Genomic DNA, 57671 nt, shown 5'->3' on the forward strand with positions numbered 1-57671 from the left:
TGCTGATCGGCCTGGCGATCGCGCTTCCGCTCGCGGTGGTGGCCCGCCGCTGGGGCTGGGCCGCGGGACCGGTGCTCGGGGTGACGACGATCCTCTACACGATCCCGTCCCTCGCGATGTTCTCGCTGCTCCTGCCCGTCTACGGCCTCTCGGCCACCCTCGTCGTCGCCGGGCTCGTCCTCTACTCGCTCACCCTGCTGGTCCGGAACATCCTGGCCGGCCTGCGCGCCGTACCCGAGGAGACCCGACAGGCCGCACGCGGCATGGGCTACGGTCCGATCCGCCTCCTTCTCACCGTGGAACTGCCCCTCGCGCTCCCCGCCGCGATGGCAGGCCTCCGCATCGCCACCGTCTCGGCGGTCTCGCTGGTCACGGTCGGTGCGATCGTCGGCTTCGGGGGACTCGGCAACCTCATCTACGCGGGCATGAACACCTACTTCAAGGCACAGGTGCTCACCGCGTCCGTGCTGTGCGTGGTGATCGCGATCGTCGCCGACCTGCTCCTCCTGCTGGTGCAACGGCTGATCACCCCCTGGACGAGGGCGGTGCGCGGATGAACACCCTGACCGACGCCTGGCACTGGCTCACCGACTCCGCCCACTGGTCAGGCGACGACGGCATCTGGCACCGGCTCGCGCAGCACCTCGTCCTCACGGTCGTCTGCCTCGTCATCAGCTGTCTGATCGCGTTGCCGATCGCCCTCGTCCTGGGCCATCTCGGCAAGGGTGGCGCGCTCGCCGTGAACATCTCCAACATCGGCCGCGCGGTACCCACCTTCGCCGTCCTGGTCCTGCTGCTCCTGACCCCGATCGGCAAGTGGGGCGAGGGGCCCACGGTCGTCGCCCTGGTCCTGTTCGCCGTACCGCCGCTGCTCACCAACGCGTACGTCGGCATGCGCGAGGTCGACCGCGATGTGGTACGGGCCGCGCGCGGCATGGGGATGACCGGGCCGCAGATGCTGTTCCGCGTCGAACTGCCGCTCTCCCTCCCGTTGTTGATGAACGGCGTACGGATCGCGGCTGTCCAGCTCGTCGCCACCGCCACGATCGCCGCACTCGCGGGCGGCGGTGGACTCGGCCGGATCATCACGGCCGGCTTCAACCTCGCCAACACCGCACAGGTGGTGGCCGGGGCCGTGCTCGTCGCGGTGTTCGCGCTGCTTGTCGAGGGTGTCTTCGAGGTCGCCGAACGGCTGGCGCCCCGGTGGGCGGGGAGAGCGCGATGAAGCGACTGCGACCGCGACTGCGGTGCATGGCCGTGGCCGGCCTCCTCCTGGTCACCGGTTGCTCTACCGGCCCGTCCCTGGAGAACCAGAGCGCCGTCACCGCGCCACCCGGCGACAGCCACCACCTGACCATCGGCTCGGCCGGATTCACCGAGAGCGACCTGCTTGCCCAGATGTACGCGCTCCTGCTGAAGCAAGCCGGCTACAAGACGTCCCTGCTCACCGTCGCCAACCGCGAACTCTACGAACCCGCCCTGGAATCGGGGCAGATCGACGTCGTCCCCGAGTACGCGGCCACCTTCGCCGACTGGCTCAACGCCAAGACCAACGGCCCCGACGCACCGGCCGTCGGCTCACCCGACCTCGCCACCACGATGAAGGCACTCCGCCGACTGGCCACGCCCCGCGGCCTCACCGTCCTCGACCCCGGCAAGGCGGTCGACCAGAACGCCTTCGCCGTGGCCCGCTCGTACGCCAAGAAGTACCACCTCAAGACTCTCAGCGACCTCGGCGCCTCGGGACTGAAGGTGCGGCTCGCGGCGGGCGACGAGTGCGTTCAACGGCCGTACTGCGAACCGGGGTTGAAGAAGACCTACGGCATCGACATCACCGCCGTCGACCCGAAGGGCGTCGGCACGACCCAGGCCAAGAGCGCGGTGCAGAACGGCCAGGACCAGATGGTGCTGACCACGACCACCGACGCCACTCTCGACCAGTTCGGCCTGGTCCTCCTCACCGACGACAAGCACCTCCAGAACGCCGACTACGTCGTCCCAGTTGTCAACCGCTCACGGGCGGGGAGCGAGGGCGTGACCAAGGCGCTGGGGAAACTCAATGACGTGCTTACTACGGCCGACCTCGCCTCCATGAACCAACAGGTCGACAGCTGGCGGCGGTTGGCGCAGGACGTGGCACGGACGTATCTGAAGGACAAGGGCTTGCTGAAGTGAGGCAGAGGCAGGGGCAGAGACAGGGGCAGGGGCATTGTCAGTGGTGGCTTGTACCTTTCGGGCATGGGTGTCTATCTGGTCGATGTCGGTGTGGGGGAGTGGCTGAGTGAGGACACAGGGGAAGGGGGGATGGGTGCGATCGCCAAGGGGCTCGACGCGGAGCTTGCCCGGCGTGGGCTGCCGCCGTACGCGTCCGTGCCCGAGCGGGACTTCGGGTCGGCGTTCGAGGAGAAGCTGAGCCCGTCCATGCAGGGGTTCGACGCGCTGTGCCGTGCCCGGCTGACGCCTGCCGAGCATGAGTTGATCGGCGGCTGGTCGGTGCTGGTGCCGGTCTCGCTCGACGAGGAGATACGGCTGCCGATCGGCTCCGCGTACACGGACGAGACGGTGATCGCGGGCGCACCCCAGGTGCTGGCCCTCGCCGAGCGACTGGCCGCGGCGCTTGAACTGCCCGTCGGGATACCGGAGATGACGGGAAACCTGGCCCTCACCTTCTGGTTCCTGGAGGGAGAAGCAGAGGAGTTCGCCGCCATCCACCCCGGCCGCTGGAGCGAGGACCTGGACACGGCCTTCTACGTGGCCCTTTATCTGCGCGCCGCCCAGCACGCGCTCCGGCAGGGCTGCCCCCTCACCTACTCCTGAGCCGCCGAGCGACCCTCACGCGTCCGCCACCGAGTCGAAGTCCACCTGTCCCCGGGGCACCCCGAGCGCGTCCGCGTCCACGGACCGCCGTAGCGCCTCGTGCAGTTTCGCCGGAGTCAGGACGCCGAGGAAGCGTGCCCCGTCCAGCACGGCGACCCACCCGGCGTCGTGCTGGAGCATCACGCCGAACGCCTGCTTCAAGGGGGCGCCCACCGGTACCCACGCGTTCATGCGGTGGGCGAGTTCGCCGACCGTGCCGCCCGCGGTGAGTTCGTCGGCCTTGACCCAGCCCTGCAGTTCGCCGTGTTCGTCGAGGACCACCGCCCATCTGGCGCCTTCCACCCGCAGCCGGTCGGCGGCCCGCTGTGCCTGTTCGTCCACGCGGGCGACCGGCGGTTGTTCCAGGTCGTCGGGCTCGATCTCCGTCACCGACAGCCGTTTCAGACCCCGGTCCGCGCCCACGAACTCGGCGACGTACGGCGTAGCCGGCGTGCCGAGCACCGCGCCGGGGGTGTCGTACTGCTCGATCCGGCCCTGCCCGTAGACGGCGATACGGTCGCCGAGCCGTACCGCCTCCTCGATGTCGTGCGTGACCAGCAGCACCGTCTTGCGCACGGCGGCCTGCATCCGCAGGAACTCGTCCTGCAACTGCTCCCGCACCACCGGGTCTACCGCGCCGAACGGCTCGTCCATCAGCAGTACCGGCGGATCGGCGGCCAGCGCCCGTGCCACACCGACGCGCTGCCGCTGCCCACCCGACAGCTGCTCCGGATAGCGCGGCCCGTACGTCTTCGGGTCAAGGCCCACCAGATCGAGCAGCTCGGCGGCCCGGGCCCGCGCCTTCGCCCGCTTCCAGCCGACCAGGGACGGCACGGTCGCCGTGTTGTCGAGGACCGTGCGGTGCGGGAAGAGGCCCACCTGCTGGATGACGTAACCGATACGGCGGCGCAGTTGGACAGGGTCGACAGTGGCGATGTCCTCGCCGTTCACGAAGATCCGGCCGGAGGTGGGCTCGATGAGGCGGTTGACCATCATCATGGTCGTCGTCTTGCCGCAGCCGGACGGGCCCACCAGCGTGACGAGTTCGCCCTCGTTCACCTCGAAGGACAGTCCGTCCACGGCCGTCGTACCGTCCGGGTACCGCTTGCTGACCTGCTCGAACCGGATCATGTCCTCACGCTAACGGCGCCGGTCCGCCGCCGCCCTTCAACAGCGTCCCACCGGCTGGTGACGCGGACACGCAGACCCTGGAATGATCCGGAGCACCTCCATCTCCCGGCGGGCCGAAGGGACAGCGGCATGAACGACGGAGTCGACGGTACGGCCCGCGACGGAAGGCTGCGCCGCCGCACGTTGCTCACCACGGCGGCCGCGCTGAGCGTCGTCCCCGCGGCGATGGCGGGAGGCAACGGCGGCGGAGGAACCGCCTCGGCCGGCACCACGGTGTCGGGCCTGACCGTGGAACACCGCACGGACCCGCTCGGCGTCGACGCGGCACACCCGAGATTCGGCTGGCGCACGGCGTCGGCCGCGCGGGGTCGCCGCCAGTCGGCGTACCGGATCAAGGTCGCCACCGCGCCCCGGTACCTGACCCACGGCAGCGCCGACGTCTGGGACAGCGGCCGCGTCGACTCGGCGGACTCGGTCGCCGTCCGCTACTCCGGCCCCGCACTGCGCGCCTCGACCCGCTACCACTGGACGGTGACGGTGTGGGACGAGCACGGCCGTGCCGTCACCGCCGCACCCACCGCCCACTTCGAGACCGGCCTGCTCAGCACCGACGGCGTCACCGGCTGGGACGGCGCGCAGTGGATCGGCATGGCGGGCAAGCGCCCGAACACCGCCGGCGCACCCCTCCTGCGCGGCCAGACCGCACTGACGGGCGGGCAGGTCACCGAGGCCCGGCTGTACGTCTCCGCACTCGGCGTGTACGACGCCTACGTCAACGGCCGCCGCGTCTCCGTGCCCCAGGGCGACGGCACCACGTACGAGTTCCTGCCCCCGGGCTGGACCAACTACGACACCACCGTCAACTACTTCACCTACGACGTCACGGACCTGCTCGTGGACCCGGCACAGGTCACCCTCGCCGCCGTGCTCGGCAACGGCTGGTACAACGGCCGCATCGCCGAGAACAGCACCCACTACTCGGCCGACGGCAACCCCCTGGCCCTCAAGGCGAAACTCCTCGTCCAGTACGCCGACGGCTCCACCCAGACGATCGTCACCGCCCCCGGCGAAGACTGGCGAGCCACCGACACCGGCCCCTACCGCACCGACGACATCTACGACGGCCAGCTCTACGACGCCCGCAAGGAACTCCCCGGCTGGTCGGAGAACGGCTTCGACGCCTCGGCCTGGTCGGCCGTCGAGGCACAAGACCCTTTCCCCGACGCCCAGTTGGTCGCCTATCCCGGCGAGAGCGCCCGCCTGATGCCCGAGTGGGACCGCAAGCCGCAGTCCGTCACCGTCTACACGGGAGTCACAGGCGTTTCGGGAGCTACGGGCTTCGCGGGCGAGGACGGCGGCGCCAACGGCAAGGGCCGTATCGTCGTCGACCCCGCCCGCACGGTCACCGACCCCGTACGGGCGTCCACCGTCTCCGTCACCCTGCACCCCGGCGACACCGCCGTCATCGACCTCGGCCAGAACCTGGTCGGCGTGCCCCGCTACACCCTGCGTGGCCCGGCGGGCGCCCAAGTCGCCTTCAAACCGGGGGAGATGCTCAACGACGACAGCCCCGGCGCCGACGGACCCGCGGGCTCGGTCTACCGAGCGAACCTCCGCACCGCCGAAGCCACCAGCACCTACATCCTCAAGGGCGACCCGGCGGGCGAGACCCATCAGGACTCGCTGACGTTCTACGGCTTCCGGTACGTCTCCGTCACCACGACCGAGACCGTCACCCTCGTCGACCTCACGGGCAGGGTCGCCACCTCGGCCCTCCACGACATCGGCACCATCACCACCGACGACGCGGACGTCAACCAGCTGATCAGCAACGTCCGTTGGGGCCAGCGCGGCAACTACCTCTGGATCCCCACCGACTGCCCGCAACGCGACGAACGCCTCGGCTGGACCGGCGACACCCAGCTCTTCTCCAACACCGGCCTGTACAACACCGACGCGGTCCCCTTCCTCGGCCACTTCCAGGACACGCTGATCGACTCACAGCACAACTACGGTGCGGGGAAAGCCCAGTACCCGTGGGTCGCCCCCGGCCACCGCTTCAGCCAGCCGCTCCCGGCCAGCGGCTGGGCGGACTGCGGGGTCGTCGTGCCGTGGACGGTGTGGCAGATGTCCGGCGACACCACGATCATCGACCGCAGCTGGGCGTCGATGACCAAGTACCTGGACTGGATCCGGAGCCGCACCGGCGACACCCACGCCGGCCAGGGCGCGATCTTCGGCGACTGGCTCGCCTTCCAGATCACCAGCACCCAGCTCATCAGCGACGTCTACTACGGCTACAGCGCCCGCCTCATGGCCGACATGGCCCGCGCCACCGGCCGCACCGCCGAAGCCGCCACCTACAAGCGGCTGTTCACCCACATCAAACGGGCCTTCATCACCAAGTACTTCGTCACCGACGCCCTGACCGGACAGCTGACGGTCCGGTCGAGCCTCGGCGACCCACCGCCCCACACCCCCGGCAACAGCGCCGGAAAGACCGAGGACGACACCCAGACCGCCCTGCTCTGGATCCTCAAACTCGGCTTCTACGAAACGGAGTCGCAGCACCGCCAACTGGTCACCCTGCTCACCGACAACATCGGCAACAGCCCGGCCTACAAGGCGGCCCACCCCGACAGCACCCGCGTGGAGTACCCGGAGAACACCCTCGCCGTGGGCTTCCTCGGCGTCAACGTCATCGCCCCCGTCCTGACCGACGAGGGCCGCGTCGACCTCGCGTACAGCCTCCTCCACCAGAACGCGATGCCGTCCTGGCTGTACTCGGTGGCCAACGGCGCCACCACGGTCTGGGAGCGCTGGAACTCGTACTCGAAGCAGGACGGCTTCGGCCCGGTCGACATGAACTCGTTCAACCACTACGCCTACGGCGCGATCATGGAGTGGATGTACGAGAGCATGGCCGGCATCGCCAAGGACCCCGAACACCCGGGCTTCCAGCACTTTTTCCTCCGGCCCCACACCGACCCGACCGGCAGGATCACGAAGGTGCGCGGCTCACACGTCTCTCCCTACGGCGAGATCGTCAGCGAATGGACCGCGAGGGACGGGAAGTTGACGTACCGGGCAGTCGTCCCCGCCAACAGCACGGCGACCCTGCGCATCCCCACCACCGACCCGTCGACCGTCCACGAGGACAAGCGGCCCCTGGCCGAGGCGCTGGGCGTACAGTTCCTCGGCTTCACGGACGGCACAGCCTCCTACCAACTGCCGTCAGGCACCTACGAGTTGACCTCCACGCTCGCCTGACCGCCCACCAGTACCACCTCCAGGGTGCGGGGACCGTGCACCCCCTCGACCCGGTCCAGCTCGATGTCACTGGTCGCGGAGGGACCGGAGATCCAGGTCAACGGGCGTGCCGGGTCTAGGTGTTGGAGCGCCTGCGGAACCGACGACACCACCTGGTCCGGCACCCGTACGACACAGATGTGGTGATCGGGTACGAGCGTGATCCGGCGACGGCCCTGGTCCGGGCCGCCGTCCAGGACGATGGTCCCGGTCTCGGCGACGGCCACCGCACACGCCGTGACCACGCTGTCGACCCGGTCCAGCTCGGCCGGGGTGCTCTCGGCCCGGTCCGCGACCTGTTCGACGTCGGCCGCCGCGAGCCAGGAAGGCTCAAGACCTGGCGGTACGACGACGGTCTTCGAGCCCCGCTCGGCGAGCAACCCGGTGATCACGGCGGCCAGTTCGGCCTCCGCGCACCGGTGCACGAGCGCCCGGTAGTCGGCCAGGTTCTCGGCGAGCAGATCGACCGTCTGCTCGACACTCCGGTCCCCGTGCTCGCGCAGATAACCGCGCTCGAAAGCCTGGTCGTAGGGCGTGTCGTCCTTCGGCACATCCGCGAGCGCGCGCTCCACGCGGCCCAGGATCCGTTCCCTGCTGCTCACTTGGCCTCGTCCTTTCCACCGTGCGTGCGCTGCCACCAGTCGCGGAACGGCTCCGCCGGTACAGCGGGCAGATCCCGGGTACCGCTCCACGCCTTGCCGGGGCCGGGCAGGGTCCGTGGATGGAAGCGCCGGGTGCGCGACGCGAGCCGCTGGCCGGTGCGCAGGGCGCCCGGGTGGGTGAACGTCCAGCGGGCCGCCCGCATCGCCGCCCGCTCGGCGGCATGGCCCTTGGCGGGTTGCAGGACGACCTTGTTGCCCTCGCGGGTCACCGGCCCGCCCTCCACGATCCGCTCCCGCAGATGCACCAGCACCTCGGGGATGTCGATGGCGACCGGGCACACCTCGTAGCAGGCACCGCACAGCGACGAGGCGTACGGCAGCGAGGCGTCGATCTCGCTTGCGGTGCCCCGGAGTTGGGGGCTGAGGATCGCGCCGATCGGGCCCGGGTAGACCGAGCCGTAGGCGTGACCGCCGGCCCGCTCGTACACCGGGCAGACGTTCAGGCAGGCCGAGCAGCGGATGCAGCGCAGGGCCTGGCGGCCGACCTCGTCGGCGAGGGTGTCGGTGCGGCCGTTGTCGAGCAGGACCAGGTGGAAGGTGCGCGGCCCGTCCCCGTCCGTCGTACCCGTCCACGTGCTGGTGTACGGGTTCATGCGCTCGGCGGTCGAGGAGCGGGGGAGGGTCTGCAGGAACACCTCCAGGTCCTGCCAGGTGGGCACGATCTTCTCGATGCCGACGACCGAGATCAGGGTCTCGGGGAGGGTGAGGCACATCCGGCCGTTCCCCTCGGACTCGACGACGACGAGTGTGCCGGTGTCCGCGACCATGAAGTTGGCGCCGGAGACGCCGACTTTGGCCCGCAGGAACTTCTCGCGGAGGTGGAGGCGGGCGGCCTCGGCGAGTTCGGCGGGCGTGTCGGTCAGCCCCTCCGGGGCCGGGCGGCCCCACTCGCTCATCTCGCGGGCGAAGATCTCCCGGATCTCACCGCGGTTGCGGTGGATCGCGGGGACCAGGATGTGCGAGGGGCGGTCCTTGCCCAACTGCACGATGAGTTCGGCGAGATCGGTCTCGTAGGCGCGGATGCCCGCCGCCTCCAGGGCTTCGTTGAGCCCGATCTCCTGCGTGGCCATCGACTTGACCTTCACGACCTCCGACTCGCCCGTCTCCTTGACGAGTTGAGTCACGATCCGGTTGGCCTCGTCCGCGTCGGCGGCCCAGTGGACGATGCCGCCCGCCGCCGTCACCGACTCCTCCAACTGGACCAGATACCGGTCGAGATGACGGAGGGTGTGGTCCTTGATCTGCTTGCCGGCCTCGCGCAGGGCGGCCCAGTCGGACAACTCCGCCACGGCCTTGGCCCGTTTGGCGCGGATCGTGTGGGTGGCGTGGCGCAGATTCCCGCGCAGGGTCTGGTTGTTGACGGCCTCGTGGGCGGCCACGGGGAAGGCCGGGAACGCGGGCATTCCGACGAAGGTGCCGCTCATGCGCCCGTCTCCTCTTCCGTCTCGGTCGCGGCCAGGATCTCCGCGATGTGCACCGGCCGCATCTCGGTGTGGAGCCGGGCCATCGTGCCGCCGATGTGCATGAGGCAGGAGTTGTCCGCCGCGCACAGCACGTCGGCACCCGTCGACTCGGCGTTGCGCACCTTGTCGGCGCCCATCGCCGCCGAGACATCGGAGTTCTTCACGGCGAACGTCCCGCCGAACCCGCAGCACTCGTCGGCACCGGGCAGCTCGACCAACTCCAGCCCCTTGACGGCCTGGAGGAGCTTCAGCGGCCGGTCACCGAGTCCCAGGCTGCGCAGCCCGTGGCAGGTGGGGTGGTAGGTCACCTTGTGCGGGTAGTAGGCCCCGACGTCCGTCACCCCGAGCACGTCCACGAGGAACTCGGTCAGCTCGTACGTCTTCGGCACCACCGGCGCCAACGTGGCCGCGAGGGTGTCCCCGCGCCCCTCGGCCCGGGCCCGCTCACCCATGCGCGGATACAGCTCCCGCACCATCGCCCCGCACGACCCGGACGGCGTGACGATCGCCTCGTACTCCCCGAAGACATCGGAGAAATGCCGGGCGAGCGGTTCGGCCTCATGGCGGTAACCGGTGTTGTAGTGCGCCTGCCCGCAGCAGGTCTGGGCCATCGGGAAGTCGACCTCGACGCCCAGCCTGGTCAGCAGTTTCACCACGGCGCGCCCGGTGTCCGGATAGAGCGTGTCGTTGACGCAAGTCAGGAACAGGGCGACACGCATCGCGGCTCCTTAGTGGTCGATCATCGGATGGATGCAGCGTAGTCGGAGGTCACCGTCTCGGGGAGCCCCCAGTTCATCGTGCGGCGAGCCGAGCTTCTGAATCGGAGTCATCGGGCTCGGGACCCCTGGGTCACCGCGCGGCGAGCCGGGCCTCCGCCGCCCGCCACCGGGCGGTGTCGCCCTGAGGCTCGTAACGGGTCGACGGCTGGGTACGGGCGAGCAGCCCCCGCATCCCGGCCAGGTCACCGACGAGCCCGTGGGCCCGCGCCTGGACGAGTACGTTGCCGAGGGCCGCGGCCTCTGTCGGGCCGGCAACCACCGGCAACCCACAGGCATCGGCGGTCAGTTGGCACAACAGCGCGTTGCGGGTACCGCCCCCGACGATGTGCACGACGTCGACCGGATGACCGGCGAGTTCCTGGGCGTCGCCGACCGCCCGCCGATGAGCGAGTGCGAGGGAGTCGAGGATGCACCGCGTGATCTCCGCCCGGGACTCCGGCACCGGCTGCCCGGAACCGCGACACGCGTCGGCGATCCGCTCGGGCATCCGCCCCGGCGCCAGAAAGGCCGCGTCCCCCGCGTCCACGACCGACCGCAGCGCCGGCATCCGGGCCGCCCCGCGCAGCAACTCTCCCAACTCCGGCTCGCCCCAGGCCCGTACACACTCCTGAAGCAGCCACAGCCCCATGATGTTGCGCAGATACCGGACCGTGCCGTCGAGCCCCAACTCATTGGTGAAGTTGGCGGCCCGGCTGGCCTCGCTGAGCACAGGCGCTTGCAGCTCTAGACCGGCCAGGGACCAGGTGCCGGTACAGATGTAGGCGAACCGCTCCTCAACTGCCGGAACAGCGGCGACGGCTGACGCCGTGTCATGCGACCCCACCGCCGTCACGGGCACGGGCCCCCGAAGCCCCGTCTCCTCCACCACCTCGGCCCGCAACGCCCCCGCAGGATCGCCCGGCTGCCGCAACGACGCGAACAGTCCGAGGTCGATACCGAGCCGAGAGGCGATGTCGTGAGCCCAGTCCCGCTTCCGGGGATCGATGAGTTGGGTGGTGGAGGCGTTGGTCAGCTCGGTGCCCTGCTCGCCGGTGAGCCAGTACGACAGCAGGTCGGGGATGAGCAACAGCCTTTCGGCGTGGGCCAGTTGGGCGGAGTCGCGGGCCGCCGTCAGCTGGTACAGCGTGTTGAACGGCGCGTACTGCAACCCGGTCGACGCGTACAACTCACGCGCGGGCACCGTCGCCCACACCTTCTCGGCGACCCCCTCCGTGCGGGCGTCCCGATAGTGCACGGGATTGCCCAGCAACGCCCCGTCCGCGTCCAACAGCCCGTAGTCCACGGCCCAGCTGTCGATACCGACCGAGTCGAGCCGCCCGCCGGTGACCGCACCCGCCGCCCGGAGTCCGTCCAGGACACCGGCGTACAGCGCGAGGATGTCCCAGCGCAGCCCCTCTGGTGTGCGGACGGGCCGGTTGGGGAAGCGATGGGCCTCCGCCAACTCCAGGGAGTCGGGCCCGACGCGGCCGACCATGACGCGCCCACTGGACGCGCCGAGGTCGACCGCGGCGTACACGTTCACCTCGGCGCTCACCGAAGGAAGGCGGCCGCAACGCCGGCGTCGACCGGCACGTGCAGCCCGGTGGTGTGCGTCAAGTCCCCACCGGTGAGGGCGAAGACGGCGTTGGCGACATGCTCCGGCAGCACCTCACGCTTGAGGATGGTCCGCTGGGCGTAGAACTCGCCGAGCTTCTCCTCCTCGATCCCGTAGGTGGCCGCCCGCTGCGCACCCCAGCCCCCCGCGAAGATGCCCGAGCCACGCACGACACCGTCCGGGTTGATCCCGTTGACCCGGATACCGTGCTCGCCCAACTCGGCGGCCAGCAGCCGTACTTGATGGGCCTGGTCGGCCTTGGTCGCGGAGTACGCGATGTTGTTGGGACCGGCGAACACGGCGTTCTTGGAAGCGATGTAGAGGATGTCGCCCCCGAGCCCCTGCGCGATCATCGCGCGGGCAGCCTCACGCGAGACGAGGAAGGAACCGCGGGCCATGATGTCGTGCTGCAGATCCCAGTCCCGGGCCGACGTCTCCAACAGGGGCTTGGAGATGGAGATCCCGGCGTTGTTGACGACGAGATCGACCCCGCCGAAGGCGAGCAGGGCGGCCTTGAAGGCAGCGGCGATCTGCTCTTCCGACGTCACATCGACCGTGACGGCGACGGCCTTGTCGGGACCACCGAGTTCCTCCGAAACGGCCTGCGCACTGTCGGAGTTGAGATCCGCGACGACAACGCAGGCCCCTTCGTCGACCAGCCGCCGGGCGATGGCCTTCCCGATCCCACTACCCGCACCGGTGACGAGCGCGACCCGCGTGGCGAGCGGCTTGGGCTTGGGCATCCGCTGAAGCTTGGCCTCCTCCAACGCCCAGTACTCGATGCGGAACTTCTCCGACTCCTCGATCGGCGCGTACGTGGACACGGCCTCGGCCCCGCGCATCACGTTGATGGCGTTGACGTAGAACTCACCGGCCACCCGCGCCGTCTGCTTGTCCTTGCCGAACGAGAACATGCCGACGCCCGGGATCAACACGATCGCCGGATCGGCACCGCGCATCGCGGGGGAGTCGGGCAGGGCGTGCCGCTGGTAGTAGGCGGCGTACTCCTCGCGATAGGCGGTGTGCAGCTCCCTCAGCCGCGCGATCGCCTCGTCCAGCGGAGCGGTGGGCGGCAGATCGAGGACCAGCGGCCTGACCTTGGTCCGCAGGAAGTGGTCGGGGCAGGAGGTACCGAGCGCGGCGAGGCGGGGATGCTCGGCCCGCGCGAGAAAATCGAGCACGACATCGGAATCGGTGAAGTGACCCACCTGCGGCCGGTCTTGAGAGGCGACAGCCCGGACGTACGGCGCAAGCGCGGCCCCCCGCTCCCGTCGCTCACCCTCGGGCAGCGCACCGTACCCCTCGACCACGGGCCCGAAGGGCTCCGGCTTCCCCCGCTCGACGAGGAACGCCTCGGCGGTACGGATGATGTGCAGGGAGTTCCGCTCGCACTCCTCGGACGTATCACCCCACGCGGTGATCCCATGCCCCCCGAGCACACACCCGACGGCCTGCGGATTGGCGGCTTTGACGGCGGCGATGTCCAGCCCCAACTGAAACCCGGGCCGCCGCCAGGGCACCCACACCACGCTGTCCCCGAAACACTCGGCGGTCAGCTTCTCCCCGTCGGCGGCACAGGCGAGGGCGATCCCGGAATCGGGGTGCAGATGGTCGACATGCGCGGCGTCCACGAGCCCATGCATGGCGGTGTCGATCGAGGGCGCCGCGCCCCCCTTCCCATGCAGGCAGTAGTCGAACGCGGCGACCATCTCGTCCTCGCGCTCCACCCCCGGATACACGTCGACAAGCGCCCGCATCCGATCGAGCCGCAGCACGGCCAGCCCGCCCTCGGTGAGCGTCCCGAGGTCCCCTCCGGACCCCTTCACCCACATCAACTCGACATCACCCCCGGTAACGGGATCGGTGTCGGTGCCCTTGGCGGACGTATTGCCACCGGCGTAGTTGGTATTACGAGGATCAGAGCCAAGCCCATTGGAACGAGCGAGGAGGGCGGCAGCTTCGGGGTGCGGAGCCATGAACTTCAGTCCTTCTTGAGAGAGGGTGAGCGCATTACCTTCAGGGGCGCGGGGCTGTATCGATATGCGGCTCCGCCGCGTGGGCGCGACCAGCCACATACGACCCGCACCCGCAAACAGACAGATACCCGGCAGACGCTTATGCGCCCCACCCCGCCTGCTGCCCCCCGACCCGCTCAGCAACGATCCGCTCCTGCCACCCACTGGTCCGATACGCCGAAATCGGGTCAGGGGCGAGCCCCTGTTCCTCGCGCAACTCCCTCAGCAGCGGCCGCACATCCGTGTTGTACGCGTCCATGATCACGGCGTTCGCGCCCAGCACATCCCCAGCACGCTGAGCCGCGCCCAGTGCATCCCGGTCCACAAGCAACGCCTTCGCCGTGGCCTCCTGCACATTCATCACCGACCGGATGATCGCCGGAATCTTCGCCTCGATGTTGTGACACTGATCCAGCATGAAGGCGACATCGGCGGTGAACCCTCCACCCCGGATCACCTCATACATGATCCGGAACAACTGAAAGGGATCAGCCGCCCCCACCATCAGGTCATCGTCCGCATAGAACCGGGAGTTGAAGTCGAACGCCCCGAGCTTCCCCTCGCGCAACAGCGTCGCGACGATGAACTCGATATTCGTGCCGGGCGCATGATGCCCGGTGTCGACCACGACCTGAGCCTTCGGCCCGAGCTTCAGACAGTGCGCGTACGCAGTACCCCAGTCCGGCACGTCCGTCGCGTAGAACGCCGGCTCGAAGAACTTGTACTCCAGCAACATCCGCTGCCCGTCCCCGAGCCGCTCGTACACCGCTGCGAGCGCCTCCGCCAACCGATCCTGGCGCGCGCTCAGATCATCCTGCCCCGGATAGTTCGTGCCGTCGGCGAACCAGAGCTTCAGATCGGCGGAGCCCGTCGCATCCATGATGTCGACACACTCCAGCAGATGGTCCAGCGCCTTGCGCCGCACCGCCGCATCGGGATGACACACGCTCCCGAGCCGGTAGTCGTCGTCCTGGAACGTGTTCGAGTTGATCGCGCCGAGCTTCAGTCCGTGGTCCTCCGCGAACTTCCCCAGCGCCCCGAAGTCGTCGACCCGGTCCCACGGGATGTGCAGGGCCACGGTCGGCGCCACACCGGTGAACTCATGGACCTTCGCCGCGTCCTCCAGCTTCTCCTGCGGGGTCCGGGGAACACCCTCCTGGGCGAAGACCTTGAACCGGGTCCCCGAGTTCCCGTACGCCCACGACGGCGTCTCGACTGCCTGGGTCTGGAGAGCGGCCTTCACCGCGGCGAGATCGGTCACTTGAGGGCTCCTGTGACGTGCGACGGAACGGCGTATGTATGAAACGATTCAGAGAGCGAAGTTATGAGCCTCCCGAAGGGGTGTCAAGCCCTACGGCGAAGCCTGTGGCCCGTGACTCCAATGTGACCTTTGGCTATCGAAAGTTTTTCGACGCGGACCCATTGACGTGACAAGGCTGGCGCGCCTAACGTCCCGGCAACCAAGTTGAAACCTTTCACGACGCTGTGAGGGCCTACCCGCCGGCGTCGTCGAGGAGCCCCTCATGACCCACCCGTCAGAAGCGGGTCCGGCCCCGGTGCTCGCGCTCAAGGGCATCTCCAAGTCCTTCGGCGCGGTGCGCGCCCTGCGGGACGTGTCCCTCGAACTTTTCCCCGGTGAGGTGCACGCACTCGCCGGTGAGAACGGCGCGGGCAAGTCCACTCTCATCAAGACCCTCGCCGGTGTGCACCGGCCCGACGCCGGCCAGGTGCTGCTCGACGGCGCGCCCGTCCTCTTCCACGGCCCCGGTGACGCCCGCGACGCGGGTATCGCCGTGATCTACCAGGAACCGACCCTCTTCCCCGACCTGTCGATCGCCGAGAACATCTTCATGGGCCGCCAGCCCCGCCGCGCGCTCGGCCGTATCGACCACAAGGCCACGTACGCGGCGACCGCCGCCCTGATGAAGCGACTCGGCGTCGAGCTCGATCCCGACCGCCCGGCGCGCGGTCTGTCCATCGCCGACCAGCAGATCGTGGAGATCGCCAAGGCGCTCTCCTTCGACGCCCGCGTCCTGATCATGGACGAGCCGACGGCCGCCCTCACCGGCAGCGAGGTGGCCCGCCTCTTCGGCGTCGTCCGCACCCTGCGCGAACAGGGCGCCGCCGTCCTGTTCATCTCGCACCGCCTGGAGGAGATCTTCCAGATCTGCCAACGCGTCACCACCCTGCGCGACGGCGCCCTGATCTCCAGCGAGCCGATCGAGGGAATGACCGAGGACGATCTCGTACGCCGCATGGTCGGCCGCGACCTCGACGAGCTGTACCCCAAGCAGGACGTCGAACCAGGTGAAGTCGCCCTGAGCGTCAAGCGGTTGACCCGCGAGGGCGTCTTCACCGACGTCTCCTTCGACGTACGGCGCGGCGAGATCGTCGGTCTCGCCGGGCTCGTCGGCGCCGGCCGCACCGAAGTCGCGCGGGCCGTCTTCGGCATCGACCGCTGGGACGCCGGCGGGGTCGAGGTCGACGGCAGGTCGCTGACGAACGGCGCCCCTTCGACCGCGATGGCCGCGGGCCTCGCCCTCGTCCCCGAGGACCGGCGCGCCCAGGGCCTGGTGATGGACATGTCGATCGAGCGCAACATCGGCCTGACCGGCCTGCGTACGACCGTCAGGGCGGGCCTCGTCGACCGGAGCGCCGAGCGCAGCCGTTCCCTCGACTGGGCGGTGAAGCTGCACGTCAAGTACGCGCGGATCGCCGACACCGTCAACACCCTCTCCGGCGGCAACCAGCAGAAGGTCGTCCTCGCCAAGTGGCTGGCCACCGGCCCGAAGGTGCTGATCGTCGACGAGCCGACCCGTGGCATCGATGTCGGGACCAAGGCCGAAGTGCACCGGCTGCTCAGCGAGTTGGCCGCCGACGGGGTCGCCGTCCTGATGATCTCCTCCGATCTGCCCGAGATCCTCGGCATGGCCGACCGCGTGCTGGTGATGCACGAGGGCCGCCTCACCGCCGAGATCCCCCGTTCCGAAGCCACCGAGGAAACCGTGATGGCCGCAGCCACCGGGAGGGCCGCCGCATGAGCAGCGCCTTCATGACGATCGCCGCTTTCGGGAGGGCCGCCGTATGACGGTCACGGCTCCCAATCCCGCGCCCGCCGCCGAGGTGCCCGAGTCGAGCAGTACGCGGCTCGTCGACCGGGTCTTCAAGATGCGCGAACTCGCCATCCTGGTCGTCTTCCTGGTGATGATCGGCATCACCCAGGCGGGCAACAGCGAGTTCCTGTCCGAGCAGGGCATCAAGGACCTGCTCCTCAACGCGACCATCCTGGTGCTGGTCGCCACCGGGCAGTCGCTGGTCGTCATCACCCGCAACGTCGACCTGTCCGTCGGCTCCACGCTCGGCATCACCGCCTTCGCCACCGGTGACTACCTCCAGGGCGGTGGCAACGCTGTCATCGCGATCCTGCTGGCGGTCCTGCTCGGTGTCGGACTCGGCCTGGTCAACGGGCTGTTGGTCAGTCTGGGGCAGGTGCCCGCGCTGGTCGTCACGCTCGGCACGCTCTACATCATCCGGGGCGTCGACTCCATCTGGGTCGGCTCACGACAGATCACCGCCGCCGATCTCCCGGGCGGATTCGTGGACTTCGGCTCCGGCGGCCTGTCGGCCGTGCCCTGGCTGGCGATGATCGCGCTCGCCGTACTGATCGCCACCGCCTACTACCTCAGACACTTCGGCAGCGGACGGGAGTTGTACGCCCTCGGCTCCAACCCCGAGGCCGCCCGACTCGCCGGAATCCCCGTCCGCAAGCGGACCCTCGCCGCGTACACCTTCTGCGGCGGGCTCGCCGGACTCGCCGGCGCGATGTACCTCGCCCGCTTCGGCAACGTCGACTCCGGCACCGGCACCGGGTACGAACTCACCGTCGTCAGCGCGGTAGTTGTGGGTGGCGTGGTCTTCACCGGTGGCTCCGGCAGCGTGTACGGCGCGGCACTCGGCGCACTTCTGCTGACCTCCATCAACAGTGTGCTGCCCGCCCTCGGCGTCAGTTCCGTCTGGGTGCTGGCCATCAACGGCATCCTGCTCATCCTCGCCATCGCCGTCGACCGGATCGTCGCCCTGCGTGTGGCCACCGCACTGAAGAAGAGGAACGCCCGCCATGCCTGACTCGTTGACGCGTGCGATCCGCTGGGACACGGTCGTCGGCGCCCTGCTCATCGTCCTGCTGCTGTTCTCCTTCTCCTTCGTGGACGGCTTCGGCAACGCGCTGAACCTGTCGTTCCTGATCGGCAACACGCTCCCCATCGCGCTGATCGCCCTCCCGATGACGCTGTTGGTCGTCGCCGGCGAGATCGATCTTTCGGTCGCCTCCACGGCCGGGCTGTCGGGCGCGGTGATGGGCAAGCTGTGGAACGACGGCATGACCATCGAGACGATCATCCCGATCTGTCTGCTGCTGGGCGTGGTCTGCGGGTTGATCAACGGGCTTCTCGTCACCCGGCTCGGGCTGCCGTCCCTCGCCGTCACGATCGGCACGCTCGCCGCGTACCGGGGGATCGCGCAGATCGTGCTCGGCTCGGATGCCGTGACCGATTTTCCCTCGCAGTACCTGGACTTCGCGTCCGGGCGGCTCGGGGGGACGTTCCTGCCGCGGGCTTTCCTGCCCTTCCTCGTGTTGCTCGCGATCGCCGTGGTCGTGCTGCACGCCACGCCGTTCGGGCGGTCGTTGTTCGCGATCGGGGCGAATGTGGAAGCGGCGCGGTTCGCCGGTATCCGGGTCCGGCGGCAGAAGCTGATCCTGTTCACGGTGACCGGGTTGATGGCCTCGCTGACCGGGATCTTCTGGGCGCTGCACTACGCCAGTGCGCGCTATGACAATGCCACGGGGCTCGAACTGTCCGTCGTCGCCGCGGTGTTGCTCGGCGGGATCGACTTCGACGGTGGAAAGGGGACGTTGGGAGGTGCGGTCGCCGGGGTGTTCCTGCTCGGGGCTCTGCAGAACGTGATGAGCCTGGTGAATGTCTCCGCGCAGTCCCAGATCGTTGTCACCGGTGTTCTGCTCGTGGTCTCGGTACTTGGGCCGCGGGTTGCTCGGCAAGTCGCTGTCGCTCGGGCCGCGGCACGATCCACCTAGTCCGTCGGTAGCCGCAAATCGACACACTCCCGCGCCCCCGGAAGGGGCGCTTCACTCAACCTCGTATCAAAGGAACCCCTGCCATGCGCAAAACATCCCTTCGCCGTGCCCTTGCGGCCCTCGTCGCCGTCACCTCGCTCACCCTCGTCGCCACCGCCTGCGGTGGCACCACCAAGAAGGACGTGAAGGACGAGAACACCGGGTCGGCCGTCACCGGTGGCAAGGCCGATCCGAATGCTGCGCTCAAGAAGGGGCTCACCGTCGCCTTCCTGCCCAAGGCGGTCAACAACCCGTACTTCACCACGTCCGACAAGGGCGGCGAGAAGGCGCTCACCGAACTGGGCGAGAAGTACAAGGAAGTCGGCACGACCAGCGCCACCGACACTTCCGGTCAGGTCTCCTACGTCAACACGCTCACCCAGCAGCAGGTGAACGCGATCGCCGTGTCCGCGCAGGACCCGGGCGCCCTGTGCACCGCGCTCAAGCAGGCCATGAGCAACAAGATCAAGGTCGTCACCTACGACTCCGACACCAACCCGGAGTGCCGCAACGCCTTCGTCTCGCAGGCCAGCGCCGAGGACCTCGGCCGCACCGAGGTGCAGCTGCTCGCCCAGCAGATCGGCTACAAGGGCGAGATCGCGATCCTGTCGGCCGCGCAGACCGCGACGAACCAGAACACCTGGATCGGCTTCATGAAGGAGGAGCTGAAGGACCCGAAGTACAAGAACATCAAGCTGGTCAAGGTCGCCTACGGCAATGACGACGCCCAGCAGTCCTTCCAGCAGACCCAGGGTCTCCTCCAGGAGCACCCGAACCTGAAGGGGATCATCTCCCCGACCACCGTCGGCATCAAGGCCGCCGCCCAGTACCTGTCCGGTTCCAAGTACAAGGGCAAGGTCAAGCTGACGGGCCTCGGCACCCCGAACGACATGCGCAAGTACGTCAAGAACGGCACCGTCGACGGTTTCGAGCTGTGGGACCCGGCGAAGCTCGGCGCCCTCGCCGCGCAGACGGCGGTGGCGCTGGTGTCGGGGCAGATCACCGGCAAGGAGGGCGAGACCTTCAAGGCCGGCGGGACGTCGTACACCATCGGCAAGGACGGCGTGATCAGCCTCGGCAAGCCGACCGTGTTCGACGCGAAGAACATCGACCAGTTCAACTTCTAGTAGATACAGGGGTGTTGATGCAGCGCGTGTGCTTCCTGCTGAAGGTCCGGGCGGACCGCCTCGACGAGTACCGCGAGCGGCACGCCGCCGTGTGGCCCGAGATGCTCGACGCACTCTCGGCCACCGGCTGGCACAACTACTCGCTCTTCCTGCGCGAAGACGGCCTGCTGGTCGGCTACTTGGAGACCGAGGACTTCGCCGCCGCCCAGGCCGGCATGGAAGCCACCGACATCAACTCCCGCTGGCAGGCGGAGATGGCGCCGTTCTTCGAGTCCCTGGAAGGCGCCCGTCCCGACGAGGCGATGAAGCCCCTCACCGAGGTCTTCCACCTCGCGTGATCCCCCACAGGAGCCGCTCGTGAGAAGACGCGCCGTACTCACGACCGCCATACTTGCGGCCGTGGCAACGCCGGGCATCGCACGGGCGGCCGACCCCGGCCCGTCCGTCACCAAGAAGAGCACCACCCAACTCGACGCCCAGGCCGTCTACTTCGTCTCGTACGACGGCCTGGTCAACAACAACTCGTTCCAGAAGAACGGCCTGTTGACCTACAAGGGCTATCAGTACGCGGCCTGGTACACGTCCACCAAGTACGCCGTCGTCGCCCGCCGTGTCCTCGGCGGCTCGACATGGTCCACGATCACCCTCTCCCACCAGCTCAAGAGCGACGACTCCCACAACGTCATCTCCATGGGCGTCTCTCAGGTCGACGGCCGCCTCCACCTCAACATGGACTCCCACAGCGACGGCTTCTTCTACGTCAGGTCGGTCGCCGGCCTCCTCGACAACCCGGCGTCCACCGCCTGGACTTCGGCCGTCCTCGGCGCCGTACAGACCTCGCTGGACGGAGTCGCCCTCACCACCCAGTTCACCTACCCCCAGTTCATCGCCACCCCCGAAGGCAAGCTCCAGCTCAGCTACCGCGTCGGGATCTCCGGCAACGGCCGCAACGCCCTTGCGGAGTACGACGGTTCGAGCTGGACGGCACTGGGGGAGTGGAGCAGCTCGACCGGCACCTACACCAGCACGCACGGCTCCAGCACCGCCCGCAACATGTACCTGCACGGCATCGACTACGACGTGAACGGCCGGCTGCACTCCTTCTTCACCTGGCGCGAGCAGTCCGCCGCCGTGATGTGCAACAGCGGCGGCATCACCAACCACGACACCGGATACGTCTACTCGACCGACCGGGGCCGCAGTTGGCGCAACGACGCGGGAACCGCCGTAGGAACGACGGGTGGTTCGGACACCGTGGCCGTCACGGACGCGGGACTGGTCGTCGACCCGCTCGACCCCGACCACTCCCTCATGAACCAGGAGAGCCAGTCCACCGACTCGACCGGCCTCCCGCACGCGATCATCAGCTACGTCCCCGGCCGCTTCGGCCAGTGCACCACCAACTACGTCACCGACCGCACCGCCAACGGCCGCGCCTTCCACGTCCGCAAGAACTCCGCCGGGACCTGGCAGAAGACCGAGATCCCGATCGCCCTCAACTCCAGCCAGCGCACCAAGCTGGTCCTGGACAGGTACGACAACGCCTACGCGGTCCTGCCGTACGGCCGTATCGCGGGCGCCTCGAAGGCCTCGGGTTACACGGACTGGGCGCTGTTGTACGACGGGAGCGACCTGAACGCGTTCGGTGAGGTCGTCATCGACGAGCTGCGGGTGAAGGCGGACAACGTGCTGTCGGTCATGTACCAGGAGAAGTCGAGCGGCACGACCCCCTCGGCACTCCACGTCGTCGACTTCGCCCTGCCCGCGTGAGCGGCACCGCCGCAGGAGTCGGCACAGGTCATGGCGGTAATGTGAAGACCTGCCCGCCGCCCCACGTCACCCTGGAGGTCTCCGCCTGATGGCCCAGCCGGTGGGTATCAAGGACGTCGCCCGCGCCGCCGGAGTCTCCGTCGGCACGGTCTCGAACGTCATCAACCGCCCGGACACCGTCGCCACGGAGACCCGGGCCCGGGTGCTGTCCGCGATCGACCGCCTCGGCTATGTCCGCAGTGAGTCCGCGCGCCAGTTGCGCGCCGGGCGCAGCCGGATCATGGGGCTGCTCGTGCTCGACATGGGCAACCCGTTCTTCGTGGACGTGGCCCGCGGCGCCGAGCGGGCCGCGCGTGAATCGGGGCTCGGCGTGATGGTCTGCAACAGCGCGCAGAGCCCCGTCGAGGAGGCCGACTACCTCTCGCTCTTCGCCGAACAGCGGGTGCGGGGCGTGCTGTTGACCCCGGCCGACGCGACCGGACGCAACATCGAGTCGTTCCGCCGGCACGGCATCCCCTTCGTGCTCGTCGACCGCGTCGCCGAGGGCACCACCGAGTGCTCGGTCTCCGTCGACGACGTCGCCGGCGGCGCGCTCGCGGTGCGACACCTGGTCGACGCGGGGCACCGTTCGATCGCGTATGTCAGCGGCCCGCCTGGCTTCAACCAGGTGCGGGACCGCCGTACGGGCGCGAAGAACGCGCTCGCCGAGGCCGGTCTCGACCCCGACGCGCTGCGTGAGCTGCCCACCGACCGGCTCGACGTGGCCGCCGGACGCGACGCCGGAGCACGGCTCCTCGGCCTCGCCGACCGGCCCACGGCGGTCTTCTGCGCGAACGACCTCCTCGCCCTCGGCGTGCTCCAGGCGATGTACGCGGCCGGGGTCGGCGTGCCCGACGACCTCGCGATCGTCGGCTACGACGACATCGAGTTCGCGGCCGCCGCGGCCGTACCGCTCACCTCGGTCCGCCAACCGGCCGTCACCATGGGCGCGTTGGCCGCCGAGCTGCTCCTGGAGGAGACGGAGGCGGAGACCGCCGCCCGTCCGCACGAGCACCGACGGGTCGTCCTCCAGCCGGAACTGGTGGTGCGCCGCTCCAGCCTGGCAGCCCGCTGATCGGTCGGTCAGTAGTGATCCGTAGGATTTCATGATCCAGGGGGTCGGATATCGGACGCGCATGTGCTGAGATGTGACGCGGCCCGTAAATCGTCCGTCCCAGGAGCCCCGTTGTCCGTCAGCTACCGCCAGCCCGGCGTCGTCCTCACCGACCGCCACTTCACCGTGCCCCTCGACCACGAGGACCCCACGGGCGAGACCATCGAGCTCTACGCCCGTGAGGTCGTCGCGAGCGACAAGGCGCACCGCGAGGACCTGCCGTGGCTGCTCTACCTCCAGGGTGGACCCGGTTTCGGGGCGAATCGTTTCGTCGGCAGGCAGGCCTGGCTCGGCCGCGCGCTCGACGAGTACCGCGTCCTCCTCCTGGACCAGCGCGGCACCGGCCACTCCACCCCGCTCACCCGGCAGACGCTCCCGCTGCGCGGCGGCCCCGCCGAGCAGGCCGCGCACCTCACGCACTTCCGCGCCGACTCGATCGTCCGGGACTGCGAGACGATCCGCCCCGCCCTCACCGGCGGCGCCCCCTGGACCGTCCTGGGCCAGAGCTTCGGCGGCTTCTGCACGGTGAACTACCTGTCCACGGCGCCCGAGGGCCTGCGCGCCGCCGTCCTCACCGGCGGCCTCCCGTCCCTCGACGCCCACGCCGACGACGTCTACCGGGCCGCCTATCCGCGCATCGAGCGCAAGGTCGCCGCCCACTACGACCGCTACCCGCAGGACGTGGAACGCGCCCGCCGCATCGCCGAGCACCTGATGCGGCACGAGCCGGTCCTGCCCAACGGCTACCGGCTCACCGCCGAGGCCTTCCAGTCCCTCGGCATCATGCTCGGCGGCAGCGACGGCAGCCACCGCCTCCACTTCCTCCTGGAGAACGCCTTCGTCCGCACCCCGAGCGGCCACGAACTCTCCGACGCGTTCCAGGAAGAGGTCCAGAACTCCCTCTCCTACGCCGGCCACCCCCTCTACGCCCTCGTCCACGAGTCGGTCTACGGCCAGGACAACCGGCCCACCGCCTGGTCGGCGGAGCGTGTCCGCGCCGAGTTCCCGCAGTTCGACGCGGCCAAGACCCTGGCGGGCGACAGCCCACTCCTCTTCACCGGCGAGTCCATCCACCCCTGGATGTTCGACTGCGACCCCGCCCTGCGCCCGCTCCGCGACACCGCCGAACTCCTCGCCGCCCACACCGACTGGCAGCCCCTCTACGACCCCGCGCGCCTCGCCGTCAACGAGGTCCCGGTCGCCGCGGCCGTCTACCACGACGACATGTACGTCGACGCGACCCACTCCCTCCAGACCGCCCGCGCGATCCGCGGCCTGCGCACCTGGGTCACCGACGAGTTCGAGCACGACGGGGTGCGGGCGGGCGGGCCACGGGTCCTGGACCGACTGCTGGCACTTACGCGGGACGAGGCGTAGAGGGCGGGAGGCGTGGTTAGTCTGCGCCCATGACCGAGCCGCAGAACACACCGCTCCAGCCCATGCCCGACGACTGGCGGCGAGCCCTCGCCGTGGTGGCCCACCCGGACGACCTCGAATACGGCTGCTCGGCGGCGATCGCCGCATGGACCGACGGCGGCCGTTCCGTCGCCTACGTCCTGGCCAGCCGCGGCGAGGCCGGCATCGACACCCTGGAGCCGCGGGAGTGCGGCCCGCTGCGGGAGCGCGAGCAGCGGGCCAGTGCGGCGGTCGTGGGCGTGAGCGAGGTGGAGTTCCTCGACCACCGGGACGGCGTCATCGAGTACGGCACCGCCCTGCGCCGCGACATCGCCGCCGCGATCCGCCGCCACCGCCCCGAACTGGTCATCACCATGAACCACCGGGACACCTGGGGCGGTGTCGCCTGGAACACCCCCGACCACGTCGCCGTGGGCCGAGCCACCCTCGACGCGGCCGGCGACGCGGGCAACCGCTGGATCTTCCCGGAACTCCGGGACCAGGGCCTGGAACCCTGGGACGGCGTCCGCTGGGTGGCCGTCGCCGGTTCCGCCGACCCCACGCACGCCGTGGACGCGACCCCCGGCCTGGAACGCGGGGTGCGCTCCCTGCTCGAACACCGCACGTACATCGAGGCGTTGACGGACGAGGACCCGGAGACGTACGCCCGCGAGTTCCTGACCAAGTGGGCCACGATCACCGGGGAGAGGTTCGGCGGGAAGCCGGCGGTGTCGTTCGAGCTGTTCGCGAGGTAGCGCCCGCCAGGCCGCCGAGGAGGGCCCGTCACCGGGTGGCCGTCGGTGACATGCCGCATCGAAATTTCCGACATAAGGTTTATTTCGATGAATACCAAGCCACTGAACAGCAAGTCGCTCCGCCGGGCCCGCCCGGCCGCCCTGGTCCTCGCCGTCGTCGCGGCGAGCACGGTCGCGCTGGTGTCGTGCGGCGACGACAACGACAGCTCCGGCAGCAGCAGCTCGCAGGTTTCGACCCCGGACACGGCCTCCTTCTCGGGCATGACACCGTCGCCCCTGAAGTCGGCCGCGTCCTCGGCGGTCGCGTCGGCCCGTGCGGCGGCCTCGGCCGTGGCGTCCTCCGCGTCGGCGGCCGCGTCCTCCTTCGAGGCCTCCGTGTCGTCCGAGGTGGCCCGCGCGAGCAAGGACGCCCAGAACGAACTCAAGGACGTCGAGGGCCAGGGCAACGCGATGTCGGACGTCGCCATGACCGGCAAACCGCGCGCCCAGGCCAGCGGCCTGCTCGCCGTCGTCGTCACCATCACCAACAAGACCGACAAGAAGGCGTCCTACGCCGTCCAGGTCGACTTCCTCGACTCCTCGGGGAAGGTGGTGGAGACCCGCTACGTCGGCGCCGAGAACCTCGCCCCCGGCGCGAAGGCCCAGCCGGTCGCCATCAGCGCCAAGCCGCCGGAGCCGGTACTGACCCCCAAGTTGGCGAAGGCGCAACGCTATTGAGAATCCGGTGCCTCGACGCGGCACCGGATTCTCCTTCCGGGCTAGAAGGCCGCTGTCCGGTCCTCGCTGCGTGGGTCGGTCACCTGGTGCTCGGTGTAGAGGCCCGACCGCGCCTCACGACGCCAGGGACGGCTGTAGGCCACCGCGTCGGCGGCGGCCTCCGAACTGTCGTCGAGGTTCACGACGGCCACCGACGGCGAGTCGTCCGTGGGACACCGCGCGAGCCAGTGGCCGTTGGGAGCGACGATCCCGGACGGCGCGATGGCGCTGTGCTGAGAGGGCACGGACAGGCTGACCCAGTAGCTGTTGACCGCGGCGTGGCCCTGGGCCTGGGCGGCGGTGTTGCCCGGGGTGCCGCTGGTCGAGAACAGGACGCAGTCGACGTCCAGCTCCTCGTACTCCGCGAACAGCTCCGGGTAGTGGATCTCCATGCCGAGCAGGCAGCCGAAGCGCACCCCGTCGACGTCGAAGGTCACCGGTGAGACGCCCGGCGAGTACATGTACGAGACCTTCGTCTTCGACAGCAGGCGCTCGTCGTAGCGCGTGACGACCTCGCCGCGATCGGAGATGACGTAGAGGCTGTTGTGCGGACGGTGCGGGCCCGTCAAGCGGTGCACCGAGGCGACCACCGTCCACAACCGCAGCTCACGGGCCAGCTCGGCGATCGCGGCCAACTCCGCCTGGAGTACCGGCCATTGGCACCGGTCCCAGTCCGCCGGGCCGACCTCGTCCGGGCCGTCGACGGACATGACGAACTTGTTGGGAAAGCAGATCGCGCCTTCCGGGAAGTGCACGATCCGCGCCCCCTGAGCACTGGCCTCGCGCATCAGCGCACGGACCTCACGCCCGCTCTCGCGCAGCGCTTCGACGTCTCGGGGGTCTTCGCGTACGGGGGTCTGCGCCACGGCGAGGCGCACGCTCCTGGGGTTCCTTGCTTCCGGCATGACGTCTCCTGATGGAGTCGGACGGAAGTGCCGGAGGGCGGTCGTGTAGGACTCGCCGGTCTTCGCTGCGCGGGCGCGCACCTGGCGCTTGAAGTTCCTACGGGCTGTCATCGCGGCCTTCCACGCCTTGAGCGACGGCTCCCCGGCAACCTCGCCCGAGGCGATCGGGCTGCGACAACGACCTGAGACACTGGTCCCTTCGCCTCCGCTGGGAGACCGTGCCGGGGACGGTCGTGGGAGGTTCGGCGTAGGCCACGCAGTCGGTCATCATGCCGTCGCGTGCGGGCTCCGTCAATATCCTTCAGTACGTCCAGCGCGCCGTCGGACGACCGGCCGCCGGCGAGAATCGACCACGGGGGCGGTATGAACGACGAGGACCTTCTGGCGGACCGTTTCGAGGAACACCGGGGCCGGCTGCGCGCGGTCGCCTACCGCATGCTCGGCTCGGTGCCAGAGGCGGAGGACGCCGTCCAGGAGACGTGGCTGAAGCTCAGCCGGACCGACGCGGACGACATCAGGAACCTCGGCGGCTGGCTGACCACGGTCGTCGGGCGGGTCTGCCTCGACCTGCTGCGCTCCCGTACGTCACGCCGCGAGGACCCGATGGACGAGGTCTTCACCGAGACCTTCGTCCCCGACCCCTTGCTCAGACCCCTCACGGAACTCGACCCGGAGGCGGAAGTACTCCACGCCGACTCGGTGGGCCTCGCCCTCCTCGTCGTCCTGGAGACCCTGGAACCCGCCGAACGGCTCGCGTTCGTCCTGCACGACATGTTCGCGGTGCCCTTCGACGACATCGCCCCGATCGTGGAACGCGGTTCGGCCGCGACCCGCCAACTGGCCAGCAGGGCCCGCCGCCGGGTCCAGGGCGCGAGCCCGTCGACGGATCCCGATCTCGCCCGTCAGCGCGAGATCGTCGAGGCCTTCCTCGCCGCCGCCCGCGAGGGCGACTTCGACGCCCTCGTCGCCCTCCTCCACCCGGACGTGGCCCTGCGCGCCGATTCCGGAGCCCTCGTACGAGGCGCGGCCGCGTCCAAGGCGATGCGCGGCGCACGTGCGGTCGCCGAACAGGCGCTCATGTTCGCCCCGTTCGCCCGCCATGCCCAACTCGCCCTGGTCAACGGCTCGGTGGGCGTCGTCAACGCTCCCGAGGGGCAGGTCCTTTCGGTCATGGGCGTCACCGTCGCCGACGGCCGGATCACCGAGATGTACATCCTGTCCGATCCGGATCGGCTGGCGCGCCTCGATGTGACCGGGTCAGTACGCTGAACGGCATGGAAGATCACATAGCGGCCCGCTCCGACCTCCGCGGCGACTGCGAGCGCTGCTTCGGGCTGTGCTGTGTGGCACTGCCCTTCGCCGTCTCGGCCGACTTCGCGCTCGACAAGGCCGCCGGGACGCCATGCCCGAATCTTCAGGGCGATCACCGCTGCGGAATCCATGCGAAGCTCCGGCCCAGTGGCTTCACCGGCTGCACGGTCTACGACTGCTTCGGCGCCGGGCAGCGGGTCTCGCAGGTCACCTTCGCCGGACAGGACTGGCGTACGGCTCCCCGGGAGCAGGCCCGGCGGATGTTCGACGTGTTTCCCGTCGTACGGCAGCTTCACGAACTGCTCTGGTACCTGACCGAGGCGCTCACCCTGCCCGCCGCCGACCCGGTCCACCCCGACCTGCGCCGGGCCCTCGGCCGTACCGAAGAACTCACACGCGGGACGCCCGAAGAGCTCGCCGCGCTGGACGTGGGCGCGCACCGGCAGGAGGTCAACGTGCTGCTGCTGCGGACCAGCGAGCTGGTGCGGGCCGGGGTGCGCGGCAAGAAGAAGGAGCGGCGGGGTGCCGACCTCATGGGCGCCCGGCTCAAGGGTGCCGATCTGAGCGGGGCCAATCTGCGGGGCGCCTACCTCATCGCCGCCGATCTCACCGGGGCGGACCTGCGCGGCGCGGATCTGATCGGTGCCGACATGCGGGACGCCGATCTCACGGACGCGGATCTGACCGGTGCTTTCTTCCTCACCCAGCCGCAGGTCAACGCGGCGCGGGGGAGCGCCGGGACCAGGCTGCCGGAGTCAGTCGTCCGCCCCGTGCACTGGACAGCGGGGCTCTGACCGCACCTCGTCGGGGACCGTGACCGGTGCGGGAGTCGCTGTCGCGGTGCGGCGGTCCAGGTGTAGGCGCAGGCCCTCCGGCATCAGCGTCAGGCGTTCGGTCACGCGCAGCTGGTACGTCGGGTCGGGGCGCAACTCGTAGCGGCGCAGCAGCAGACCCAGGACCAACGTCGCCTCGTGCAGGGCGAATTGGCGGCCGATGCACGCCCGCGCCCCCGTCCCGAACGGCTTGAAGGTGTGCGGGGCGCGGGAGCGTACGGCCTTGGCGTCGAAGCGGTCCGGGTCGAACTCCTCGGCGTCCGTACCCCACACCTCGGGGTCGCGGTGCAGCATCGGCGTGAGGATCAGCGCCCAAGCGCCCCGGCGCATCGGGTGGACCCCGGTCAGTTCGGTGTCCCGGGTGGCCTCGCGGGCGTACGCGGGGGCCGTCGGCCAGAGCCGCAGCGACTCGTCGAGGACCCGGCGGACGTAGCGCAGCTTGGCGACCTGCTCGTAGCCGGGGGTCTCGGTGTCGCCCCAGACCTGGTCCACCTCGGCGCGGGCGCGGGCGGCGATCTCCGGGTGGCGGGCGAGGTAGTGCAGGGCGAAGGACAGGGAGCCCGAGGTCGTCTCGTGGCCGGCGACGAGGAAGGTGATGACCTGGCGGCGGACGTTCTCGGGGGAGAGGCGTTCGCCGGTCTCCGGGTGGGCCGTGTCGAGCATCCGGTCCAGGAGGTCGCCGTCGCCGGTTCCGCTCGCCTCGCGGCGGGTCCGGACCATCTCGTCGACCGTGCGGTTGAGGTAGGCGATGTCCGCTTCGTTGCGGCGAGTTGCGGTGCGCAGCAGGAACGGGGCCAGTGGGGACGGTACGGAGTTGAGGCGTTGCGCGTAGCTGAGCGTGCCCACCATCGACGTCACGAAGGGGTGCGGGCGGTCGCGTTCGAAGGAACCGAAGTCGTGGCCGAAGCCGGTGCGCGAGATCGTCTCCAGGGTCAGCTTGGTCATGTCGCCGGGCACGTCCACCGAGCGTCCGGCGGTGAGTTCGCGGTCCCAGTGGTCGGTGAGGCGCTCGGCCACGGACAGCATCATCGGGTGGTAGCCGGCCATCGCCTCGCGGCTGAAGCCGGGGGCCAACACGTCATGTGCCAACTGCCAGTTGGGCTCGTGGTTGTACGCCGTGAACAGGCCGTCCCCGGCGACCGGCCGCAGGTTCGCGACCCCCAGGCCGACATGCTTGGCGAACCGTGACTCGTCCGCCATGTCGGCGACCAGGTCCGCGCCCCACACGAACACGAACTCCTTGCCGAACGCCTTCCGCCGGAAGATCGGGCCCAGTCGACGGGCGTAGCGGAGCGTGTCCTGGAGGGGGGTGCGGCGGTCGGCGCCCAGGACGTCACCGAGCAGCGGGACCCGGCGCGGGGGATGCGGGATGCGGTCGAGGTGGGGCCAGCCCTGCTCGGCGCCCCGGAATCCCTTCGGCAGCGCGGTCGGCGTCGCCGTCGTCGTCTCCGCCATGACGCGATCTCCCTTGATCCTGCGGCAGGTTGAGCCTGTTGTACGTCGGTTCAATAACGTGTTTCAGTGTGATCCCGTCGGCGAACCGACGTCAAGTAAAGTGCGGGAATGGCCGCGAACCAGGGAGGGCGCACGCGCCGTCGGCTCAGCACCGAGGAGCGTCGGGAGCAACTCCTCACGGTGGGCGCGCGGTTGTTCTCCGAGGATCCCTACGACGACGTGTGGATCGAGCAGGTCGCCGAGATCGCCGGGGTCTCCCGCGGGCTGCTCTACCACTACTTCCCGACCAAGCGGGACTTCTTCGCGGCCGTCGTCGAGCGCGAGAGCCAGCGGATGCTGCGGATGACGGCGGCCGTGCCGGGCGTACCGGCCCGCGAGCAGCTCGCCGTCGCCCTCGACACGTATCTGGAGTACGTGCACACCCACGCGCACGGCTACCGCGCCTTCCACCGCGCCGACGCGGCGGGGGACCAGACCGTACGGCGGGTCTATCAGCGGGCGTTGGCCGCGCAGGAGCGGCAGATCCTGGCCGCGCTCGCCGCGGATCCCGAGTTCGGGCCGGCCGTGGCCGAGCGGCCCGACGCGAAGCTCGCGGTGCGCGGGTGGCTGGCCTTCACCACCGCCGTCTGTCTGGAGTGGCTGCGGGGGCCGGAGTTGAGCCGCGAGCAGGTGCGTGATCTGTGTGCGCGGGCGCTGTTGGGCGTCATCTCGCCCTGAACTCGTCCTGGAGCCGCCCGGAACTCCTCCTGGACGACTTGGTGGAGAGATTGCGTGGCGTGGTTGGCGTGCGCCCCGATCTTCGGTAAGTTAGGCAAGGCTTACCTAAGGAGGTTCAGGGATGGGTGACAGCCAATCGTGGACGGCCGTGCCTGCCGCGGCCGAGCGGGCCCGCTCGGTGCTCGCCGCCGCATGGTCCTGCGCGGTGACCGCGGAGGGCGGTCGCGAGGAGTTCGTCGGTGCGCACAGCGTGGACGACGACGGCCGGGTACTCCTTCAAGTACCTGAGGACAGCGCCCTGTTGGCGGCGGCGATCTGCGCGCCCCGCGGAGAGCCGTCCGCCGTCCTGGAGTTCGCGGACGTCGCACCCGTCCCCGTGCGCAACCGTATCCGGGCCCGGCTGTGGATGGCCGGCTGGTTCGTCCCCGAGGACGACCAACTCGCCTTCCGCGCAACGCGCGTGGTGCTGCGCCCGGCGACCGGCGCGGTCGTCATCGACCTCGACGAGTTCGCCGCCGCCGAACCCGACCCGCTGGCCCTGGCCGAGGCCCAGCTGCTGACCCATCTCGCCGACTGCCACTCCGACGCGGTCGAGCGGCTCACCCGGCTCGTCGAACCCGACAGCCTGCACGGCGCGGTCCGCGTCCAGCCCCTCGCCGTGGACCGGCACGGACTGACGCTGCGCATCGAGCGGGCCCGTGCCCACGGCGACGTACGACTGCCGTTTCACGCGCCCGCCGACTCGGTCACCCACCTCACCGAGCGCATGCATGTGCTGCTCACCCAGGCCAGCGCCGCGTCCTGCCCGCGCCCTCTACAGCGGCAGCGCACAGACGGCGACCGGTGACGCGAACGGCTCGCCCGTGAGCGTGAGTTGACCCGTGCTGTCGTTCACGTGGAACACGCTGACCGTGCTCGACCTCTGGTTCGCGGTGAACAGCAGCGACCCGTCCGGCGAGAGAGCGATCTGCCGCGGGAAGTCGCCGGACACCGGCACCGTGCCGAGCAGCCTGAGCCGGGCGCCGTCCGCCTCGACGGCGTACCGGGCAAGGGTGTTGTCGCCCCGGTTGGCGAGAAAGGCGTACGCGCCGTTCGACGTCACCAGGATCTGCGCCGGGTAGTTGGTGGTGCCGCCCGTGCTGCCGCTGGACTGCGGGGCGCCGATCGAGAGGGCGCCCGTGGCCGGGTCGTAGGCACAGACCGCGATGGTGTCGTCGACCTCGTTGGCCAGATAGGCGTACCGGCCGCCGGGGTGGAACGTGAGGCTGCGCGGGCCCGCGCCCGCGCGGGTGTGCGCCTGCGAGACCTCGGCCAGCGTGCCCTTCGTGGTGTCCAGGCGGTAGGTGTAGACTGTGTCGGTGCCCAGGTCGACGGCGAGGACATGACCGCCGTCGGGACTCGTCACGAACTGGTGCGCGTGCGGGCCGTCCTGGCCCGGACCCGGCTGCGGACTGGAGTGCTTGGCCAGCGCGGTGCGCTCGCCGAGCGCGCCCGAGCTGTCGATCGGGTGCACGGCCACACTGCCCGACGTGTAGTTGGCGCTCAGCAGCCAGCGCCCGGTGGGGTGCACCGACAGATGGCAGGGGCCCGCCCCGCCGGTGCTCCGTGCGCCGAGGACCTTGCGGTCCGCCAGCCGTACGGCGGTCACCGCGCCGGCCGTCTGCTCGTCGACCGCGTACAGCGTGCGACCGTCGGGATGCACGGTGAGGTACGACGGGTCGGCGACCCCGGTCAGCGTGCCCGCGCCGGTGATCTGCCCGGTCGACGCGTCGTAGGTGGCCAGGCCGATGCCCGTGCCGCCGCCGTCGACCGAGGTGTACGTGCCGAGGTAGAGGGGGCGAGGACCGGAGTCCTTGCCCTTACTGCGGTGTGCGTCGGGTGCCGGTGCCTTCGCTGCCGACGATTCCGGCGCGGTCGTACGGGACGATTCGGGGTCCGCCGGTGCCGCGGCCGGTGCGGGGACCGCGACGACCGCCGCGGTTCCGCCCAGGGCGCCGATGAAACGGCGCCTGCTCCAGCCCTCGCGTGACGCCTCCGCACCACTCGTCATACCCACACCCTCAGGTCGTCGCTCGCCTCGGTCGTCACGGCAACCTTGGCGTGCGGGGCGGGTTCAGCGCAAGACCGGCAACGGGTGTTGCGGAGGATGCAATGAGTGGAGGGTGGGTGACGTACCCCGTCGACCGCCCGGTGAGCGGCCTACCAGTCGCCGTCCTCCACCGGCTTGCCCTGCGCGTCCTTGAGGGGCTGCACCTGGTCGGCCGCGGGCTCCTGCCAGGGCTCGTGGTCGTCGCCCAGCCAGTCGCCGACCGGCCGCACCGCGCCCAGGGCGTCGGTGGGGGCGAGATCCTCGGCGTCCTGGTCGTAGTAGTCGAACCAGGGGAGCCCCGCCCGGGTGTACGCGGCACGGTCCACCGGCGACGGCGGCGGGGCCTCGCCGGTGATGCGGCGCCACTCCGGGGGCGTAACCAGGTGCACGAAGACCCGCCCGGCGGGCTCCTCGGCCCAGGACTTCAGCGGGCGGTCGTCCTCGTAGACCTCCTGGCGCATCGAACCGCCGGCCCCGAGTCCCATGGCGGTGGCCCGGGGGCTCGGTGCCGGGGGAGCGCCGGGCGCGGACATCATCGGCATGGCGGGCATGCCGTAGCCCCCGGTCGGCAGGCTCGTCGCACGCGCGCGTGACTGCTGCGACCGGCGTCGCTCCGCCTCGCGCCATGTGGCCAACTCCCGTTCGCCGAGCGGGAAGGACTGGAGCTGGACACCGCCCCACACCTCCTCGCCGGTGACCTGCCCCTCGACGGTCGAGCCGAGACCGAGCGGGACCGCGACGAACTGGCGGACCGTGCCCTTGCCGGAGTTGATGCCGTCGAGCCACGGCTGGCGGGGCAGCACCACGTAGTTCTGCGGGTTCCGGGACAGCCGGTCGCTCCACGGCTCGCCCGACACCGCGCACACCTTGCCCACCCCGACCTGCAGCGCGGCCGGCTCCCGCGTGCCCGCGAAGCTCAGCCACATCGCCTCGCGCAGATACACCGGCAGCATCACCCCGCCCCGCGCCCGCCACTCCTCGGGCACGGTGTCCGGGAAGTCCGCGACCCGCCGGACCGGGAACTCGCCGAGCCCGGGCGGCAACGGATGCGTGCCCGTCTCCGGCAGCCGTAGCGTGCGGATGAACCGCACCGCCACCCCACCGGGCAGTCGCAAGGTGTTCCCGTCGATCCGTACGGTGCTGTCGGTCATGCGCCCGCCCCCCTCGTTCCACTGCGGGGGACCGGTCGGCCCGCCCCCAGGTGACTTCGTCACCTAGAACGATCGGCGCCCCCGCCCCGGTTCCTGCGCAGCCGGTCCGGCACGCCCACCCGCTCCCGCAGCCAGGTCAGCCATGGCATGCGCTTCCGCTGCTCACTGGTACACCGGTCGAGTTCCTCCAGCAGCCGGCGCGAACGGTGCTCGGTGTCCAGCTCGTCCAGCATGCGGTTGACCTCGGTCAGCATGGCACCGAGCAGCTGCCACTGGGCCGCGTCGCGCTGGACCTCCTCCAGGAGCAGCTGGGCCAGCTTGTCGCGGGTCGCGGCGGCCGTGTGCAGCTCGTTGGTGAGCCGTGACTCCGCGGACTCGGCGCTGACCGTCACATCGGTGGTCACCAGCACCGCGAAACTGACCACGGCGTCACCGATCTCGGACAGCAGTTGTTCTACGGCGGCCCCTGTCGGCGGTGCGAACAGCGGCTCGGGGTCGCGCTGTTTCGCCAGGTCGGTGAAGGTGCGCGCGAGGACACGGAGCACGACCGTGCAGATCTCCAGGGTGTCCAGGCCGGTCCGCAGCACGACCCGGTGCAGCAGCCCCTCCCGTACGCGCGGATTGAGCCGCAGACTGTCCTCGGCCTGCCGCAGCGCCGCGTCCACCTCGACGATGTCGTGGTCGAGCCGGCGCGCCTCGTGCAGCCGCGCGGTGGCGTGGTCGACGGGTGTGCGGCCCGCCGCCTCCTCGCCCATGCGCCGCATCAGCCGCCGTAGCCGACGCGCCAGTCCCTCGATCGACTCGCCGGCCTCGTCCACCCACACCGGGGGAGCGAGCAGCAGATTGCAGCCGAGTCCGACGACCGCGCCGATCAGTGTCTCGACGACCCGGGCCCAGGCCGTGTTCCCGACCGTGGTGACCCCGAGGACCAGCATCGCGCTGATCGCCACCTCGGGCACGTACTCGTCGACCTTCACCAGCCGCCCGACGACCAGCGCGGCGACGATCAGCAGGGCCAGGCTCCACCAGGTCAGACCGACCAGCAGGCTGAAGGCGATGGCGACGAGGACGCCCGCGACCACGGCGTTCACGCGGCGGATGCCGTTGGTGAGGGTGGCGTAGAGGGTGACCTGGACGACGAGGAGCGCGGTGAGGGGAGCGGTCAGCGGGGCGGGCTCGGGGCTCAGACGCAGTGCGACGACGTACGCGACCGTCGCCGCGGTCGCCGACCGCAGCGTCTGGACGACCACCGGGTCCCGGTGCCGCCCCACGAACCGCACCAGTGGCGCCGTCCACTCACGGACATCTCGCATCCTTGGCCTATTCCCTCTCACAGATGCGCCGAACGTTTCCCTTGCGGACAGTAGCTGTCCGCAAGGCCTCCTAGATTGTCATCACCGCACGGAACGAAGGGGAGGGGAACGTTCATGACGAACATCCAGGGCATCGAGGTACTGACCCGCTCGCACGACTACCTGCGCGAGGTGGTCGCCGCCGTACCTGAGACGGCCTGGACGGCGCCGACGCCGTGCACCGAGTGGACGGTACGGCAGGTCCTCAACCACGCGCGCATCGACCAGCAGGCCTACGGCCTCGTCCTCACCGGCGACCGGCCCGACTCCGATCCCTTCCACCCCGCGGACGCCCTGGACGGGGACCCGGTCACCGAACTCGACAAGGTGCTCCGCGCGGTGGCGGACGGCTACGCCCACCTGCCCGTCGACGCCGACCAGGTGCCGACGCCGCTGGGCCCGATGCCCCTCCCGCTCGCCGCGGCCACGGCCGCCATGGACGCGGCCGTGCACGCCTGGGACATCGCGGCGGCCACCGGCCAGAACCGGCCGCTGGGGGCGGCCCTGGCCGAGGGCATCTGGCCGGCCGCGGACCGGCTCGTCGACCAACTCCGGGATTCCTACCGGGTGTTCGCGCCCGCGTTGGCGGTGACGGACGAGTACGACCGGGCCGAGGCCCTCCTGGCCTTCCTCGGCCGCGACCCGCACTGGACACCCGCCGGTTCCTGAGGGACCCCCTCGATACGGAGGACCACCGCATGGTGCGACTTCACTCGGTCACGGCGGCCCGACTGCGCGATCGATAGCCCGCGATCTTCGCGAGGTTGCCGCAGCGGTCCATCGAGCACCAACGGCGGCGGCGGGCCTGGGAGTCGTCGAGGAACAGCAGTGAACACTCCGGGTTCTCGCACTCCTTGACCCGCTCCAGCAGCGGACTGCCCACCAGCAGCACGCCGTCCCGGGCCACCGTCGCCAGCGCCGCGCGCGCCGGATGCGCCGACTTCCAGCGCTGGTCGCCCAGTTGGGGCGCGAGATCCGGCCGCGCGGCGGCCTCGTTGACCCGCTCGACATCGGCCGCCGCCGGTTCCCGACCGGCCATCGCGTCCCGTACGGCACGGTAGAGCGCCTCGCGCAGAGTGCGCGCGTCCGTCAGCTCCCGGGCCGTGACCCGCACCGGTTCGGCACCCACCGACAGCTCGGCCTCCGTGATCCAGCCGGCCAGGGCCGCCGGGTCAGGAAGCCGCTCCACGGGCGTGCCGTGCCGTTTGCCGAGGGTCGCCACGAAGTTCAGGCACGGGCGTCCGCCGATGAACGGGAAGGCGAGCGGGAGGGTCATGACAGCGAGCTTACCTCGCGTACACCGGTTCATGCGGTGTACGCAAGGGGTGGCCGGCGGCGGGCCACGTGATGGCCGAAGGCACCCGGCGAGCCTTGACACCGGTTCGTACGGTGTCGCATGGTGACACCAGTTCAACTGGTGTCAGTCGGATCGGCCCGAGTTCGGTGGCCGTGACAGGGAGCAGGTGCGGTATGCGTGCGGTTCGGATCGACGAGTTCGGCGGGCCCGAGGTGCTGGTACCGGTCGAGGTGCCCGACCCCGTCGCGGGTCCCGGGCAGGTGCTGGTGCGGGTCGCCGCGGCGGGCGTGAACCGCGCGGACGCCCTGATCAGGTCCGGGAACTACCACCGGGCCGGGAAGCCGCCGCTGATCCCCGGAGTGGAGGGAGCCGGGACGGTCGCCGCACTGGGGGAGGGCGTCACCGGATTCACGGTCGGGCAACGGGTCGTGGCTCTCGACGGCGTGAACTCGCCAGGTTTCTACGCCGAGTTGGTGGCCGTCCCCGCCACCCAGGTCGCCGCCCTGCCCGACGGAATCGACCTCGCGCACGCGGCCGCCCTGCCCGTCGCCTGGCTGTCGGCCTGGTACTGCCTGCGGCACCTCGCCCACGTCACCAAGGAGGACACGGTGGTCGTGAAGGCCGCCGCGAGCGGGGTGGGCAGCGCGGCCGTACAGATCGCGGCCGAGACCGGCGCCCGGGTCATCGCCCTCGCCGGATCACCCGAAAAGGCGGCCTGGGCAGGGGAGTTCGGCGCCCACGCCACGCTCGACACGTCCTCCCACCCCGACGACGCGGAGGTCGACGAGGTGCTGCGGCTCACCGGCGGGCGGGGCGCGGACGTCATCCTCGACACCGTCGGCGGACCGGCCTTCGGGCGCAGCCTGCGCGAGATCGGGCACGGCGGCCGGGTCGTCGCCCTCGCCAATGTCGCTCTGGCGCCGAGCACCGTCGACACCCGCGACTTCTACCCGAAGAACGCGTCGATCCTCGGCTTCCAGCTCACCAACCTCCAGATCCACGGCGGCTACGACCCCCGCGCGGACCTGCGCGAACTCGCCGAGCGGGTGGCCGCGGGCACCTACCGGGTGCCGATCGAGACCGTCGTACCGCTCGCCGAGGCGCGTGCCGCCCACGAGCGGCTGGAGCGGCGGGACAACCGGGGGAAGATCGTGATCGCCGTAGGGCGGGAGTGATCTCGGGCGGGTGGCCGGGCTGGCGTCAGACGTACAGCTTGTCCAGGAACGCGGTCAGATTGCCCACCGTACGGGCGATCTGCTGCTCCACAGTCAGGCTCTCCTCGATGCGGATGCCCGACTCGGGGATCTTCCTGCCGCGCACATAGAGGGAGCAGGCGAGGTCGGTGCACATGTACAGGCCGATCGAGTTGCCCTCGCGGCCCGCCGGTCCTGCCTTGCGCGCGGTCATCAGGGAGACGCCGCCGCCCGGGTGGGTCGTCACGCACAGCGAACACATGCTCCGGTGCAGAAAGCCACGCTGCGCGGACGGGAAGCGGAGCGTGACGCCGATCGGCCCGTCCGCGCGCTCGGCGACGAGGTAGCTGCGATCGGGTGCCCCGGGATCTCGCCAGCCCAGGAAGTCCAGGTCGGTCCAGGGGCGGGTGTCGAGATCGCGGGGGATCGCGAGCCGCTTGGCCTCGCCCTTCGAGCAGTTGACGAACGAGTTGCGGATGTCCTGCTCGGTGAGTGATCTCATGGGGGAGTCTCCTGGGGTAGTGCCGGTTTCCGAAACCTAGGGGGTCTAGGTTTCGGCCCAGGGTAGTGAGGCGAGCGGTGGAGGAGCCAATGGATTTCGGGGGTGTTGGTGCACGGCAGGCACGGGCACTGCGGCATGTGGCCGAGGGCTCCTCGGGCCCGCCCGTCGACCCATGTCTCCGCGTCACACTCAACTTCCACCCCGACCGTACGGCGCCAGCGACCGGCCGACCGATCCTCGACGCGCTGGCCCAAGACGGCACGTACCACTCGCAGTTCGTCACCGGCACCAGCAACGGCGGCCTCACCGCCCGTCCCGGCGGCGACCGTTGGCGCTGGGAGAGCCGGATCTTCGCCGGTGCCTACGACGAGGCGCCCGCACCCGAGCGACCGGTGTACGGCGCGCTGAACTTCCGGCGCCAAGTGGTCGGCGCCGCCCCGCGGTTCGGCTCCTCGCACTTCCGGCTGAGCGGTACGACCCTCGCCCGCGCGACCTTCTGCTACCCGGACAGCGCGGCCGAACCGACCGACTTCGGCGTCGCCACCGGCATGAACCTGATCGCGCTCGCCGAGGCCGACGAAGACGAACAGGACGCCCTGAACGACTACATCGAGACACAGGTGCACGGCGGTGTCGTCCTCGCCCGGGACACGGAGGCACTCGTCCTGGACGCGAGCTACCGAGGAACGCCGGTCGAGACCGCCGCTCGCCGCCTGCCGTGCCCTGTCGAATGGCACCCCGGATACCGGCTCACCGTGCGGGAGTTGCACCGGCACGCGGACTACCGGGGTCAGGAGTACGCCGATCTCGGCGCCCTCATCGCCGAGCGCGGTGTCATCGACCCGAGGGTCATCGGCGACGCGGCCCGCACCGGTCGCTATGAACTCCAGGACCTGAAGATGGTGTGGCACACCCTCGCCCGCTTCGGGGCGCCGGAGGGAGCGGGGACGGCCTACCGTTCGTCGGTGTCCGTGACAGGCACCGGCGGCCACACCCCCGGCGTCAGTACCCCAAGTGCATAGGCGCGGGCGACCAGTTCGGTGCGGTTCGCCGCGTCCCACCGGGCCGACAGGCGCCGTAGGTGATAGGTCACGCCGTCCGTCGTGAGGCCGGTCTCGCGGGCCGCGCGGGCCGTGGTGGCGCCGCCGGCGAGCAGCGCCAGGATGCGGGCCTCGATCGGGGTGACCTGCGCGGGGGCGTTCTCGTCGGGCCTGCCGTCGCCGGGTTCGCCCTCGCCCAGCACGCGGAGCATGACCAGCAGCGCGGGTGTCTCCTCGACCGTGTCGCTGACCGGGTCGGCCGTCAACTCCCCATGGCGTTCAATGCCGTTGGGGGCCCGCCACCGTACCGACACCTGGTAGCGCGACCGGTGCCGCAGCCGCAGCGCCTGCGCGATCCGTTCCACCTGCCCCGACTCCTGCGGCTGGAAGAGGTCGAGTACGTCCCGGCCGCGCAGCCGTCCCGGCGTCGTACCGCACTCCGCCGCCATCGCGGGGTTGGCGACCTGCACCGAGCCGTACACGTCACACACCGCGACCGGCACCGCCACCCGGTCGAAGAGCATCAGGGCGCGGTTGCGCCACACCACGCCCTCCCTGCGGGTCCAGTCCACCCGTACCTCCTGCCACGCCGTACCGCACTACACAATCATGGAGCTCAGTGGCACGTCCCACTGCCGCTGAGGCACGGCGTGTAGTGGACGGTCGGGGTGGGCGTGGGGTCCGGATGAGCGCGGTCGTAGTCCTGCTGTGAGCCCGTGAGCAGCGCGCCCAGGAGCAGGGCGAAGAGGAGGTGCGACACCAGCGTCCACGGTGCGCGGGACAGCGCCGCGACAACCGCCAGGGCGAGCACGACGTAGAGGAATATCCTCGTCCAGGCGATTTCCCCGAGCGCTGCCGCGTCGATCCTCTCCGAGTCCTCTTGCGCGGCCCAGCTCTCCATGACGTAGCTGAAAACGATCCATGCCAGGACGAAGCCTTCGGTGATGAACAGGACGACAGCGGCGATGACGTCCGAAGCTGTGGACGTCCTGCCGGACCACGGCCGTCTGCTGCGCAGCGGCGGATGTAAGGGCAATACCTGCGTCATGGGCCCACCCTGCCGGGCCGGTCGCGGGGTGCGCATGAGTACGCGCACCCAGTTCGCGCGCCCGACTAACCGGGCTGGACCGTCGACGCAAGACGCCATCCGTGCCTTTCGCTACACGATCGTGTAGTCGCGCGGCGCGGTCCGCCGGGGCGGGACGAGCACGCTGGAACGCAGTACTTCCGTACCGCGAAAGGCAGTTGTCGCGCCATGCCCCCCACCGCGCCGCACCCCCAGCCCGTCGACACGCTCCCCGGCGTGCCCGTCGTCGACATCACCGCGACCGGCCCCGGTCGCACCCCGATGCAGCAGATCATGGAGCTGATGCGCCGTCACGGACCCGTGTTCGTACGGCGGTTGCACGGGCGGGACACGCTGTTCGTCAGCGATCTGGACCTGGTGACCGACCTCGCCGACGAGCGGCGGTTCGCCAAGCACATCGGGCCCGCCCTGGAGAACGTCCGGGCCTTCGCCGCCGACGGACTCTTCACGGCGTACAACGACGAGCCCAACTGGGCCAGGGCGCACGACATCCTGATGCCCGCGTTCGCGCTCGGCTCGATGCGCACCTACCACCCCGTGATGCTGAAGGTGGCCCGCAGGCTCGTCGAGGCCTGGGACCGCGACGCCCGTGCCGGGCAGCCCGTCGACGTGCCCGACGACATGACCCGGATGACCCTCGACACCATCGGACTCGCCGGATTCGACTACGACTTCGGGTCGTTCGAGCGCGACGAGCCGCACCCCTTCGTCGAGTCCATGGTGCGCTGCCTGGAGTGGAGCATGACCCGGCTGGCGCGCGTCCCGGGCGAGGACCACTCGGCGGCCGACGCGGCCTTCCGTGCCGACGCCGACTACCTCGCCCAGGTCGTCGACGAGGTCATCGCCGCCCGCACCGGCACCGACCAGGGCGGCGCCGACGACCTCCTCGGGCTCATGCTCAGCGCCTCGCATCCGGTCGACGGCACGACGCTCGACACCGCCAACATCCGCAACCAGGTGATCACCTTCCTGATCGCGGGCCACGAGACGACGTCCGGCGCGATGTCGTTCGCGCTGTACTACCTGGCCAAGAACCCGGCCGTGCTCCAGCTCGTGCAACGCGAAGTGGACGCGCTGTGGGGCGACACGGCGGACCCGGAACCAACGTACGACGAGGTCGGCCGGCTCACCTACACGCGCCAAGTCCTCAACGAGGCACTGCGGTTGTGGCCCACCGCCGCCGCGTTCAGCCGGCACGCGCTGGAGGACACGGTGCTCGGCGGGCGCATTCCGCTCCGTGCCGGGCAGGCCGTCACCGTGATCGCGCCGATGCTGCACCGGCAGCCCGGCTGGGGCGACAACCCCGAGCTGTTCGACCCCTCGCGCTTCACGCCCAAGGCCGAGGCGACCCGTTCCGTGCACGCCTTCAAGCCGTTCGGCACCGGTGAACGCGCCTGTATCGGGCGGCAGTTCGCCCTGCACGAGGCGACCATGCTGCTCGCGATGCTCGTCCACCGCTACCGGCTGCACGACCACGCCGACTACCGGCTCACGGTGAAGGAGACCCTCACCCTCAAGCCCGACGGCTTCACGCTCACCCTCACCCCGCGCACCCCCGCCGACCGTGTGCACACTCCGCTGCCGGGTGCGATCGAGGTCCCCGCGACTCCAACGGCCGACACGGCCACCCTGCCCGCCCGCGTCCGCCCCGGCACCGGCGCCCTCTTCCTGCACGGCAGCAACTACGGCACCTGCCGCGAGTTCGCCGCCCAACTGGCCGACGAGGCAGCCGTGTTGGGGTGCTCGGTGGAAGTGGCGCCGCTGGACGCGTGCGCCGGTGGCCTGCCCACCGACCGGCCCGTCGTCATCACCTCCGCGTCCTACAACGGCCGCCCCACCGACGACGCCCTCGCCTTCGCCGCCTGGCTGGAGGAGACCCACGACCTCGGCGGCGTGACCTACGCCGTCCTCGGCGTCGGCGACCGCAACTGGGCCGCCACCTACCAGCACATGCCGACCCGCATCGACGCCCGCCTCGCCGAACTCGGCGCCACCCGCCTCACCGACCGTGCCGCAGCCGACGCCTCCGGCGATCTCACCGGCGCCGTACGGGAGTTCACGTCCCGGCTGCGCACGGCACTCCTGGAGACGTACGGCGATCCCGACGCCACGGACGTCAAACCCATGGAGGAGGTCTCTGCCTACGAGGTCCGCACCCTCACCGGCGGCCACCTGGACGCCCTCGCCGAGCGGCACGACCTCGTCCCCATGACCGTCACCGAGGCCCACGACCTGACCGCCCCCGGCCACCCGCGCCGCAAGCGCTTCGTCCGCGTCGCCCTGCCGGACGGGACCGCCTACCGCACCGCCGACCACCTCACCGTCCTGCCCGCGAACACCCCGGCCCTCGTCGACCGCGCGGCCGCGGCCCTCGGCGTCGACCTCGACACCGTCCTCGACATCCGCCCGGCCCGCCCGCGCCGCGACGGCCTCGCGGTCGATCGCCCCGTGACGGTACGTCAACTGCTTGCCCATTACGTCGAGTTGCAGGACCGTCCGACCTCCGGTCAACTGGTCGCGCTGGCCGCCGCCAACCCCTGCCCGCCCGAGCGCACCGCTCTCGCCGCCCTCACCGACGACCCACGCACCTTCGTCGAACTCGTCGAGGACCACCCGGCGTTGCGCGGTGCCCTGGACTGGCCCACGCTCCTCGAACTCCTCACCCCGCTGCGCCCCCGGCACTACTCGATCTCGTCCTCACCCGCCGTCGACCCCGGCCACGCGGACCTCATGGTCTCCCTGCTGGAGGCCCCGGCCCGCTCGGGCAGGGGCGTCTACCGGGGCACGGGCTCCGGCCACCTCAACACCGTCGCACCGGGCGACACGGTGTACGCCCGCGTCCAGCCGTGCCGCGAGGCCTTCCGGATCGACGACTCCACCCCGGTCGTGATGGTCGCGGCGGGCACCGGCCTCGCCCCCTTCCGCGGAACCGTCGCCGACCGAACGGCCGCCCTCGCCGCCGGCGCCGAACTCGCCCCGGCCCTCTGCTACTTCGGCTGTGACGCCCCCGACGCCGACTACCTCCACGCCGACGAACTCCGCGCCGCCGAGCGCGCCGGAGCCGTCTCGCTCCGCCCCGCCTTCAGCGCGGCCCCGGTGGGCGAGGTGACCTTCGTCCAGCACCGCATCGCATCCGAGGCCGACGAGGTGTGGGCCCTACTGGACGCGGGCGCCCGGGTGTTCGTCTGCGGCGACGGCTCGCGCATGGCACCGGGTGTGCGGGAGGCGTTCCGTACCCTGTACCGGGACCGCACGCCCGGCGCCGACGGCGAGGCCGCCGAGCGGTGGCTCAACACACTGATGGCGGACGGGCGTTACGTCGAGGACGTGTACGCCGCCGGCTGACCGAGAGGGAGAGGTGGGTGCACGGTGACGGACTCCTCGGAGCGAGCCCGACAGGTACTCCGCGCGGCGGGCATCCCGCCCGGCGACCTCGCCCACCTCCGCCCCCTCGGCGGCGGCACCTACAACACCGTCGAGGAACTCACCCTCACCGACGGCACCCGCTACGTCCTCAAGACCGCGCCCACCGCCCCCGGCCTGGCGCACGAGCGTCAACTCCTCATCTCCGAGGCTGACTTCTACGGCGCCGCCGCCAAGGCCGGGGTGGTGGCGCCGCGCGTCGTGGTCCTCGACGGCGACACGCTCCTGATGACGCTCTGCCCCGGCGAGCCCTGGGACGACACCCTCACGGACCCCGAAGTCACCGACCTGCGCACGGAGTTGGGCCGCCAACTCGCCCGCCTGCACGAGATCACCGGCCCCGGCTTCGGCTACCCCTCCGGCGCCCTCGGCCCCCTCGCCCCCGACTGGCGCACCGCGTTCACCACGCTCTACGACGCCGTCCTCGACGACACCCGCCGCTACGCGGCCTGGCTGCCGCTCCCCGCCGACGGCATCGCCCGCACGGCCCGGTCGGCGTACGACGCCCTGGACGAGGTCACCGTCCCCCGCGCCGTCCACTTCGACCTGTGGCAGGGCAACATCCTGGTCGACCGCACGACCGGAACGCCCCGGATCGGCGGCCTCATCGACGGCGAGCGCATGTTCTGGGGCGACCCCCTCGCCGACTTCGTCTCCCTGGCGCTGCTCGGGGACATCAGGAGGGACGAGGCGTTCCTCGCGGGCTACCGGGAGGCGGGCGGCCGGGCCGAGTTCGACCGGTCGGCCCGCCTCCGCTACGCGCTCTACCGCAGTTACCTCTACCTGATCATGCTCGCGGAGGCGGTCCCCAGGGAGTTCGGCGAGGAGGAGAACCGCTGGCGGCGGGAGAGGGTCGCCCCCGAACTGCTCGCGGCCCTCGGAGAGATCGACGAGACGGCTTCCACCACGTAGTGTGCATTCCACCACCCCTTAGTTCAGGTCGTGAATTAAGAGGGCGCAGGGTTCGGAGGGAGCCACATGGCGGGGCGGAACGGGCGTACGGTACGCGACCTCAGGCGGGCCAACCGCACGGCCGTACTGCAACGGCTGTACTTCGACGGACCCCTCAGCCGCTTCGAGCTGGGCCCGGTGACCGGGCTCAGCTCCGGCTCGGTGAGCAATGTCGTCGCGGACCTCGTCGCCGACGGTCTGGTCGAGGAGGCCGGCAGCGTCGACTCCGACGGCGGCCGCCCCCGCACCCTGCTCCAAGTCGCCCCGAACAGCGGCCACATGATCGGCGTCGACGTCGGCGAGACCCGCGTCCGCGTCGAGCTGTTCGACCTCACCCTCACCGAACTCGCCCGCGCCGAACGCCCGTTGGAGCAGCAGCGCTACGAGGTCGAGGTCATCGTCGGCCACATCCGCGACGGCATAGCCGAGGTCCTCGCCGCCGCCGACATCGCGCCGGAACAACTCCTCGGCGTCGGCATCGGCGTCCCCGGCATAGTCGAGCACACCCCGGACCACGGCGCCGTCGTGCACGGCCAGACGATCGGCTGGGACGCGGTCCCCCTCGAAGAACTGCTCCGCTCCACCTCCCAACTCCCGGACGCCGTCCCGTACTTCATCGACAACGGCGCCAAGACCCTCGGCCAGGCGGAGATGTGGTTCGGCGGCGGGCGCGGCGCGCGCAACGCGATCGTCGTCCTCTTCGGCTCCGGCGTCGGCGCCTGCCTGGTCACTCCCGAGGTGGAGCACGGGCGGGCCGTCGAGTGGGGGCATCTGACCGTACGGGTCCGCGGCCGCCGTTGCCGCTGCGGTGCCCTCGGCTGCCTGGAGGCGTACGCGGGCGCCGAGTCGCTGCTCGACCGCTGGCGCGAGCAGGGCGGACGCCCGCCCGAGGGCACCGACGAGGAGACCGCGATGACCGCGCTGCTGGTCGCCGCCTACCCGCCCGAGGGCACCGAGGCCGACCCCGTCGCACTCGCCGTCCTGGAGGAGACCGCCGAGTACCTCGGCGCCGGCCTGTCCGACCTGATCAACCTCTTCCAGCCCGAGCGCATCCTCATCGGCGGCTGGGCCGGACTCCAGCTCGGCTCCCGCTTCCTGCCCGCCGTACGCCATCACGCCATGGCCTACGCCCTGCGCCACCCCGCCGGACGCGTGACCATCGAGCTGGGCCGCCTCGGCCCCGACGCGGTCACCGTCGGCGCCGCGATCCTCCCCCTCGCCGACTTCTTCGCCCGTGGCGGCCGCCGGGCCGAACCCGAACCCGAAGGCCCCCCGCCCGCCTGGCGCACGGCGCTGGAGGAACGCGCTCCGCACTGAGCGGACGGGCGGTTGGGGGATGATCACTCCATGAGTGAGATCATCCTGATGTCCGACGCCCGGGTCGCCGCCATCCCCGTCGAGGAGTGCGGGGAGCCCCTCGTCGACGTAAGCGACGTACTGCTGGTCGACGACCGCAAGAACGACAGCGGCGCCGAACTCCACCTGCGCCAGGGCGTGTTGGACCGGCTCCTGGAAGCGGAAGCCCTGCTCCCCGACGGCCTGCGCCTGCTGTTCGTCGAGGGATACCGGCCGCCGGCCCTCCAACGCCGCTACTTCGAGGGCTACGGCGACGAGCTGCGCGCCGCCAATCCGGACTGGTCCGCCGATCGCATCCGGTCCGCCGCCAGCCGTTATGTGTCGCCGCCCGAGATCGCCCCGCACTCCGCCGGCGCGGCCGTCGACCTGACCCTCGCCGACGCCGACGGCCGCGAACTCGACATGGGTACGCCGATGAACGCCAACCCCGAGCAGAGCGACGGGGCTTGCTACACCGGCGCCGGCAACATCACCGCCGAGGCCAGGGCCAACCGCGCCGTGCTGGGCAAGGCGCTCGGCGCGGTCGGCCTGGTCAACTACCCGACGGAGTGGTGGCATTGGTCGTACGGGGACCGCTACTGGGCGCTGATGAGCGGTGCGCCCGCCGCCCTCTACGGGCCGAAGGACCTCGACCCCTCGTGAGGCTGTGCTCGGTTCTATCCGGCGAACGCGTCCACACCGGTTAGATCGGCGGACAGCTTCCACAGACGGGCCGCCTGCTCGGGGTCGGTCGCCCAGGACTGGACGCGGGTGCGGTCGTCGTCGGCGACGGCGGCCGGCTCGGCGATGTCGCAGTCCACCAGGTAGACACCGCCCATGCCGTCCAGCTGGGGCGAGGTCGCCGCCCACACCTCGGTGGCCGCGCCCTGCTCCGGGGTCTTGAAGCCCTCGGGGTTGAGCACCTTGCCCTGCTCGTCCATCCAGCCGCGCTCGATCATCTCCGCCTGGGGGATGTGGCGTTGCAGCGGCGTCAGGATGCCGCCCGGGTGGAGCGCGAAGGCGCGGACGCCCCGGTCGGCGGCGAGCTTGTCGAGGTGGACGGCGAACAGGACGTTCGCGGTCTTGGCCTGGCCGTACGCCTCCCACTTGTCGTAGCCCCGGCTCCACTGGACGTCGTCCCAGCGCATCCCGGAGAAGTGGTGGGCGCTCGACGACACCGAGACCACACGGGCGCCGCCCGGCTCGATCGCGGGCCACAGCCGGTTGACGAGGGCGAAGTGGCCGAGGTGGTTGGTCGCGAACTGCGCCTCCCAGCCGGGCCCGACCCGGGTCTCCGGGCAGGCCATGATCCCGGCGTTGTCGATCATGTAGTCGACGGTGCGGCCGGAGGCGAGGAACCGCTCGGCGAAGCCGCGCACGCTCTCCAGGTCGCCGAGGTCCAGCTCGTCCACCTCGACACCGGGCAGTCCGGCCACGGCCTCCCGGGCGACATCGGGGCGGCGGGCGGGGACGACCACCTGGGCGCCCGCCTTGGTGAGCGCGCGGGTGGCCTCCAGGCCGAGGCCGGAGTAGCCGCCGGTGACGATCGCGAGCCTGCCGCCGAGGTCGAGGTCCTCCAGGACGTCGTCGGCGGTGCTCTTCGCGTCGAATCCCGAACCGATCTTGTGCTGTGCAGTGGTCATGAAAGGAACGCTACGAATTGAAGTGCGCTCGAAGTCAAGCGAAGGGAAGCGGGCGCGCGGACCCGGACAGGGAGAAGCCCCGACCGCGACGGGGGAATCACGGCCGGGGCGGCCAAGTGGTGGGCACGGACGGCGGTCGCCTCGCGGCGAAAGGCTCCACAGGGCTTCAGCCGAACGATCTTCCCTGTGGGCGGAGGTTGAGGCCCGGGGACACTGTTCCATCCGCACCCACGGTCTGTTCAACGGCGAACCACCGGCGGGTGTTCCTGCGTAAGCCACAGCGAGCGGTGATGTGCATCACTCGCCATTGGTCCAGTCCAGTAGTGCGTCCGCCGGCCAGGTCGTCACCACCCGTTCGGCGGGCACGCCGCACTCCTCCGCCCGCGCACAGCCGTTGATCTGCCAGTCGAGCTGCCCGGGCGCGTGCGCGTCGGTGTCGACCGAGAACAGCACCCCGGCGTCGACGGCCTTCCGCAGCAGCCGCCTCGGCGGGTCCAGCCGCTCAGGGCGGCTATTGATCTCCACGGCCGTACCCGACTCGGCACACGCGGCGAACACCTCGTCCGCGTCGAAGACGGACTCCGGCCGCGCGGCACCCCCGTTCCGCCCGATCAGCAGCCGCCCGGTGCAGTGCCCGAGGATGTCCGCGTGCGGATTCCGTACGGCGGCCACCATGCGGCGGGTCATGGCGCGGGCGTCCATCCGCAGCTTGGAGTGCACGGAGACCACGACGACGTCGAGCCGTTCCAGCAGCTCCGGTTCCTGGTCCAGCGAGCCGTCGTCGAGGATGTCGCACTCGATGCCGGTCAGCAGCCGGAAGGGCGCCCAGGTCCCGTTCAGCGCCGCCACCACGTCCAGCTGCTCGCGCAGCCGCTCCGGGGACAGTCCGCGGGCCACGGTCAGCCGGGGGGAGTGGTCGGTCAGCACCGCCCACTCGTGGCCGAGCCCGGCCGCCGTACGGCCCATCTCCTCGATCGGGCTGCCGCCGTCCGACCAGTCGGAGTGGAGGTGGCAGTCGCCGCGCAGCAGGGCGCGCAGTTTTTCGCCGCCGGGGCCGAGCGGGGCGGGGGCCTCGGCCTCCAGTTGCTCCAGATAGGCGGGGACCCGCCCGTCCAGGGCCTCGCGGGCCACCTGCGCGGTCTTCGGGCCGATGCCCTTGAGGGACTCCAGCGTCCCGGCCGCGGCGCGTTCGGCGACCTCGCCCTCGGGGAGCGCCGTCAGGACCCTGGCCGCCGTACGGAAGGCGCGGACGCGGTAGGTCGGGGCCAGGGAGCGTTCCAGCAGGAAGGCGATCCGGTCCAGTGCCTGCACGGGATCCATCGAGCCTCCTCCCGCGAGGGGTCCCCGGCGGGGAACCGTGGACCACTCGCGTCCGCGTGATGCGTTCTAGGCTCTATTGCATGACCGAAATGTCCAGCCCGCACATCTCCAGCCCGCGGATCATGGTGCTCAAGGTGCAGCCCGGTACCCCGCCGTTCCGCATCGTGGAGATCGACGGGGAGATGGTCTGTGAGGCCAGAACCCTCACGGACGTCCTGCAGGTGGCGGCCGTGTGCGGCATCACGGTGCATGACCTGGACGACCCGGACGTGATCCGCTGGGTCGGCGGGGACAAACTCACCTGGATGCCGCACTAGGCACTGAACACCGGGGTTCTACGAGGTCAGCCGACCGTCCACTTCTGGTTGGCGCCGCCCGAGCAGGTCCAGATCTGCAGCGGGGTGCCGTTGGCGGAGTTGTTGCCGGTCACGTCCAGGCACTTGTTGGCCTGCGGGTTGACGATGTCGTTCGCCGAACTGACGGCCCACTGCTGTGCGGCGGAGCCGTTGCAGTCGTAGAGCTGGACCTTCGTGCCGTCCGCGGTGCCGCCGGCGTTCACGTCCAGGCACTTGCCGAGCGCGCGGATCGTGCCGTCGGAGCCGACCGTCCACTGCTGGGCGGACGAGCCGTTGCAGTCGTAGAGCTGTACGGCGGTGCCGTTGGCGGAACTCGCCCCGTTGACGTCGACGCACTTGCCGGCCAGGCCCTTGATGGCCACCCCGGTGGCCGTGTCACTCGTGGTCACCGAGACCGAGTCCACCAGCAGCTGGGCCGGGAAGGCCGTGGCGCTGTTCGGGTCGCCCGGCCAGTCGCCGCCGACCGCGAGGTTGAGGATCAGGAAGAACGGCTTGTTGAACGCCCAGGTGTTGCCGCCCACGTCTGCCGGGGTGCGGGTCTGGTAGACGACCCCGTCGACCGACCACTTGATCGAGTTGGGCGCCCAGTCGACGGCGAAGGTGTGGTAGGCGTCGGCGAAGGCCGCGCCGTTCGCCAGCGTGTAGGCGGCGCCGATCCCGTTGGCGCCGGAGTAGCCGGGGCCGTGGATGGTGCCGTGGATCGTGGAGGGCTCGAAGCCGACGTTCTCCATGACGTCGATCTCACCGGAGTTGGGCCAGCCGACCGACCCGATGTCGGTGCCGAGCATCCAGAACGCGGGCCACATGCCCTGCCCGCGCGGGATCTTCATCCGGGCCTCGACGTGCCCGTACTGCGCGCTGAACTTCCCTGAGGTGTTCATCCGCGCCGAGGTGTACTGGCACGTCCCGTACCAGCACTGGTAGTTGGCCGGATTCTCCTTCTTCGCCGTGATCACCAGATGGCCCTGGCCGTCCAGGGACGCGTTGTTGGTGCCGGACGTGTAGTACTCGCGCTCGTGGTTGTTGACGTTGTCGCCGGTCTCCTGCGTCCACTTCGAGGAGTTGACCGCCGAACCAGCGGCCCCGTCGAAGGTGTCGGAGAACGTGACGGCGTCGGCCTGGTCGGCCGACGTGGAAGCCGCCCGCGCCGGACCGATCGCGGCGGACGCGACCAGTGCGGCGGACAGGGCGGCGAAAAGACATCTGCGGAGCATGCGTGGGGAGGCCACGGCATTCCCTTCTGTACGGCGGACGTGGGGACCGACACGCCGACTGAGGTGGGGGGTGAAAGCGTCGCCTCTTGATTTAAGGGATGAGATAAGGGGAGCGTCAATACCTTGGTACGGACCAGTAGTTGAATGTTACGGACCGGTAGTCGACGGTCATGAAGTGGCCTTCGGCGCTTTGGACGCCTTCGATGCCTTTGGTGTCCTTGCTGCCTTCACGACGGGCTTCCGCGCGTGCACCGCCCGGCCCAGCCGGCGCCCCAGCAGGACCCAACCGATCAGCGCGCCCGAGGTGTTGAGGATGACGTCGTCGATGTCGAAGGCCCGCCCGGTGATCAACGCGCCCTGCGCGAACTCCACCAGGAGCATGACGGTCGCCGTCAGCAGCAGCACCTTCAGGATGCCGCGTGCCCGAGGCGCGAACACGGGCACCAGCACGCCGAAGGGGATACCGAGGACGACGTTCCCGCCGATCTGCTTGATGGCGTCCCGCATCGCCGGCTGGTCGAGATAGGCCTTCAGGGAGCGGCCCGGGTGCAGATTGGTGTGCACGAGGGCCTTGGACGCGGGGGACGGCTCCAGGGTGAGCTTGGCCAGTACGACGGCGAACCCCACCATGAGGACGAACCCGATCAGCATCGCCAACAGACGCACGGGGAGGGACATTTGGTGGCGTCCGCGGTCGGGGCGGGCCGGCTTCGGCTCGGGCTCCGTCTTCTTGGTGGTGCGCAGGCGCGGGACGGTACGGGCCATGCGGTGGGCCTCCAGCTTTCCAAGGTTCAGCAGCGCCCGGTCAGGCGCTGTACGAGATGTTCACGGTCGTGAAGCCGAGCGAGCCGAGGAGACCCTTGAGCATGCTGGTGGTGTTCGTCTCGGCACGCGTGGTCAGCCCGCTGGTCTTCGCCGCCTCGGCGATGTGCTTGGAGGCGAGCTTCTGCACGGCCTGCTCGCTGTTGGGGTTGTCGGAGAAGACGTCGCCCAGGCGGTCCAGCAGCCCGCGCTGCTTGGAGACCGTGTAGGAGTGGTCCGGGTCGAGCGCCGGCTTGCCGAGGGTCGCCTTCGGCAGCTTGATGCTGGCCGACGTGCGGTCGGCGTTGACCGTCACGTCCTGCTTCCCGAGCTTGCCGAGGTCGACATAGCCCTCCACGGTGCCCGCGCCGACGTACAGCGTGCGGGTGCCGCGGATCGCGTCGGGCAGGTACTTGGCGTTCTTCTCCAGGTCCACGACGACCTGGAAGTTGCCGGAGGCCGCGTCGTAACGGCTCATGTCCTGAATGGACTTGAGCAGCGCCGGGCCCGAGCGGTCGGTGGTCTCGGTGCCGAAGATGTCCCGCAGGCCCGGGAGCACGGCGAGCCGGAGGCCGGCGAACAGCACGGCGATCACAACGACGACGGCGGTGAGCACCTTCGCCCAGCCCGGCATGCGCCGGGGTATACGGCTGATGGAAGTCGTCATGGGGACGGCCCTCCCTTCCTCGGTATGCGCATGCCCCCCAAATGCCTTGTCAGACCGACCTGTTGGTCGAAGGGTCCATCTGACGGGGGCACGGAGGGCGCACAGGGGTGAAAAGTCACAGTTCCGGCCTGCCAGGAGTCCCGGCCGGCCGCAGACAGCATTTCCCGGCCGCTTCACCTCATGCGTCCCGTGACCTATCCGGAGCACGGTCCGTTCCGTCTCGTGACACTGGCCACGGGTGCCCCGGCCGAGCCGTCCGTTTCATGCCCCCTCGCTGGTGAACACCCCTCAGTGCGGGCGTAGTTCACGGTCCCCGGACGGCCGCGACCACCACATCCCCTCGCCGTGCGTGAGCCCGGGCAGGGCCAGTTCCACGTCCCGCACCCGGCGGGCCGGCAGCTCGCCGGTGATCAGCCAGGAGCCGACGCCGCCCGTCGTCCCCGCGAACTCGGCACGGCAGGAAGCGAGATGAGCGGTCACCGGCGCCAGCGCGTCCAGCGGGACCTCCGTCTCGAAGGTGACGTACGGCTCGTACAGCCGCGTCCGCGCGAGCGCCAGCGCCCGGCGCAGCACGATCGGGGTGAGGCCGCGGAAGTCGGCCGCCGTGCTGAGCGGGGCCGCGTAACCGGAACGGGTCAGGGTGACCCGGTAGTCCGTCACGGGCGCGCCCCGCAGCCCGCTGAGCAGGGTCGCGTGGACCGTGTCCTCGATGGCCTGGTGGAACGCGCGGGGGAGCGCGCCGAGTTCGGTCTCGTAGCCGAAGACCCCGCCGGAACCGCGCTCCGCCGGTTCGACGCGCAGCCCGATCGTCGCCCAGTAGTGGGTGTGGTCGTGCCACGGGAACTCGTCGCAGGCCTCGCCGGTCCCGGCCGGGCGTTCCAGGAATCGCACCCGGCTCGGCTCGAAGTCGGCCTCAATTCCGAAGTCCTGCACCAGAGTTGCCGCGAGGACCTCCTTCTGGACCTCCCCGTACAGGAGCAGCACGGTCGCCCCGGACGCGGCCGGCCGCGCGTGCAGCAACGGGTCCTGGTCGGCCAGCGCGAGCAGCGCAGAGCGCAGCGCCGCCGCCTGCTCGGGCCGCCGCGCCCGTACGACCGTCTCCAGCGTCGGCGGCGCGAACTGCGGTGCCCGCTCGGTGAGTTCGCCGAGCCGGTCGCCCACCCGGATGTCCTTCGGGCCGGTCAGCGCCCCGATGTTCCCGGCGGTGAGCGGCCCGGAGCGGCCGACGACCTGAAGCCGCGTGACGCGTCCGGAGACCTCGACGGTCCTGCCGTCCGCCCCGTGCCGGCGGAACGTGAGCCGCTCCTGCGGGGCCACCTCACCGTCGTAGAGCCGCAGATACGCCGTCCGTTCGCGGCCCGGGCCGGGGCGTACGGCGAACACCGTGCCCCTCGGGGTGCCTGAGCCGGTGGCCGAGGGCGGGATCAACTGGACGAGGCGGTCGACGAGTTCGGTGATTCCCTGGCCGCCGAGGGCCGAGCCGTGGAGGAGGGGGTGGATCGAGCCGTCGGCGGTGCGGGTGGCCAGGGCCTTGCGCAGGTCGTCCGGGGTGGGGTGCGGGCCGTCGACGACGGCCGCGAGGATGTCCGGGTCGACCTCGGCGAGTGCCTCGGCCAGGTCCGGGTCGGCGGGTGGGCGGGGGCGTACGCGTGCCGCCGGCGTGCCGAGGGCCGTCACGTCCGTGAGGGGTACGACGTGCGGGGTCAGCCGGCGGCGGATGTCCGTGAGGAGGTCGTCGGCGCGGGCGCCCGCCCGGTCGATCTTGTTGACGAAGACGAGCGTGGGCAGCCGTAGCCGACGCAGGGTCCGCATCAGGACGCGGGTCTGCGCCTGGACGCCCTCCACGGCGGAGAGCAGCAGGACCGCGCCGTCGAGCACCTCCAGGGCGCGCTCGACCTCCGCGATGAAGTCCGAGTGGCCCGGGGTGTCGATCAGGTTGATCTGGGTGCCGCCGGACGTGAACGCGGCGACGGCCGAGCGGATGGTGATCCCGCGCTGCCGCTCGATCGCTCCGTCGTCCGTACGGGTGTCACCCGCGTCGACGCTGCCGAGCCGGTCGATCGCGCCGTGGTCGAACAGCAGCCGCTCGGTGAGGCTGGTCTTACCGGCGTCGACGTGGGCCAGAATTCCGATGTTCAGGGTGCGCATGCGTGGTCGAGTCCTCAAGAACCGTCGTCCAGTGGGAAGGGCGGTGGATTCCGAGGAGTCGGCGCATCTGGAGCTCCTGACATGCGGGGGAGTACGGGCGCCGCCATCATGGCCCACGGGAGTGGGCGGTAGGCAACCCGTTTTCGCTTGTCAGTAGCATGAACCACGGCCGGGAATGATCATGCGAGGAGCAGCAGATCGTGCGAGACATCGCCGTGTTCAGCGGGAGTGCCCACCCCGAGTTGGCGAAGGAGGTCTGCGCACATCTCGATGTACCGCTCAGCCCCACCCGGGTCAGCCGGTTCGCCAACGACTGCCTGGAGGTACAGCTCCAGGCCAACTGCCGGGAACGGGACGTCTTCCTGATCCAGCCGCTCGTCAAGCCGGTTCAGGAGAACCTGGTCGAGCTGCTGTTGATGTGCGACGCGGCACGCGGTGCCTCCGCCGGGAGGATCACCGTCGTCATGCCGCACTACTCGTACGCCCGCTCCGACAAGAAGGACGCCCCGCGCATCTCGCTCGGCGGCCGGCTGGTCGCCGACCTGATGGTGGCGGCGGGCGCGAGCCGCGTCCTGGCCATGACCCTGCACTCGCCGCAGGTGCACGGCTTCTTCTCGGTGCCGGTCGACCATCTGCACGCCCTGCGTGAACTCGCCGCGCACTTCCGGCAGTACGACCTCTCCCGCACCACCGTCGTCTCCCCGGACCTCGGCAACGCCAAGGAGGCCGCCGCGTTCGCCCGGCTGATCGGCGCCCAGGTGGCCGCCGGCGCGAAGCAGCGGTACGCGGACGACCGGGTTGTCATCAGTTCCGTCATCGGTGACATCGCCGACCGGGACGTCATCGTCCTGGACGACGAGATCGCCAAGGGCAGCACCGTGCTCGAACTCCTGGACCGGCTGCGGGACTTGGGGCCACGCTCGATCCGGGTCGCCTGTACCCACGGCCTGTTCGCGTCGGGCGCGCTGAAGCGGATCGGGGAGCAGCCCGACGTACTGGAGATCGTCTGCACCAACACGGTGCCGGTGCCCGAGGAGGAGCGCACCGAGAAGCTGCGCATCCTCTCCATCGCCCCGGCGCTCGCCGAGGCCGTACGCCGCATTCACAACGGTGAGTCCGTCAGCGCCCTGTTCGACGCGCCGCCGAACGAATAGACATGAGGGGACGGAGCAACGCTCGGCATCAACCGAGGTGATCAGGAGGACTCGCCGTGGCGAAGGCGAAGTTCGAGCGGACCAAACCCCATGTGAACGTCGGCACCATCGGGCATATCGACCACGGCAAGACCACCCTTACAGCGGCCATCACGAAGGTGCTGCACGACCGGTTCCCCGACCTCAACCCCTTCACGCCGTTCGACCAGATCGACAAGGCGCCCGAGGAACGGCAGCGCGGCATCACCATCTCCATCGCCCATGTCGAGTACCAGACCGAGCATCGGCACTACGCGCACGTCGACTGCCCCGGGCACGCCGACTACATCAAGAACATGATCACCGGCGCCGCCCAGATGGACGGCGCGATCCTGGTCGTCGCGGCCACCGACGGACCGATGCCGCAGACCAAGGAGCATGTGCTGCTGGCCCGGCAGGTCGGGGTGCCGTACATCGTCGTCGCCCTCAACAAGACGGACATGGTCGACGACGAGGAGATCCTGGAACTGGTCGAGCTGGAGGTGCGGGAGCTGCTCACCGAGTACGAGTTCCCCGGCGACGACCTCCCGGTGGTCAAGGTGTCCGCGCTCAGGGCCCTCGAAGGGGACCCCGAGTGGACCGCCTCGGTGCTCGAACTCCTCGCCGCCGTCGACGAGTTCGTGCCCCAGCCGGTACGGGACGTGGACCGGCCGTTCCTGCTGCCGATCGAGGACGTCTTCACCATCACCGGGCGCGGTACGGTCGTCACCGGCCGGATCGAGCGCGGGGTGCTGAAGGTCAACAACGAGGTGGAGATCATCGGCATCCACCCGCAGAAGACCCGGACGACCGTCACCGGCATCGAGATGTTCCGCAAACTCCTCGACGAGGGCCGGGCCGGCGAGAACGTCGGACTGCTGCTGCGCGGGGTCAAGCGCGAAGACGTGGAGCGCGGCCAGGTCGTCATCAAGCCCGGATCGGTCACCCCGCACACGGAGTTCGAGGCCCGCGCCTACATCCTGTCCAAGGACGAGGGCGGCCGGCACACGCCCTTCTTCCACAACTACCGCCCGCAGTTCTACTTCCGCACGACCGACGTGACCGGAGTGGTGACGCTGCCGAAGGGCACCGAGATGGTCATGCCGGGCGACAACACGACCATGCACGTCGAGCTGATCCAACCCATCGCCATGGAGGAGGGGTTGAAGTTCGCGATCCGTGAGGGCGGCCGAACCGTGGGGGCCGGTCAGGTCACGAAGATCCTCAAGTAGCCATCGCCGAAAGGCCTTACAACGTGCCGGACGTGGCCTCGGGCTGCCCCAGGGCCGCCTCCAGCGTCGGCTGCGGCGGCAACAGCCGACTGAGTCCGGTGACCCGCAGGATGCGCAGCGTCAGCGGGTGGGTGCAGACGAGATGCAGCCTGCCGTCGCGCTCCAACACCCGCTGCCGTGCCCGGTACAGCAGGCGCAGCCCCGAGCAGTCGAAGAACTCGACCTGGCTGAGGTCGATCACGATCCGCGCGCGGGGCCGCCCTGTCAGCCGGTCCAGCCAGGGCAGGATCTCCATCGCCGCGGCGATGTCGATCTCCCCGCGGAACTCCAGGACCGTGAACCCACGGTCCCGGTGGATCCTCAAATGCCGGGTCAGCGGCGCGGGTTCCTGCTGCACGTCCACATCGCCTCCAACCGGCCCTCGTTGAAGCGGGGTTGAGCGTAGAAGTGCTCCCCGCCCTGCAAGTTACCCTCGATGGAGTGAATTTGAGCATGTTCGATTGACATATGTCTTCGAATCTAGCCAGAGCTTTCTGAGATGTTCGGCGCAGCCGCGCGCCGGCGCACGCCCAGGTCTACGA

At 70.3% G+C, this 57671-nt stretch carries 53 protein-coding genes (2 of these 53 cut by a window edge); 29 read left to right on the top strand and 24 right to left on the bottom strand.

The features are described 5' to 3' along the window. From OG496_RS48505 to OG496_RS48520, 4 genes are all read left to right on the top strand, one after another. Positions 1-557, top strand: the 3' portion of a protein-coding gene (locus OG496_RS48505; RefSeq protein WP_327399454.1) for an ABC transporter permease. Its footprint begins 124 nt before the window's first position; only the last 557 of its 681 coding nucleotides appear in the window; its start codon lies off the left edge, out of view; the stop codon is at positions 555-557. Next, complete coding sequence (locus OG496_RS48510; RefSeq protein WP_405975450.1) at positions 554-1225, top strand: ABC transporter permease; 672 nt, start codon at positions 554-556, stop codon at positions 1223-1225. The genes OG496_RS48505 and OG496_RS48510 overlap by 4 nt, the downstream gene beginning before the upstream one ends. A 26-nt stretch (positions 1226-1251) precedes the next feature. Further along, entirely contained in the window at positions 1252-2175 is a 924-nt protein-coding gene (locus OG496_RS48515) for an ABC transporter substrate-binding protein (protein WP_405976852.1), read from the top strand. 63 nt (positions 2176-2238) lie between these two features. Then, on the top strand, positions 2239-2817 hold the full coding sequence (locus tag OG496_RS48520; protein WP_405975451.1) for a hypothetical protein: 579 nt from the start codon (positions 2239-2241) through the stop codon (positions 2815-2817). A 15-nt stretch (positions 2818-2832) separates the two neighbouring features. Here the strand turns inward: OG496_RS48520 and OG496_RS48525 are convergent, their stop codons facing one another. Then, positions 2833-3987: a betaine/proline/choline family ABC transporter ATP-binding protein gene (locus tag OG496_RS48525; RefSeq protein WP_405975452.1), complete on the bottom strand. Its 1155-nt coding sequence runs from the start codon at positions 3985-3987 to the stop codon at positions 2833-2835. Positions 3988-4116: 129 nt separating this feature from the next. Here OG496_RS48525 and OG496_RS48530 point away from each other — a divergent pair, with 129 nt between their 5' ends. Further along, positions 4117-7257, top strand: coding sequence for a family 78 glycoside hydrolase catalytic domain (locus tag OG496_RS48530; RefSeq protein WP_405975453.1), 3141 nt, complete (start codon positions 4117-4119; stop codon positions 7255-7257). Here OG496_RS48530 and OG496_RS48535 read toward each other — a convergent pair. The 6 genes from OG496_RS48535 to rhaI all read right to left on the bottom strand — a co-directional run bounded on the left by OG496_RS48535 (position 7230) and on the right by rhaI (position 15070). After that, a complete protein-coding gene (locus OG496_RS48535) occupies positions 7230-7898 on the bottom strand; it encodes a lactate utilization protein C (protein WP_405975454.1) in 669 nt (222 codons plus the stop codon). The two genes, OG496_RS48530 and OG496_RS48535, sit on opposite strands and share 28 nt — an antisense overlap. Continuing rightward, positions 7895-9382 carry a LutB/LldF family L-lactate oxidation iron-sulfur protein gene (locus OG496_RS48540; protein ID WP_405975455.1) on the bottom strand — a complete coding sequence of 496 codons (1488 nt, stop codon included), beginning with the start codon at positions 9380-9382 and terminating at the stop codon, positions 7895-7897. Before OG496_RS48540 ends, OG496_RS48535 begins: the two co-directional genes overlap by 4 nt. Next, a complete protein-coding gene (locus tag OG496_RS48545) occupies positions 9379-10140 on the bottom strand; it encodes a (Fe-S)-binding protein (RefSeq protein ID WP_405975456.1) in 762 nt (253 codons plus the stop codon). The genes OG496_RS48540 and OG496_RS48545 overlap by 4 nt, the downstream gene beginning before the upstream one ends. A gap of 130 nt (positions 10141-10270) precedes the next feature. Next, a complete protein-coding gene (locus OG496_RS48550) occupies positions 10271-11722 on the bottom strand; it encodes a rhamnulokinase family protein (RefSeq protein WP_405976853.1) in 1452 nt (483 codons plus the stop codon). An 8-nt stretch (positions 11723-11730) separates the two neighbouring features. Continuing rightward, entirely contained in the window at positions 11731-13770 is a 2040-nt protein-coding gene (locus OG496_RS48555; protein ID WP_405975457.1) for a bifunctional aldolase/short-chain dehydrogenase, read from the bottom strand. 139 nt (positions 13771-13909) lie between these two features. After that, a complete protein-coding gene (gene rhaI / locus OG496_RS48560; RefSeq protein WP_366491672.1) occupies positions 13910-15070 on the bottom strand; it encodes an L-rhamnose isomerase in 1161 nt (386 codons plus the stop codon). A 262-nt stretch (positions 15071-15332) separates the two neighbouring features. Here rhaI and OG496_RS48565 point away from each other — a divergent pair, with 262 nt between their 5' ends. From OG496_RS48565 to OG496_RS48610, 10 genes are all read left to right on the top strand, one after another. Continuing rightward, positions 15333-16850 carry a sugar ABC transporter ATP-binding protein gene (locus tag OG496_RS48565; RefSeq protein WP_366491671.1) on the top strand — a complete coding sequence of 506 codons (1518 nt, stop codon included), beginning with the start codon at positions 15333-15335 and terminating at the stop codon, positions 16848-16850. Between the two features lie 43 nt (positions 16851-16893). Further along, positions 16894-17934, top strand: a complete 1041-nt coding sequence (locus tag OG496_RS48570) for an ABC transporter permease (protein ID WP_405975458.1) — start codon at positions 16894-16896, stop codon at positions 17932-17934. Continuing rightward, positions 17927-18901, top strand: a complete 975-nt coding sequence (locus OG496_RS48575) for an ABC transporter permease (protein ID WP_366491669.1) — start codon at positions 17927-17929, stop codon at positions 18899-18901. The genes OG496_RS48570 and OG496_RS48575 overlap by 8 nt, the downstream gene beginning before the upstream one ends. 83 nt (positions 18902-18984) lie before the next feature. Beyond that, a complete protein-coding gene (rhaS, locus tag OG496_RS48580; protein ID WP_366491668.1) occupies positions 18985-20067 on the top strand; it encodes a rhamnose ABC transporter substrate-binding protein in 1083 nt (360 codons plus the stop codon). A 17-nt stretch (positions 20068-20084) separates the two neighbouring features. Continuing rightward, a complete protein-coding gene (locus tag OG496_RS48585) occupies positions 20085-20405 on the top strand; it encodes an L-rhamnose mutarotase (RefSeq protein ID WP_405975459.1) in 321 nt (106 codons plus the stop codon). 19 nt (positions 20406-20424) lie between these two features. Beyond that, positions 20425-21837, top strand: coding sequence for a BNR repeat-containing protein (locus tag OG496_RS48590; protein ID WP_405975460.1), 1413 nt, complete (start codon positions 20425-20427; stop codon positions 21835-21837). Between the two features lie 88 nt (positions 21838-21925). Further along, positions 21926-22951 (top strand): LacI family DNA-binding transcriptional regulator, encoded by a 1026-nt coding sequence (locus OG496_RS48595; protein ID WP_033278942.1) that lies wholly within the window; start codon positions 21926-21928, stop codon positions 22949-22951. 111 nt (positions 22952-23062) lie between these two features. Further along, positions 23063-24367 (top strand): alpha/beta fold hydrolase, encoded by a 1305-nt coding sequence (locus tag OG496_RS48600; protein ID WP_405975461.1) that lies wholly within the window; start codon positions 23063-23065, stop codon positions 24365-24367. A gap of 29 nt (positions 24368-24396) precedes the next feature. Then, complete coding sequence (locus OG496_RS48605) at positions 24397-25140, top strand: PIG-L deacetylase family protein (RefSeq protein ID WP_405975462.1); 744 nt, start codon at positions 24397-24399, stop codon at positions 25138-25140. Between the two features lie 87 nt (positions 25141-25227). After that, positions 25228-25857, top strand: a complete 630-nt coding sequence (locus tag OG496_RS48610; RefSeq protein WP_405975463.1) for an FxLYD domain-containing protein — start codon at positions 25228-25230, stop codon at positions 25855-25857. A 41-nt stretch (positions 25858-25898) separates the two neighbouring features. Here the strand turns inward: OG496_RS48610 and OG496_RS48615 are convergent, their stop codons facing one another. Further along, positions 25899-26912 (bottom strand): carbon-nitrogen hydrolase family protein, encoded by a 1014-nt coding sequence (locus OG496_RS48615; RefSeq protein WP_405975464.1) that lies wholly within the window; start codon positions 26910-26912, stop codon positions 25899-25901. Positions 26913-27164: 252 nt separating this feature from the next. Between OG496_RS48615 and sigJ the strand changes: the two genes are divergently transcribed. Together sigJ and OG496_RS48625 are read left to right on the top strand one after the other, a co-directional pair. Continuing rightward, on the top strand, positions 27165-28070 hold the full coding sequence (gene sigJ / locus OG496_RS48620) for an RNA polymerase sigma factor SigJ (RefSeq protein ID WP_405975465.1): 906 nt from the start codon (positions 27165-27167) through the stop codon (positions 28068-28070). A 5-nt stretch (positions 28071-28075) separates the two neighbouring features. Beyond that, positions 28076-28906: a pentapeptide repeat-containing protein gene (locus tag OG496_RS48625; RefSeq protein ID WP_405975466.1), complete on the top strand. Its 831-nt coding sequence runs from the start codon at positions 28076-28078 to the stop codon at positions 28904-28906. Here the strand turns inward: OG496_RS48625 and OG496_RS48630 are convergent. After that, on the bottom strand, positions 28868-30400 hold the full coding sequence (locus OG496_RS48630; RefSeq protein WP_405975467.1) for a cytochrome P450: 1533 nt from the start codon (positions 30398-30400) through the stop codon (positions 28868-28870). The two genes, OG496_RS48625 and OG496_RS48630, sit on opposite strands and share 39 nt — an antisense overlap. A 108-nt stretch (positions 30401-30508) precedes the next feature. Between OG496_RS48630 and OG496_RS48635 the strand changes: the two genes are divergently transcribed. Together OG496_RS48635 and OG496_RS48640 are read left to right on the top strand one after the other, a co-directional pair. Then, entirely contained in the window at positions 30509-31117 is a 609-nt protein-coding gene (locus OG496_RS48635) for a TetR/AcrR family transcriptional regulator (protein ID WP_366491658.1), read from the top strand. 121 nt (positions 31118-31238) lie between these two features. Further along, on the top strand, positions 31239-31964 hold the full coding sequence (locus OG496_RS48640; RefSeq protein ID WP_366491657.1) for a DUF2470 domain-containing protein: 726 nt from the start codon (positions 31239-31241) through the stop codon (positions 31962-31964). On the opposite strand, the gene OG496_RS48645 is transcribed toward OG496_RS48640, so the two are convergent. The 3 genes from OG496_RS48645 to OG496_RS48655 all read right to left on the bottom strand — a co-directional run bounded on the left by OG496_RS48645 (position 31932) and on the right by OG496_RS48655 (position 35670). Continuing rightward, positions 31932-33167: a lactonase family protein gene (locus tag OG496_RS48645; protein WP_405975468.1), complete on the bottom strand. Its 1236-nt coding sequence runs from the start codon at positions 33165-33167 to the stop codon at positions 31932-31934. The two genes, OG496_RS48640 and OG496_RS48645, sit on opposite strands and share 33 nt — an antisense overlap. A 149-nt stretch (positions 33168-33316) precedes the next feature. Further along, complete coding sequence (locus tag OG496_RS48650; RefSeq protein WP_405975469.1) at positions 33317-34357, bottom strand: hypothetical protein; 1041 nt, start codon at positions 34355-34357, stop codon at positions 33317-33319. A 59-nt stretch (positions 34358-34416) separates the two neighbouring features. Beyond that, a complete protein-coding gene (locus tag OG496_RS48655; RefSeq protein WP_405975470.1) occupies positions 34417-35670 on the bottom strand; it encodes an FUSC family protein in 1254 nt (417 codons plus the stop codon). 114 nt (positions 35671-35784) lie between these two features. Between OG496_RS48655 and OG496_RS48660 the strand changes: the two genes are divergently transcribed. Continuing rightward, a complete protein-coding gene (locus tag OG496_RS48660) occupies positions 35785-36378 on the top strand; it encodes a TIGR03086 family metal-binding protein (RefSeq protein WP_405975471.1) in 594 nt (197 codons plus the stop codon). A gap of 40 nt (positions 36379-36418) precedes the next feature. Here OG496_RS48660 and OG496_RS48665 read toward each other — a convergent pair whose 3' ends face one another. Continuing rightward, entirely contained in the window at positions 36419-36985 is a 567-nt protein-coding gene (locus OG496_RS48665) for a CGNR zinc finger domain-containing protein (protein WP_366491652.1), read from the bottom strand. Between the two features lie 194 nt (positions 36986-37179). On the opposite strand from OG496_RS48665, the gene OG496_RS48670 reads away from it, so the two are divergent. Beyond that, positions 37180-38181 (top strand): zinc-binding alcohol dehydrogenase family protein, encoded by a 1002-nt coding sequence (locus tag OG496_RS48670; RefSeq protein ID WP_405975472.1) that lies wholly within the window; start codon positions 37180-37182, stop codon positions 38179-38181. Between the two features lie 25 nt (positions 38182-38206). Here the strand turns inward: OG496_RS48670 and OG496_RS48675 are convergent, their stop codons facing one another. Next, a complete protein-coding gene (locus tag OG496_RS48675; protein ID WP_405975473.1) occupies positions 38207-38701 on the bottom strand; it encodes an FBP domain-containing protein in 495 nt (164 codons plus the stop codon). An 89-nt stretch (positions 38702-38790) separates the two neighbouring features. Here OG496_RS48675 and OG496_RS48680 point away from each other — a divergent pair, with 89 nt between their 5' ends. After that, a complete protein-coding gene (locus OG496_RS48680; RefSeq protein ID WP_405975474.1) occupies positions 38791-39723 on the top strand; it encodes a DUF3626 domain-containing protein in 933 nt (310 codons plus the stop codon). Here the strand turns inward: OG496_RS48680 and OG496_RS48685 are convergent. Beyond that, positions 39654-40265, bottom strand: a complete 612-nt coding sequence (locus OG496_RS48685; protein ID WP_405976854.1) for a PAS domain S-box protein — start codon at positions 40263-40265, stop codon at positions 39654-39656. The two genes, OG496_RS48680 and OG496_RS48685, sit on opposite strands and share 70 nt — an antisense overlap. A 92-nt stretch (positions 40266-40357) precedes the next feature. Next, a complete protein-coding gene (locus OG496_RS48690) occupies positions 40358-40789 on the bottom strand; it encodes a DUF6234 family protein (protein ID WP_405975475.1) in 432 nt (143 codons plus the stop codon). Between the two features lie 207 nt (positions 40790-40996). On the opposite strand from OG496_RS48690, the gene OG496_RS48695 reads away from it, so the two are divergent. The 4 genes from OG496_RS48695 to OG496_RS48710 all read left to right on the top strand — a co-directional run bounded on the left by OG496_RS48695 (position 40997) and on the right by OG496_RS48710 (position 47200). Next, on the top strand, positions 40997-44173 hold the full coding sequence (locus tag OG496_RS48695; protein ID WP_405975476.1) for a cytochrome P450: 3177 nt from the start codon (positions 40997-40999) through the stop codon (positions 44171-44173). 24 nt (positions 44174-44197) lie between these two features. After that, the gene (locus tag OG496_RS48700; protein WP_405975477.1) at positions 44198-45163 is read left to right on the top strand and encodes a phosphotransferase family protein; all 966 of its coding nucleotides are present in this window, start codon (positions 44198-44200) and stop codon (positions 45161-45163) included. Positions 45164-45229: 66 nt separating this feature from the next. Beyond that, the gene (locus OG496_RS48705) at positions 45230-46519 is read left to right on the top strand and encodes an ROK family protein (protein ID WP_399389980.1); all 1290 of its coding nucleotides are present in this window, start codon (positions 45230-45232) and stop codon (positions 46517-46519) included. Positions 46520-46549: 30 nt separating this feature from the next. Then, on the top strand, positions 46550-47200 hold the full coding sequence (locus OG496_RS48710; protein WP_405975478.1) for a M15 family metallopeptidase: 651 nt from the start codon (positions 46550-46552) through the stop codon (positions 47198-47200). Positions 47201-47214: 14 nt separating this feature from the next. Here the strand turns inward: OG496_RS48710 and OG496_RS48715 are convergent, their stop codons facing one another. Both OG496_RS48715 and OG496_RS48720 read right to left on the bottom strand, forming a co-directional pair. Next, complete coding sequence (locus OG496_RS48715) at positions 47215-48180, bottom strand: SDR family NAD(P)-dependent oxidoreductase (protein ID WP_405975479.1); 966 nt, start codon at positions 48178-48180, stop codon at positions 47215-47217. A 297-nt stretch (positions 48181-48477) separates the two neighbouring features. Beyond that, positions 48478-49500 carry a PHP domain-containing protein gene (locus OG496_RS48720; RefSeq protein WP_405975480.1) on the bottom strand — a complete coding sequence of 341 codons (1023 nt, stop codon included), beginning with the start codon at positions 49498-49500 and terminating at the stop codon, positions 48478-48480. 80 nt (positions 49501-49580) lie between these two features. Between OG496_RS48720 and OG496_RS48725 the strand changes: the two genes are divergently transcribed. After that, a complete protein-coding gene (locus OG496_RS48725) occupies positions 49581-49817 on the top strand; it encodes a hypothetical protein (protein ID WP_327399413.1) in 237 nt (78 codons plus the stop codon). A gap of 26 nt (positions 49818-49843) precedes the next feature. Here OG496_RS48725 and OG496_RS48730 read toward each other — a convergent pair whose 3' ends face one another. The 4 genes from OG496_RS48730 to otr(A) form a co-directional block, all read right to left on the bottom strand. Continuing rightward, the gene (locus tag OG496_RS48730; RefSeq protein WP_405975481.1) at positions 49844-51085 is read right to left on the bottom strand and encodes a ricin-type beta-trefoil lectin domain protein; all 1242 of its coding nucleotides are present in this window, start codon (positions 51083-51085) and stop codon (positions 49844-49846) included. Positions 51086-51238: 153 nt separating this feature from the next. Continuing rightward, positions 51239-51835 (bottom strand): VanZ family protein, encoded by a 597-nt coding sequence (locus OG496_RS48735; RefSeq protein ID WP_366491639.1) that lies wholly within the window; start codon positions 51833-51835, stop codon positions 51239-51241. Between the two features lie 40 nt (positions 51836-51875). After that, positions 51876-52538, bottom strand: a complete 663-nt coding sequence (locus tag OG496_RS48740) for a DUF4230 domain-containing protein (protein ID WP_399389971.1) — start codon at positions 52536-52538, stop codon at positions 51876-51878. A 288-nt stretch (positions 52539-52826) separates the two neighbouring features. Then, positions 52827-54686, bottom strand: coding sequence for a tetracycline resistance ribosomal protection protein Otr(A) (otr(A), locus tag OG496_RS48745; RefSeq protein WP_405975482.1), 1860 nt, complete (start codon positions 54684-54686; stop codon positions 52827-52829). 200 nt (positions 54687-54886) lie between these two features. Between otr(A) and OG496_RS48750 the strand changes: the two genes are divergently transcribed. Continuing rightward, the gene (locus tag OG496_RS48750; RefSeq protein WP_384148506.1) at positions 54887-55840 is read left to right on the top strand and encodes a ribose-phosphate diphosphokinase; all 954 of its coding nucleotides are present in this window, start codon (positions 54887-54889) and stop codon (positions 55838-55840) included. A 56-nt stretch (positions 55841-55896) separates the two neighbouring features. Further along, a complete protein-coding gene (gene tuf / locus OG496_RS48755) occupies positions 55897-57090 on the top strand; it encodes an elongation factor Tu (RefSeq protein WP_366491635.1) in 1194 nt (397 codons plus the stop codon). Positions 57091-57106: 16 nt separating this feature from the next. Here tuf and OG496_RS48760 read toward each other — a convergent pair whose 3' ends face one another. Both OG496_RS48760 and OG496_RS48765 read right to left on the bottom strand, forming a co-directional pair. Next, entirely contained in the window at positions 57107-57487 is a 381-nt protein-coding gene (locus OG496_RS48760; protein WP_366492133.1) for an anti-sigma factor antagonist, read from the bottom strand. A 178-nt stretch (positions 57488-57665) separates the two neighbouring features. Beyond that, positions 57666-57671 carry the end of a MarR family winged helix-turn-helix transcriptional regulator gene (locus OG496_RS48765; protein WP_405975483.1) on the bottom strand. The gene runs 444 nt beyond the window's last position, so only the last 6 of its 450 coding nucleotides appear in the window; its start codon lies off the right edge, out of view; its stop codon occupies positions 57666-57668.

The organism is Streptomyces sp. NBC_00988, from assembly GCF_045162645.1.
GTDB lineage: Bacteria > Actinomycetota > Actinomycetes > Streptomycetales > Streptomycetaceae > Streptomyces.

Bases quoted from the DNA above. Each gene is read 5' to 3' on its own strand.
- OG496_RS48585 (WP_405975459.1), top strand. From the start codon at position 20,085: ATGCAGCGCGTGTGCTTCCTGCTGAAGGTCCGGGCGGACCGCCTCGAC.
- OG496_RS48710 (WP_405975478.1), top strand. From the start codon at position 46,550: ATGAGTGAGATCATCCTGATGTCCGACGCCCGGGTCGCCGCCATCCCC.
- OG496_RS48650 (WP_405975469.1), bottom strand. From the start codon at position 34,357: ATGACCGACAGCACCGTACGGATCGACGGGAACACCTTGCGACTGCCC.
- OG496_RS48680 (WP_405975474.1), top strand. From the start codon at position 38,791: ATGGATTTCGGGGGTGTTGGTGCACGGCAGGCACGGGCACTGCGGCAT.
- OG496_RS48565 (WP_366491671.1), top strand. From the start codon at position 15,333: ATGACCCACCCGTCAGAAGCGGGTCCGGCCCCGGTGCTCGCGCTCAAG.
- OG496_RS48690 (WP_405975475.1), bottom strand. From the start codon at position 40,789: ATGACGCAGGTATTGCCCTTACATCCGCCGCTGCGCAGCAGACGGCCG.
- OG496_RS48595 (WP_033278942.1), top strand. From the start codon at position 21,926: ATGGCCCAGCCGGTGGGTATCAAGGACGTCGCCCGCGCCGCCGGAGTC.
- OG496_RS48685 (WP_405976854.1), bottom strand. From the start codon at position 40,265: ATGCTCTTCGACCGGGTGGCGGTGCCGGTCGCGGTGTGTGACGTGTAC.
- OG496_RS48705 (WP_399389980.1), top strand. From the start codon at position 45,230: ATGGCGGGGCGGAACGGGCGTACGGTACGCGACCTCAGGCGGGCCAAC.
- OG496_RS48645 (WP_405975468.1), bottom strand. From the start codon at position 33,167: ATGACGAGTGGTGCGGAGGCGTCACGCGAGGGCTGGAGCAGGCGCCGT.
- OG496_RS48575 (WP_366491669.1), top strand. From the start codon at position 17,927: ATGCCTGACTCGTTGACGCGTGCGATCCGCTGGGACACGGTCGTCGGC.
- OG496_RS48740 (WP_399389971.1), bottom strand. From the start codon at position 52,538: ATGACGACTTCCATCAGCCGTATACCCCGGCGCATGCCGGGCTGGGCG.
- OG496_RS48675 (WP_405975473.1), bottom strand. From the start codon at position 38,701: ATGAGATCACTCACCGAGCAGGACATCCGCAACTCGTTCGTCAACTGC.
- OG496_RS48670 (WP_405975472.1), top strand. From the start codon at position 37,180: ATGCGTGCGGTTCGGATCGACGAGTTCGGCGGGCCCGAGGTGCTGGTA.
- OG496_RS48530 (WP_405975453.1), top strand. From the start codon at position 4,117: ATGAACGACGGAGTCGACGGTACGGCCCGCGACGGAAGGCTGCGCCGC.
- OG496_RS48695 (WP_405975476.1), top strand. From the start codon at position 40,997: ATGCCCCCCACCGCGCCGCACCCCCAGCCCGTCGACACGCTCCCCGGC.
- OG496_RS48610 (WP_405975463.1), top strand. From the start codon at position 25,228: ATGAATACCAAGCCACTGAACAGCAAGTCGCTCCGCCGGGCCCGCCCG.
- OG496_RS48615 (WP_405975464.1), bottom strand. From the start codon at position 26,912: ATGACAGCCCGTAGGAACTTCAAGCGCCAGGTGCGCGCCCGCGCAGCG.
- OG496_RS48540 (WP_405975455.1), bottom strand. From the start codon at position 9,382: ATGAGCGGCACCTTCGTCGGAATGCCCGCGTTCCCGGCCTTCCCCGTG.
- OG496_RS48655 (WP_405975470.1), bottom strand. From the start codon at position 35,670: ATGCGAGATGTCCGTGAGTGGACGGCGCCACTGGTGCGGTTCGTGGGG.
- rhaS (WP_366491668.1), top strand. From the start codon at position 18,985: ATGCGCAAAACATCCCTTCGCCGTGCCCTTGCGGCCCTCGTCGCCGTC.
- OG496_RS48720 (WP_405975480.1), bottom strand. From the start codon at position 49,500: ATGGATCCCGTGCAGGCACTGGACCGGATCGCCTTCCTGCTGGAACGC.
- OG496_RS48570 (WP_405975458.1), top strand. From the start codon at position 16,894: ATGACGGTCACGGCTCCCAATCCCGCGCCCGCCGCCGAGGTGCCCGAG.
- OG496_RS48625 (WP_405975466.1), top strand. From the start codon at position 28,076: ATGGAAGATCACATAGCGGCCCGCTCCGACCTCCGCGGCGACTGCGAG.
- OG496_RS48660 (WP_405975471.1), top strand. From the start codon at position 35,785: ATGACGAACATCCAGGGCATCGAGGTACTGACCCGCTCGCACGACTAC.
- OG496_RS48525 (WP_405975452.1), bottom strand. From the start codon at position 3,987: ATGATCCGGTTCGAGCAGGTCAGCAAGCGGTACCCGGACGGTACGACG.
- OG496_RS48545 (WP_405975456.1), bottom strand. From the start codon at position 10,140: ATGCGTGTCGCCCTGTTCCTGACTTGCGTCAACGACACGCTCTATCCG.
- OG496_RS48735 (WP_366491639.1), bottom strand. From the start codon at position 51,835: ATGGCCCGTACCGTCCCGCGCCTGCGCACCACCAAGAAGACGGAGCCC.
- OG496_RS48605 (WP_405975462.1), top strand. From the start codon at position 24,397: ATGACCGAGCCGCAGAACACACCGCTCCAGCCCATGCCCGACGACTGG.
- OG496_RS48640 (WP_366491657.1), top strand. From the start codon at position 31,239: ATGGGTGACAGCCAATCGTGGACGGCCGTGCCTGCCGCGGCCGAGCGG.
- OG496_RS48510 (WP_405975450.1), top strand. From the start codon at position 554: ATGAACACCCTGACCGACGCCTGGCACTGGCTCACCGACTCCGCCCAC.
- OG496_RS48635 (WP_366491658.1), top strand. From the start codon at position 30,509: ATGGCCGCGAACCAGGGAGGGCGCACGCGCCGTCGGCTCAGCACCGAG.
- OG496_RS48555 (WP_405975457.1), bottom strand. From the start codon at position 13,770: ATGGCTCCGCACCCCGAAGCTGCCGCCCTCCTCGCTCGTTCCAATGGG.
- OG496_RS48725 (WP_327399413.1), top strand. From the start codon at position 49,581: ATGACCGAAATGTCCAGCCCGCACATCTCCAGCCCGCGGATCATGGTG.
- OG496_RS48515 (WP_405976852.1), top strand. From the start codon at position 1,252: ATGGCCGTGGCCGGCCTCCTCCTGGTCACCGGTTGCTCTACCGGCCCG.
- OG496_RS48665 (WP_366491652.1), bottom strand. From the start codon at position 36,985: ATGACCCTCCCGCTCGCCTTCCCGTTCATCGGCGGACGCCCGTGCCTG.
- OG496_RS48715 (WP_405975479.1), bottom strand. From the start codon at position 48,180: ATGACCACTGCACAGCACAAGATCGGTTCGGGATTCGACGCGAAGAGC.
- OG496_RS48520 (WP_405975451.1), top strand. From the start codon at position 2,239: ATGGGTGTCTATCTGGTCGATGTCGGTGTGGGGGAGTGGCTGAGTGAG.
- sigJ (WP_405975465.1), top strand. From the start codon at position 27,165: ATGAACGACGAGGACCTTCTGGCGGACCGTTTCGAGGAACACCGGGGC.
- OG496_RS48630 (WP_405975467.1), bottom strand. From the start codon at position 30,400: ATGGCGGAGACGACGACGGCGACGCCGACCGCGCTGCCGAAGGGATTC.